This is a genomic window from Streptomyces sp. NPDC091282 (assembly GCF_044757385.1).
In the GTDB taxonomy this organism is placed as follows: domain Bacteria; phylum Actinomycetota; class Actinomycetes; order Streptomycetales; family Streptomycetaceae; genus Streptomyces; species Streptomyces gramineus.
In genome coordinates this window covers 1174722-1231563 of record NZ_JBIVUX010000001.1, presented here as the reverse complement: position 1 = coordinate 1231563, position 56842 = coordinate 1174722, and the positions used below count along the sequence as shown (strand labels likewise).

Annotated in this window: 51 protein-coding genes (1 of these 51 running past the window's edge); 26 read left to right on the top strand and 25 right to left on the bottom strand. The window is 72.5% G+C overall.

Translation table 11 applies throughout. The features are described 5' to 3' along the window. From ACIQOE_RS05575 to ACIQOE_RS05555, 5 genes are all read right to left on the bottom strand, one after another. Positions 1 to 1159, bottom strand: partial view of an ArnT family glycosyltransferase gene (locus ACIQOE_RS05575; RefSeq protein ID WP_401409779.1) — the 5' portion only. It extends 1082 nt beyond the left edge of the window; 1159 of the gene's 2241 nt are visible here — the first part of the coding sequence; the start codon lies at positions 1157 to 1159; the stop codon falls past the left edge of the window. Between the two features lie 123 nt (positions 1160 to 1282). Beyond that, positions 1283 to 2320: an esterase-like activity of phytase family protein gene (locus ACIQOE_RS05570; protein ID WP_401409777.1), complete on the bottom strand. Its 1038-nt coding sequence runs from the start codon at positions 2318 to 2320 to the stop codon at positions 1283 to 1285. Positions 2321 to 2417: 97 nt separating this feature from the next. Beyond that, entirely contained in the window at positions 2418 to 3263 is an 846-nt protein-coding gene (locus ACIQOE_RS05565) for a serine hydrolase (RefSeq protein WP_401409775.1), read from the bottom strand. A gap of 98 nt (positions 3264 to 3361) precedes the next feature. Then, on the bottom strand, positions 3362 to 5080 hold the full coding sequence (locus ACIQOE_RS05560; RefSeq protein WP_401409773.1) for an MOSC domain-containing protein: 1719 nt from the start codon (positions 5078 to 5080) through the stop codon (positions 3362 to 3364). 81 nt (positions 5081 to 5161) lie between these two features. After that, positions 5162 to 5620, bottom strand: coding sequence for a MarR family transcriptional regulator (locus ACIQOE_RS05555; protein WP_401409771.1), 459 nt, complete (start codon positions 5618 to 5620; stop codon positions 5162 to 5164). A 213-nt stretch (positions 5621 to 5833) separates the two neighbouring features. Here ACIQOE_RS05555 and ACIQOE_RS05550 point away from each other — a divergent pair, with 213 nt between their 5' ends. Further along, a complete protein-coding gene (locus ACIQOE_RS05550; protein ID WP_401409769.1) occupies positions 5834 to 9580 on the top strand; it encodes an ABC transporter ATP-binding protein in 3747 nt (1248 codons plus the stop codon). 136 nt (positions 9581 to 9716) lie between these two features. Further along, the gene (locus ACIQOE_RS05545; protein WP_401409767.1) at positions 9717 to 10109 is read left to right on the top strand and encodes a hypothetical protein; all 393 of its coding nucleotides are present in this window, start codon (positions 9717 to 9719) and stop codon (positions 10107 to 10109) included. 16 nt (positions 10110 to 10125) lie between these two features. On the opposite strand, the gene ACIQOE_RS05540 is transcribed toward ACIQOE_RS05545, so the two are convergent. The 4 genes from ACIQOE_RS05540 to ACIQOE_RS05525 all read right to left on the bottom strand — a co-directional run bounded on the left by ACIQOE_RS05540 (position 10126) and on the right by ACIQOE_RS05525 (position 14817). Then, positions 10126 to 10731 carry a hypothetical protein gene (locus ACIQOE_RS05540; protein WP_365563713.1) on the bottom strand — a complete coding sequence of 202 codons (606 nt, stop codon included), beginning with the start codon at positions 10729 to 10731 and terminating at the stop codon, positions 10126 to 10128. Between the two features lie 75 nt (positions 10732 to 10806). Next, entirely contained in the window at positions 10807 to 12654 is a 1848-nt protein-coding gene (locus ACIQOE_RS05535) for a glycoside hydrolase family 3 protein (protein ID WP_365572131.1), read from the bottom strand. A gap of 401 nt (positions 12655 to 13055) precedes the next feature. Continuing rightward, the gene (locus ACIQOE_RS05530) at positions 13056 to 13856 is read right to left on the bottom strand and encodes a sugar phosphate isomerase/epimerase family protein (RefSeq protein ID WP_365563719.1); all 801 of its coding nucleotides are present in this window, start codon (positions 13854 to 13856) and stop codon (positions 13056 to 13058) included. A 16-nt stretch (positions 13857 to 13872) separates the two neighbouring features. Beyond that, positions 13873 to 14817, bottom strand: coding sequence for a bifunctional helix-turn-helix transcriptional regulator/GNAT family N-acetyltransferase (locus ACIQOE_RS05525; RefSeq protein WP_351323111.1), 945 nt, complete (start codon positions 14815 to 14817; stop codon positions 13873 to 13875). Positions 14818 to 15198: 381 nt separating this feature from the next. Here ACIQOE_RS05525 and ACIQOE_RS05520 point away from each other — a divergent pair, with 381 nt between their 5' ends. After that, positions 15199 to 15666 (top strand): hypothetical protein, encoded by a 468-nt coding sequence (locus tag ACIQOE_RS05520; RefSeq protein WP_365572134.1) that lies wholly within the window; start codon positions 15199 to 15201, stop codon positions 15664 to 15666. A gap of 205 nt (positions 15667 to 15871) precedes the next feature. Here ACIQOE_RS05520 and ACIQOE_RS05515 read toward each other — a convergent pair whose 3' ends face one another. After that, on the bottom strand, positions 15872 to 16918 hold the full coding sequence (locus tag ACIQOE_RS05515) for a LacI family DNA-binding transcriptional regulator (RefSeq protein WP_351323113.1): 1047 nt from the start codon (positions 16916 to 16918) through the stop codon (positions 15872 to 15874). Positions 16919 to 17145: 227 nt separating this feature from the next. Here ACIQOE_RS05515 and ACIQOE_RS05510 point away from each other — a divergent pair, with 227 nt between their 5' ends. From ACIQOE_RS05510 to ACIQOE_RS05500, 3 genes are read left to right on the top strand one after another with little or no spacing between them, the layout of a single operon-like run. Beyond that, positions 17146 to 18303, top strand: coding sequence for a Gfo/Idh/MocA family oxidoreductase (locus tag ACIQOE_RS05510; protein ID WP_351323114.1), 1158 nt, complete (start codon positions 17146 to 17148; stop codon positions 18301 to 18303). Further along, the gene (locus ACIQOE_RS05505; protein ID WP_401409763.1) at positions 18300 to 19451 is read left to right on the top strand and encodes a dihydrodipicolinate synthase family protein; all 1152 of its coding nucleotides are present in this window, start codon (positions 18300 to 18302) and stop codon (positions 19449 to 19451) included. Before ACIQOE_RS05510 ends, ACIQOE_RS05505 begins: the two co-directional genes overlap by 4 nt. Positions 19452 to 19483: 32 nt before the next feature. Continuing rightward, on the top strand, positions 19484 to 20284 hold the full coding sequence (locus ACIQOE_RS05500; protein WP_401410117.1) for a sugar phosphate isomerase/epimerase family protein: 801 nt from the start codon (positions 19484 to 19486) through the stop codon (positions 20282 to 20284). Positions 20285 to 20423: 139 nt separating this feature from the next. Here the strand turns inward: ACIQOE_RS05500 and ACIQOE_RS05495 are convergent, their stop codons facing one another. Continuing rightward, positions 20424 to 20651: a DUF397 domain-containing protein gene (locus tag ACIQOE_RS05495; RefSeq protein WP_351937142.1), complete on the bottom strand. Its 228-nt coding sequence runs from the start codon at positions 20649 to 20651 to the stop codon at positions 20424 to 20426. Next, complete coding sequence (locus tag ACIQOE_RS05490; protein ID WP_401409760.1) at positions 20638 to 21462, bottom strand: Scr1 family TA system antitoxin-like transcriptional regulator; 825 nt, start codon at positions 21460 to 21462, stop codon at positions 20638 to 20640. The genes ACIQOE_RS05495 and ACIQOE_RS05490 overlap by 14 nt, the downstream gene beginning before the upstream one ends. A gap of 129 nt (positions 21463 to 21591) precedes the next feature. Between ACIQOE_RS05490 and ACIQOE_RS05485 the strand changes: the two genes are divergently transcribed. The 6 genes from ACIQOE_RS05485 (at position 21592) to ACIQOE_RS05460 (ending at position 25925) form a co-directional block, all read left to right on the top strand. Further along, on the top strand, positions 21592 to 21816 hold the full coding sequence (locus ACIQOE_RS05485; RefSeq protein WP_401409758.1) for a hypothetical protein: 225 nt from the start codon (positions 21592 to 21594) through the stop codon (positions 21814 to 21816). Further along, complete coding sequence (locus ACIQOE_RS05480; RefSeq protein WP_390632651.1) at positions 21813 to 22088, top strand: hypothetical protein; 276 nt, start codon at positions 21813 to 21815, stop codon at positions 22086 to 22088. Before ACIQOE_RS05485 ends, ACIQOE_RS05480 begins: the two co-directional genes overlap by 4 nt. A 60-nt stretch (positions 22089 to 22148) precedes the next feature. Beyond that, the gene (locus ACIQOE_RS05475) at positions 22149 to 23231 is read left to right on the top strand and encodes a MerR family transcriptional regulator (protein ID WP_401409756.1); all 1083 of its coding nucleotides are present in this window, start codon (positions 22149 to 22151) and stop codon (positions 23229 to 23231) included. A gap of 189 nt (positions 23232 to 23420) precedes the next feature. Next, the gene (locus ACIQOE_RS05470; RefSeq protein ID WP_362647240.1) at positions 23421 to 24464 is read left to right on the top strand and encodes a winged helix-turn-helix domain-containing protein; all 1044 of its coding nucleotides are present in this window, start codon (positions 23421 to 23423) and stop codon (positions 24462 to 24464) included. Positions 24465 to 24557: 93 nt separating this feature from the next. After that, the gene (locus ACIQOE_RS05465) at positions 24558 to 24974 is read left to right on the top strand and encodes a hypothetical protein (protein ID WP_351323119.1); all 417 of its coding nucleotides are present in this window, start codon (positions 24558 to 24560) and stop codon (positions 24972 to 24974) included. Positions 24975 to 25052: 78 nt separating this feature from the next. Next, positions 25053 to 25925, top strand: coding sequence for a hypothetical protein (locus tag ACIQOE_RS05460; protein ID WP_401409753.1), 873 nt, complete (start codon positions 25053 to 25055; stop codon positions 25923 to 25925). A gap of 22 nt (positions 25926 to 25947) precedes the next feature. On the opposite strand, the gene rbsD is transcribed toward ACIQOE_RS05460, so the two are convergent. From rbsD to ACIQOE_RS05425, 7 genes are all read right to left on the bottom strand, one after another. After that, on the bottom strand, positions 25948 to 26337 hold the full coding sequence (gene rbsD / locus ACIQOE_RS05455; RefSeq protein ID WP_351942225.1) for a D-ribose pyranase: 390 nt from the start codon (positions 26335 to 26337) through the stop codon (positions 25948 to 25950). Further along, positions 26334 to 27236, bottom strand: coding sequence for a ribokinase (locus tag ACIQOE_RS05450; protein ID WP_365563744.1), 903 nt, complete (start codon positions 27234 to 27236; stop codon positions 26334 to 26336). The genes rbsD and ACIQOE_RS05450 overlap by 4 nt, the downstream gene beginning before the upstream one ends. A gap of 73 nt (positions 27237 to 27309) precedes the next feature. Then, the gene (locus ACIQOE_RS05445; protein WP_365563747.1) at positions 27310 to 29256 is read right to left on the bottom strand and encodes a substrate-binding domain-containing protein; all 1947 of its coding nucleotides are present in this window, start codon (positions 29254 to 29256) and stop codon (positions 27310 to 27312) included. Beyond that, positions 29246 to 30772, bottom strand: coding sequence for a sugar ABC transporter ATP-binding protein (locus ACIQOE_RS05440; RefSeq protein WP_351323124.1), 1527 nt, complete (start codon positions 30770 to 30772; stop codon positions 29246 to 29248). Before ACIQOE_RS05440 ends, ACIQOE_RS05445 begins: the two co-directional genes overlap by 11 nt. After that, the gene (locus ACIQOE_RS05435; protein WP_351323125.1) at positions 30769 to 31800 is read right to left on the bottom strand and encodes a LacI family DNA-binding transcriptional regulator; all 1032 of its coding nucleotides are present in this window, start codon (positions 31798 to 31800) and stop codon (positions 30769 to 30771) included. Before ACIQOE_RS05435 ends, ACIQOE_RS05440 begins: the two co-directional genes overlap by 4 nt. Positions 31801 to 32094: 294 nt before the next feature. Then, positions 32095 to 32952, bottom strand: coding sequence for a PhzF family phenazine biosynthesis isomerase (locus ACIQOE_RS05430; RefSeq protein ID WP_365563751.1), 858 nt, complete (start codon positions 32950 to 32952; stop codon positions 32095 to 32097). A gap of 172 nt (positions 32953 to 33124) precedes the next feature. Then, positions 33125 to 33907, bottom strand: a complete 783-nt coding sequence (locus ACIQOE_RS05425; protein ID WP_365572154.1) for a VOC family protein — start codon at positions 33905 to 33907, stop codon at positions 33125 to 33127. 273 nt (positions 33908 to 34180) lie between these two features. Here ACIQOE_RS05425 and ACIQOE_RS05420 point away from each other — a divergent pair, with 273 nt between their 5' ends. Continuing rightward, on the top strand, positions 34181 to 35545 hold the full coding sequence (locus ACIQOE_RS05420; protein ID WP_401409749.1) for a rhodanese-like domain-containing protein: 1365 nt from the start codon (positions 34181 to 34183) through the stop codon (positions 35543 to 35545). A gap of 80 nt (positions 35546 to 35625) precedes the next feature. Further along, positions 35626 to 36369 (top strand): sulfite exporter TauE/SafE family protein, encoded by a 744-nt coding sequence (locus tag ACIQOE_RS05415; RefSeq protein WP_401409747.1) that lies wholly within the window; start codon positions 35626 to 35628, stop codon positions 36367 to 36369. Between the two features lie 21 nt (positions 36370 to 36390). Here ACIQOE_RS05415 and ACIQOE_RS05410 read toward each other — a convergent pair whose 3' ends face one another. Beyond that, entirely contained in the window at positions 36391 to 36669 is a 279-nt protein-coding gene (locus tag ACIQOE_RS05410; protein ID WP_351328076.1) for a metal-sensitive transcriptional regulator, read from the bottom strand. Positions 36670 to 36753: 84 nt separating this feature from the next. Here ACIQOE_RS05410 and ACIQOE_RS05405 point away from each other — a divergent pair, with 84 nt between their 5' ends. Next, positions 36754 to 37320, top strand: a complete 567-nt coding sequence (locus ACIQOE_RS05405) for a rhodanese-like domain-containing protein (RefSeq protein ID WP_401409745.1) — start codon at positions 36754 to 36756, stop codon at positions 37318 to 37320. Positions 37321 to 37326: 6 nt separating this feature from the next. On the opposite strand, the gene ACIQOE_RS05400 is transcribed toward ACIQOE_RS05405, so the two are convergent. After that, the gene (locus ACIQOE_RS05400; protein ID WP_362647210.1) at positions 37327 to 37731 is read right to left on the bottom strand and encodes an ATP-binding protein; all 405 of its coding nucleotides are present in this window, start codon (positions 37729 to 37731) and stop codon (positions 37327 to 37329) included. Between the two features lie 202 nt (positions 37732 to 37933). Between ACIQOE_RS05400 and ACIQOE_RS05395 the strand changes: the two genes are divergently transcribed. The 4 genes from ACIQOE_RS05395 to ACIQOE_RS05380 all read left to right on the top strand — a co-directional run bounded on the left by ACIQOE_RS05395 (position 37934) and on the right by ACIQOE_RS05380 (position 42794). After that, on the top strand, positions 37934 to 38770 hold the full coding sequence (locus tag ACIQOE_RS05395) for a helix-turn-helix transcriptional regulator (RefSeq protein ID WP_351328081.1): 837 nt from the start codon (positions 37934 to 37936) through the stop codon (positions 38768 to 38770). Between the two features lie 8 nt (positions 38771 to 38778). Next, complete coding sequence (locus ACIQOE_RS05390) at positions 38779 to 38973, top strand: DUF397 domain-containing protein (RefSeq protein ID WP_362647205.1); 195 nt, start codon at positions 38779 to 38781, stop codon at positions 38971 to 38973. A 66-nt stretch (positions 38974 to 39039) separates the two neighbouring features. Then, positions 39040 to 41307 carry an ATP-dependent RecD-like DNA helicase gene (locus tag ACIQOE_RS05385; RefSeq protein ID WP_362647202.1) on the top strand — a complete coding sequence of 756 codons (2268 nt, stop codon included), beginning with the start codon at positions 39040 to 39042 and terminating at the stop codon, positions 41305 to 41307. Between the two features lie 197 nt (positions 41308 to 41504). Further along, a complete protein-coding gene (locus tag ACIQOE_RS05380) occupies positions 41505 to 42794 on the top strand; it encodes a citrate synthase (RefSeq protein ID WP_351328085.1) in 1290 nt (429 codons plus the stop codon). Positions 42795 to 43432: 638 nt separating this feature from the next. Here the strand turns inward: ACIQOE_RS05380 and ACIQOE_RS05375 are convergent. From ACIQOE_RS05375 to ACIQOE_RS05365, 3 genes are all read right to left on the bottom strand, one after another. Beyond that, positions 43433 to 45706, bottom strand: a complete 2274-nt coding sequence (locus tag ACIQOE_RS05375) for a heavy metal translocating P-type ATPase (RefSeq protein ID WP_401409742.1) — start codon at positions 45704 to 45706, stop codon at positions 43433 to 43435. Positions 45707 to 45836: 130 nt separating this feature from the next. Continuing rightward, complete coding sequence (locus ACIQOE_RS05370) at positions 45837 to 46076, bottom strand: heavy-metal-associated domain-containing protein (protein WP_351328089.1); 240 nt, start codon at positions 46074 to 46076, stop codon at positions 45837 to 45839. A gap of 73 nt (positions 46077 to 46149) precedes the next feature. Continuing rightward, the gene (locus tag ACIQOE_RS05365) at positions 46150 to 47100 is read right to left on the bottom strand and encodes a PrsW family intramembrane metalloprotease (RefSeq protein WP_363017230.1); all 951 of its coding nucleotides are present in this window, start codon (positions 47098 to 47100) and stop codon (positions 46150 to 46152) included. 226 nt (positions 47101 to 47326) lie between these two features. Between ACIQOE_RS05365 and ACIQOE_RS05360 the strand changes: the two genes are divergently transcribed. Next, positions 47327 to 48370: a zinc-dependent alcohol dehydrogenase family protein gene (locus ACIQOE_RS05360; RefSeq protein WP_401409739.1), complete on the top strand. Its 1044-nt coding sequence runs from the start codon at positions 47327 to 47329 to the stop codon at positions 48368 to 48370. A 19-nt stretch (positions 48371 to 48389) separates the two neighbouring features. Here ACIQOE_RS05360 and ACIQOE_RS05355 read toward each other — a convergent pair whose 3' ends face one another. Continuing rightward, complete coding sequence (locus ACIQOE_RS05355; RefSeq protein WP_351328093.1) at positions 48390 to 48590, bottom strand: MerR family transcriptional regulator; 201 nt, start codon at positions 48588 to 48590, stop codon at positions 48390 to 48392. A gap of 389 nt (positions 48591 to 48979) precedes the next feature. Here ACIQOE_RS05355 and iolC point away from each other — a divergent pair, with 389 nt between their 5' ends. The 6 genes from iolC (at position 48980) to ACIQOE_RS05325 (ending at position 56811) form a co-directional block, all read left to right on the top strand. After that, positions 48980 to 49930: a 5-dehydro-2-deoxygluconokinase gene (gene iolC, locus ACIQOE_RS05350; RefSeq protein ID WP_351328095.1), complete on the top strand. Its 951-nt coding sequence runs from the start codon at positions 48980 to 48982 to the stop codon at positions 49928 to 49930. Continuing rightward, a complete protein-coding gene (locus ACIQOE_RS05345; RefSeq protein ID WP_399008080.1) occupies positions 49927 to 50865 on the top strand; it encodes a deoxyribose-phosphate aldolase in 939 nt (312 codons plus the stop codon). The genes iolC and ACIQOE_RS05345 overlap by 4 nt, the downstream gene beginning before the upstream one ends. Before the next feature lie 7 nt (positions 50866 to 50872). Then, a complete protein-coding gene (gene iolB, locus ACIQOE_RS05340) occupies positions 50873 to 51688 on the top strand; it encodes a 5-deoxy-glucuronate isomerase (RefSeq protein WP_351328097.1) in 816 nt (271 codons plus the stop codon). Then, complete coding sequence (gene iolD / locus ACIQOE_RS05335) at positions 51685 to 53562, top strand: 3D-(3,5/4)-trihydroxycyclohexane-1,2-dione acylhydrolase (decyclizing) (protein ID WP_401409736.1); 1878 nt, start codon at positions 51685 to 51687, stop codon at positions 53560 to 53562. Before iolB ends, iolD begins: the two co-directional genes overlap by 4 nt. A 14-nt stretch (positions 53563 to 53576) precedes the next feature. Further along, entirely contained in the window at positions 53577 to 55079 is a 1503-nt protein-coding gene (mmsA, locus tag ACIQOE_RS05330; protein ID WP_351328100.1) for a CoA-acylating methylmalonate-semialdehyde dehydrogenase, read from the top strand. Positions 55080 to 55410: 331 nt separating this feature from the next. Then, positions 55411 to 56811, top strand: a complete 1401-nt coding sequence (locus ACIQOE_RS05325) for an APC family permease (RefSeq protein WP_365563797.1) — start codon at positions 55411 to 55413, stop codon at positions 56809 to 56811. Positions 56812 to 56842: the final 31 nt, after the last annotated feature.

The following is a 56842-nucleotide window of genomic DNA, read 5'->3' as shown; positions in this document are numbered from 1 at the left end:
CCGCGACGCCCGGGGCCAGCGCGGTCGTGTAGTACGGGTGCATGGTGCCCTGCGCGGTCGCGAAGATCACGTAGTGCAGGAGCGTCCAGCCGCCCCACAGGACCAGGGCCATCCGCCGCGGGTCGGTGCGCGGGGCGCGGCCGCACAGGACGAGGCCGCCGACGAGGGCGATCGCGGAGAAGGGCAGCAGCCAGGAGATCTGCCCGCCGAGGACGTCGTTGAACATCCTTCCGAGACCGGCGGATCCGGAGAAGCCGCCGCCTCCGCCCCCGCCTCCACCGCCGTTGCCCTCGCCGCCGAAGACGCGGCCGAGTCCGTCGTACCCCATGATCAGGTCCCAGGCGGAGCCGTCCGTGGAGCCGCCGATGTACGGCCGCTCGGAGGCCGGGACCAGGGAGACGGCGATCGCCCACCAGAAGCTGGCGACGGCCAGCACGGCCGCGGCGAGCGCCAGGCCGACGATCCGCTTCACCCAGGGGGACTTCGACGCGTACAGGTACAGGGCGAAGACGGCCGGCAGCGCGATCCAGCCCGCCAGCAGCTTGGTGTTGAAGGCGAGGCCGAAGCAGGCCGCCGAGCCGAGCAGCGGGAGCAGCCGCTCGTCCCGGGTGGCACGGAACGCGAGCGCCGCGCCCGCCACCATCAGCAGGACCAGGATCGTGTCGGGGTTGTTGTCGCGGTTGATCGCGACGGTGATCGGGGTCAGCGCGAGCACCAGCGCGGCGACGGCCGCGGCCCCGTGGCCCCAGACGCGCTTCACGTGCGCGTGCAGGATCCAGATCGTGCCGAGGCCGGCCGCGACCTGGGGCAGCATCATCTGCCAGGTGCCGAAACCGAAGACCCGGCACGACAGGCTCATGACCATGGTGGCGAACGGCGGCTTGTCGACGGTCAGGAAGTTGCCCGGGTCCAGCGAACCGAAGAACCAGGCCTTCCAGCTCTCGGTGCCGGCCCAGACGGCGCCGCTGTAGAAGGTGTTCATGTCGGAACCGGAGAGGTTCCAGGAGTAGAGCACCGCCGCCAGGACCAGGATCGCGAGCAGCGCGGGCAGCGACCAGCGCGGTGCGCTGTCCGGCGGGGGAGCCGCGGAGGCCGCGGTGGGCGGCGCCCAGTCGGGGGACACGGTCGTGGGGGGAATGGGATCGGTGGCAGATGTCACCACTCCACCCTGCGGGCGGCCGATGGGTGAGGGCTGTGGCGGTCCTGGGCGCAGGCTGTGCGTCGGCGGCCCGCGGGTGGGAGGTCGCGGCCGGTGCCGCCCCCTCACCCGCGGGCCGGTGTGTCAGTGCGTGCGGACCGACAGCCGGTAGAACCGCGTCGTCTGCGCCGCGTTCTGGTTGTCGTCGCTGACCAGCAGGACCTGGTACGCACCCTTGGAACGGCCGGTGACCACCATGCCCTCGATGTTGTCGAGGAGCGGGTTGGGCTGCGGCTGCTTCGCCGTGGCGCCCAGGGTCGGGCAGGTCGCGATGTCCGTGAGCAGGGTCTTCCTGATCGGCCGTACGCCGCTCTGGCCGGTGAGGTTCGCGACGCGGCTGGTGTCGGTGGCGTGCCGCGGGTCGGCCAGGAAGAGGCGGACGGTGTTGCCGACGCCCGCGGTGAAGCCGCGCTCCAGGACGAGCAGGCGGCCGTCGGGCAGCGCCTGGACCTCGGGGACGCCGAGGATCGGGTCGTCGGTGCGGTAGGCGTACTGGGCCGCGGGCCGGAAGTGGTTGCCGGCGGTCCGCCGCCAGGTCTGGAAGCGGACCGTCCCGGCCGTGTCGCCGGACAGCGCGTACTCCATGGAGGCCAGCAGGGTGCGGCCGCCGTCCAGGAGGGTCAGGCCCTCGAAGGTCTGGTTGGAGGTGGCCCGGCCGGCCGGGGCGACCTGGAGGGAGGCCGGGACCGGCAGGCGGTCCAGGATCCGGCCGTCCGCCGAGTAGCGGCGGATCGACGGCTCGGTCTCGGAGGTGACCAGCCGGGTGCCGTCGCGGTCCACGACCAGGCCCTCGGAGTCGAGCGCGGCGCCGTTCTCGTCGGCGAGCTGGACGGCCTTCCGCGGCGCGAGGGTCCTGGCGTCGAGGTCGAAGAGCGAGGACCGGTCGGAGAGGGCGGCGAGGGAGCCGTGCCGGTCCAGGGCGAGGGCCGAGAAGTTGCCGACGAAGGTGCCCTGGAAGGTCGTCTTGTCGAGGGCGTCGGAGAAGCCGTCGAGGGAGACCGTCGGCGAACAGGCGTGGACCGGGGCGGGCTCGGCCGACGCGGCGGCGGGCCCGGCGGCGGACAGGCAGGTGGCGGCCGCCAGGCCGGCGGTGACGGTGGCGAGTACGTTTCGCAGGCGCATGGCCGCCACCGTAGGGCCGGTCGGTGACGGGCGGGAGACCCGCCCGTGAAGGGCCGGGTGGTGCCCGGAGCGTGCCCCGGCCGCCACCCGGCAGGGCTCAACTCGCCGCCAGGTCCTTGTGGATGGCCTTCGCGATGCCCTGGATGGTGCTGATCCCGTAGCTCATGGTGCTGTTGTCGTGGGTCAGCACGGTCATCATGTAGTCGTGGCCGCCGCCCTTGAAGGTGCCCAGGCTGTGCACCCGCCAGCCGTGCGTGGACCGCGACAGCCAGCCGTTCTTGACGTGCACGGAGACCCCGGAGGGAACGCCGTACGGGGTGCCCCAGCGCTGCGAGGAGACGACCTGCCCCATCAGCTTCTGGATGTAGGCCCGCGAGTTGTCGCTCAGCACCGTGTTCGCGGCGGTGATCAGGGTGAGCAGCCGCTGCTCGTCGTGGACGTCGATCTGGGTGAGCCCCCAGTAGCCGTCGGCCCCCGGCGTGGTCTGGGTCATCCCGGCGGCCGTCAGGAACCCCTTGATCCTGGTCATGCCGAGCTGCTTCCACAGTTTGGTGGTCGCGTCGTTGTCCGACTTGGTGATCATGGCGGTGGCCAGCGACTGCTCGGTGGTCGTCAGGTAGCGGTTGTGCTTCTTGGCGTCCCACAGCAGCGTGGCCAGCACGGTCACCTTCACGGTGCTCGCCGAGTCGTAGTGCGTGGTGGAACGGAGCGTGCACGTGGTCTTGGTGGAACGGTCGTAGAGGCCGACGGCGATGGTGCCCTTGCGGTTCGCCATCGCCGCGGTGATGTCCTTCTTCAGCTTGGCGGCCAGGCCCGCCTTCGCGGACGTGCAGCTCACGGTGGGAGCGGCTGCCGAGGCGGGTGCGGCCACCCCCGCGGTGAACGCGGCCCCGCCTGCGATCGCCACCAGCACCTTGGCGCGTCTCGATATCCGGTGTGTCATGACCGGATTGACTCGCGGGTTCGCCCGAATGGTTGTACGGAGCCCGAAGGGTTTGACTAGTCGTTATCGGCGCGTTGCGGCACCGGGCGCGGTCCGGGTCAGAGGTCGAGGACGGTCTCGGCGGCCGGTGCGCTGCAACAGACCAGGACGGTGCCCGGTTCCGGAGGTTCGAGCGGCGGGGTGGTGTAGACGACGTCGCCGGTCACCAGCGGGGTCACGCAGGTGTGGCAGACGCCGGTCCGGCACGACCAGCGGGTGGGGACGTCGCAGGCCTCGGCGAGGCCGAGGAGCGAGCCGTGCTCGGGCGACCAAGCGGTGGTGACGCCGCTGCGGGCGAACGTGACGAGCGGGCCGGTGCCCGCGGGCCCCGGCGGCTGGTGCGGGCGGACCGCGGTGGTGGAGGTGACGCCGGGGTTGACGGCCGCGAGCGCGCTGAACCGTTCCGTGTGGATCCGCTCGGGAAGGAGGCCCAGCTCGCGCAGCATCGCGCCGAGGTCGTCCATGAAGGCCGTGGGCCCGCACAGGTAGGCGTCGGTGTCGGCGCCGGCCGGGACGCCCAGGCTCGCGAGCGCGGCGGCGGTCGGGCGGCCCCGGGTGACGTGCTCCTCGCCGGGCAGCGGGCCGTCCGCCGTGTAGAAGACGTGCTCGTGGGCGTCGGGGAGCCGGGCGAGGAGGCCGCGGGCCTCGGCGGCGAAGGCGTGGTGGGCCCGGTCGCGGGCGGTGTGGAGCCACCACAGGGGCCGCGGGTCACCGGTGGCGGCGAGCCGGTGCAGCATGGCGAGCACGGGAGTGACGCCGATGCCCGCGGAGGCGAGGACGACCGCTCCGGTCCCCGCTTCGAGGACGAACGTGCCGCGCGGAGCGGCGACGTCCACGAGGTCGCCGGCGCGCAGCCCGGTGTGGATGTAGCCGCTGACCCGCCCGTGCGGCTCGCGCTTGACGCTGATCCGGTAGCCGCCGTCCGCGGACGCCGAGGACAGGGAGTAGCTGCGCACCTCGTGGGCGGCCGCGCCGGCGGTGGGGCGCAGCGAGAGGTATTGGCCGGGCCGGGCGTCCGGCAGCGGCGTGCCGTCGGCGGTGCCGAGGCTGACGGAGGAGACGTCGGCGCTCTCGCGGACGATCCGGGCGACCCTGAGCGGCCGGAAGCCCGGCCAGCCCGGCTGCTCCGCGGGCTGCGCGGCGCCGGCCAGTTCGCGGAACGACTGCTGCCAGCCGGGGCTGAGGGCGGGGATCTCCAGCGCCCTGCGCAGCGTCGCGGGGTCGCGGCCGGGGAGGTAGAGCAGCGCGTCGGTGTCGGCGACGCTCAGCTCGCCCGGCCCCCTGCGGACCAGGGTGATCTCGTCGCCCGCGCCGACCCTTCCCTCGGTGAGCACCCGCAGGTAGAAGCCCGGACGGTGGTGGGCGACCAGGAGGGCGGCCATGGCGGGCTCGCCCAGGCGCATGCCGACGCGGTAGCAGGTGACGCGCGGCTGGGTGACCTCGAACTCCGCCTCGCCGATCCGGTACCGGTCGCCGATGCACACCTCGTCGTCGGGCAGGCCGTCGACGGTGAAGTTCTCCCCGAAACTCCCGAAGGACAGGTCGTCGCGGCCGAGCTGCTTCTGCCAGTACCGGTAGGAGTCCGCCTGGTAGACGAGCACGGCCCGGATCTCGCCGCCGTGCCCGGCCAGGTCGCCCTGGCCGTCGCCGTCGACGTTCAGCCGCCGCACCATCCGGCGCCCGGACACCGGCGCCTTCCACGCTCCGGTGCGGACGGTCCGCCCCTGCCAGGGCACGTCCCTCGGCAGGCCCACATTGACGGACAGCAACGTCCCCATGGCGACATCCTGGTGCCTCCACCGCGATTCCGCGAACGGAACGGGCGCCGGCACGGAACAGGCCCAGGCACCGAGCAGGCCCTAGTGGTGCCAGGCGCTCCCGCCCGTGTTGTGGATGAAGCGCTGCAGCACCTTGAGGGTGGTCAGGTACTCCTCGTCGGAGATGCCCGCCCGGCGCTCCGCCTCAAGACCGGCCTGGACGGCGGCGGCCTCGTCGTGGCGGGCCCGGCCCTGCTCGGTCAGCTCCAGCCGGCCGTCGGCGTCCTCGGTGAGCCAGCCGAGGGCCAGGGTGCGGTCGATCTCCTCCTCCAGGGCCCGCGGGCCGGTGTCCAGGTAGCCGCGCAGGACGCGGGACACCTCGGCGCGTGCCTTGGCGCCGCCCGCCCCGGCGACCTGGGCCAGGATCCACCACTGCGGCTGCGTGGTGCCCACCTGCGCGAGAGCGGCCCTGGTGCGGGTGACGACGGCCTTGGAGGCGGCCCAGCTCCAGTACCCGATGGGCTGGCGGATCAGTTCGGCGTCACTGTGCGAGTACTCCACGGCCGGTCCCTTCCTCGGTGCGGTGCGGTGCGGTCCGACCGTAGGAACTCGACCTCACTTGAGGTCAAGCCCGGCCCGTCACCGGCGCGGCGGCCCAGGTCCGGAGACCGAGCCGCCCTGCGACCATCGGCCGAGGTTTGTTGCGGAGGGATGAAATCCGGTTCCGTCCGTGTTGTGGCCGAGCGGAAGCAGAGGGCGAACGGGAGGCACCGCGTGGCAGCGCAACAGGGGGAGCGGCAGGGCTGGGCGCGCAGGCTGGCGGGGTATGCCTGGCGGCATCCCAAGGACGTCGTCCTCGCGCTCGGGTCCTCGCTGGCCGGCATGGCCGTCCTGGCCGTCGTACCGCTCATCACCAAGGTGATCATCGACGATGTGGTCGGCGACCACAGCCGGTCCATGGGCCCCTGGGCGGGTGCCCTGATCGGCGCCGCCGTCCTCGTCTACGCGGCCACCTTCGTGCGCCGCTACTACGGCGGCCGGCTCGCCCTCGACGTCCAGCACGACCTGCGGACCGAGATGTACGGCACCATCACCCGGCTCGACGGACGGCGGCAGGACGAGCTGTCCACCGGCCAGGTGGTCGGGCGGGCCACCAGCGACCTGCAGCTGATCCAGGGCCTGCTCTTCATGCTGCCGATGACCATCGGCAACGTCCTGCTCTTCGTGATCTCCCTCGGGATCATGGCCTGGCTGTCGCCGCCGCTCACCCTGGTCGCCCTCGCCGTCGCCCCGGCCCTGTACTGGATCGCCAAGCGCAGCCGCAGCAAGCTCCACCCCGCCACCTGGTACGCCCAGGCGCAGGCCGCCGCGGTGGCCGGCGTGGTCGACGGGGCCGTCAGCGGCGTGCGGGTGGTGAAGGGCTTCGGCCAGGAGGACCAGGAGACCGGCAAGCTCCGCGCGGTCGGACGCAGGCTGTTCGCGGGGCGGCTGCGCACGATCCGCCTGAACAGCAGGTTCACCCCGGCCCTGCAGTCCGTCCCGGCCCTCGGCCAGGTCGCCATGCTGGCGCTCGGCGGCTGGCTGGCCGTCCGCGGACACATCACCCTCGGCACCTTCGTCGCCTTCTCCTCCTACCTGGCCCAGCTGGTCGGCCCGGTCCGGATGCTCGCCGTGGTCCTCACCGTCGGCCAGCAGGCCCGCGCCGGCACCGAACGCGTCCTGGAGCTGATCGACACCGAGCCGACGCTGACGCAGGGCACGAAGGAGCTGCCGGCCGACGCGCCCGCGACCGTCGAGTTCGACGACGTGTCCTTCGGGTACGACCCGGACCGCCCGGTCCTGAAGGGGCTGAGCTTCGAGATCCGGCCGGGCGAGACCGTCGCCGTCGTCGGCTCCTCCGGCTCCGGCAAGTCCACCGTCTCCCTGCTCCTGCCGCGCTTCTACGACGTCACGCACGGCGCCGTCCTCGTCGGCGGCCACGACGTCCGCGAGCTGACCCTCGACTCGCTGCGGGCCGCCATCGGCCTGGTCCCCGAGGACTCCTTCCTCTTCTCCGACACCGTCCGCGGCAACATCGCCTACGGCCGTCCCGGCGCGACCGACGAGGAGATCCTGGCGGCCGCCCGCGCCGCCCAGGCCGACCGCTTCATCTCCGACCTGCCCGAGGGCTACGACACCAAGGTCGGCGAGCAGGGCCTGACCCTCTCCGGCGGCCAGCGCCAGCGCGTCGCCCTGGCCCGCGCCCTGCTCACCGACCCCCGGCTGCTCGTCCTCGACGACGCCACCTCCGCCGTCGACGCCCGCGTGGAGCACGAGATCCACGAGGCGCTCAAAGGGGTGATGCGCGGCCGGACGACCCTCCTCATCGCGCACCGCCGCTCCACCCTCAACCTCGCCGACCGCATCGCCGTCCTGGACGGCGGCCGGCTCGCCGACATCGGCACCCACGAGGAACTCCAGGAGCGGTCCGCGCTCTACCGCAGGCTGCTCACCGACCCCGACGAACTCGGCGGTGTCTCCCCGGGCCACGCGCTGCCCGCCGTCCCGCCCGAGGACACGTCCGTCCGCGACGAACTGGACGCGGAGTTCGACGCCGAGCGGGGCGTGACCCCGCGCCTGTGGACCGGTGACCGCACCCCCCGGGACCTCGCCCTCGCCGGCACCCCGGCCACGCCCGAACTGCTCGCCGAGGTCGACGCGCTGCCGCCGGCCGCCGACGTCCCCGACATCGACGAGGACCGGGCGGTGCGCCCCGAGGACTCCTACGGGCTGCGCCGGCTGCTGCGCGGCTTCGGCCGCCCGCTGCTCGTCAGCCTCGCCCTGGTCGCCGTCGACGCCGGCGTGGGCCTGCTGCTGCCGGTGCTGATCCGGCACGGCATCGACCAGGGCGTCACCAAGATGGCGCTCGGCGCGGTCTGGGCGGCCTCGCTGCTCGGGCTGTTCGCGGTCCTCGCGCAGTGGGCGGCGCAGATCGGCGAGACCCGGATGACGGGCCGGACCGGCGAACGCGTCCTCTACTCGCTCCGCCTGAAGATCTTCGCCCAGCTCCAGCGGCTCGGCCTCGACTACTACGAGCGGGAGCTGACCGGCCGGATCATGACGAGGATGACGACGGACGTCGACGCCCTCTCCACGTTCCTGCAGACCGGCCTGGTCACCGCCTTCGTCTCCGTCGTCACCTTCTTCGGCATCATGGTGGCCCTGCTGGTGATCGACGTACAGCTCGCGCTGGTCGTCTTCACCACCCTGCCGCCGCTGATCGTCGCGACCTTCTTCTTCCGCCGGGCCAGCGTGAAGGCCTACGAACTCGCCCGCGAACGGGTGTCGGTGGTCAACGCCGACCTCCAGGAGTCGGTGGCGGGCCTGCGGATCGTGCAGGCCTTCGGGCGCGAGCGGGACAGCGGCCGCCGGTTCACCGAGCGCAGCGAGAGCTACCGCAAGGCCCGCATCCGGGGCCAGTGGCTGATATCGGTCTACTTCCCGTTCGTGCAGCTGCTGTCGTCGGTGGCCGCGGCGAGCGTGCTGATGGCCGGCGCCCACCGGGTGGAGGCGGCCACGCTCACCACCGGCGCGCTGGTCGCCTACCTGCTCTACATCGACCTGTTCTTCGCGCCCGTCCAGCAGCTCTCCCAGGTCTTCGACGGCTACCAGCAGGCCACCGTCTCCCTCGGCCGCATCCAGGAACTGCTCCGCGAGCAGACCTCGACGCGGGCCGCCGAGCAGCCGCGCGAGGTGGCCCGGCTCCGGGGCGAGATCGCCTTCGAGGACGTGCGCTTCGCGTACGGCGCCGACGACGACGGCGACGCGGCCCTGGACGGCATCGACCTGACCGTCCCCGCCGGGCAGACGGTCGCCTTCGTCGGCGAGACCGGCGCCGGCAAGTCCACCCTGGTCAAGCTGGTCGCGCGGTTCTACGACCCGACGGGCGGCCGGGTGACGGTCGACGGCACGGATCTGCGCGCCCTGGACCTCACCTCCTACCGCCACCGCCTCGGGGTCGTCCCGCAGGAGGCGTACCTCTTCCAGGGGACCGTTCGGGACGCCATCGCCTACGGCCGCCCGGACGCCACCGACGCCGAGGTGGAGGCGGCGGCCCGCGCGGTCGGCGCCCACGAGATGATCGCCACCCTCGAAGGCGGCTACCTGCACGAGGTGGCCGAGCGCGGCCGCAACCTTTCGGCCGGCCAGCGCCAGCTGATCGCGCTGGCCCGCGCGGAACTCGTCGACCCCGACGTGCTGCTCCTCGACGAGGCGACGGCGGCCCTGGACCTGGCGACGGAGGCCCAGGTCAACCTGGCCACGGACCGGCTGGCGGGCCGTCGTACCACCCTCGTGGTGGCGCACCGGCTCACCACGGCCGCCCGCGCCGACCGGGTGGTCGTCATGGACCACGGGCGGGTCGCCGAGGACGGCACCCACGACGAGCTCCTCGCCCTGGACGGCCACTACGCCGAACTCTGGCGCACCTTCATCGGCCGGTCGTCCGAGGAGCCGGAGGAACCCGTCGCCGCGACCCGCTGAACCGACGGCGCCCCGGCCCGGTGCGACCGGGGCGCGTCGTGGGGTTCCTGACGGCCGTGCAACCATCCGACATATGTCGTGCGTCCGTACATCAGTACGGACGCGGTGCGGAGTGGCGGTACGGGAGGGGACGACTGTGAGCAGTGGTGCGATACGGCGGCGGCTGGCGCTCGGCGCGGCCGTGCTGACCGCCGCCGGGACGCTCGCCCTCGTGGCCCCGGCCCAGGCCGGTGCCGTGACGGCCGCCGACTGCGCCGGGCGCCAGGTGCGCACGCTGCCCTTCGCCACCGGCACCGTGCACATCTACCGGCAGGGCGGCTACGTCTGCGCGATCACGCTTCCCAGGGCCTCCGGCGGCACGCGCACCATGTCCGTCAGCGTCCAGGCCCGCGGCAACCGGCCGGTCGTCGACCGGGGCAGGTACCGCTACCACGCGGGCCCGGTGAGCGTGCACGCCGGGCACCGCTGCGTCTGGATCAAGGGCGCGGTGGGCGGGTCCTCGGCCAGCTCGGGCTGGATCCTCTGCTGAGACCGGGCCGGCGCGCTCACACGCGGGTGGCGCAGCCCACCGGCTGCGCGCCGCCGAGATGGACGTACAGGGCCGTCGAGGCCGGGCACCCATCCCGCGCGGTCACCGCCCTGACCACCTTGTACTGCGGCTTGTGCGGCCCGGAGCCGTCGCAGGCGGTCTCCCGGACCCGGCCGTGGCCCGAGCCGTAGACGCAGTCACCGACGATCGTGTGCGGTCCGCCGCCTCTGCCGGGGTCGCCGGGGTGCGGCGGCTCCAGGTCGCGCATGCAGGCGTAGCCCGGCGGGACCGCCCCGGCACCGCCGGTGCGCTGGGCGCCGATGCGCAGCACGAAGTCGGTGGTGGCCGGACAGGGCGGTCCGGCGGCGACCGTGCCGTCGTACCGCGCGGTCACCCGGGCCGCCGCCCGTTCGCTCCCGCACGGCACCTCGGTGAAGCTGACGGTCCCGAACGAGCTGCACTCGCCGACCGCGAGGAACCGCGCGCCGTACCCGGACGCCGTCCGGCTCGCCGACGGCCGCGCGCCGCCCGCCGGCTCCCCGGACGAGGACGGCCGGCATCCGGCCGACAGCAGCACGGCGGCGACCGCCACCGCCACGCCCGCGAAACGCCCGCTCCTCATACCGACCCCCTCGGCCGGTGCGGGCCCTCACGGCCCGCACCGGCCGTACGGGATGCTTTCCGCCCTTTGGGCCTGTTACGCCCGATCCGCTGCGTACCTCTCGTACGTCAGCCCGTGGCCGATCGGGTACAGCACCTGCGCCGGATCGTCCGCCCGCTGCACCGGCACCGGCAGCCTGCCGCGCGGCGCGACCCGGCCGGCGATCACCCGGGCCGCGGCCCGCAGTTCGACGTCCGTCCAGCAGTAGGACGCCAGGCAGGCCCGCACGGTGGGCAGTTGGGCGACGTCGTACGGATTGCGCACGGCCACCGCCACCACCGGGAGGCCGGTGGCGACCAGGCGCTCCACCAGCCGCCGCTGCCCGCTGTCCGCCGTCACGTTGTACGTCCCGACGATCACCGCGTCCGCGTCCGCGGCCGCCGCTACCGCCGCGTCGACGGCCGCCGCCGAGGGATCCGTGCCGGTGGCCGACGTGCGCACGGTGAAGCCGAGTTCGGTGAACGCGGCGGCGAGCACGGCGGTGGGCGGGCCGGTGGTGCCGGACGGGGAGGCCGGGTCGGCGCCCGCCACCAGCAGCCGACCGTGCGTGCGGCGGGACAGCGGGAGCAGCCCGCCCTCGTTGACCAGCAGGGTGGTGGTGCGCTCGGCGATCCGGTCGGCGGTGGCCAGGTGCCGGGCCGCGCCCACCACCCGGCCGACGTCCTTGGCGTTGACGTACGGCCGCTCCAGCAGCCCCAGCCGGGACTTGAGCCGCAGGATCCGCAGGACCGACTCGTCGAGCCGCGCCTCGGTCAGCTCCCCGTCCCGGACCGCCGCCAGGACGGCGTTCCAGGCCACGTCCAGGGCGGGCGGGTTCAGGAGCTGGTCGACACCGGCCTTCAGGGCCAGCACCGGCACCCGGTCGTCGCCGTACTTGGTGCGCACCCCCTCCATGCCCAGCGAGTCGGTCACCACGACCCCGTCGTAGCCGAGTTCGCCGCGCAGGATGCCGGTGAGGACCGGGTGGGAGAGGGTCGCCGGATCGCCGGAGCCGTCCAGCGCGGGGAACTGGATGTGCGCGGTCATGATCGAGTCGATGCCCGCCCGCACCGCGGCCCGGAACGGCACCGCGTCCAGCTTCTCCCACAGGTCCCGGCTGTGCGTGATCACCGGGAAGCCGGTGTGGCTGTCGACGGCGGTGTCGCCGTGGCCCGGGAAGTGCTTGGCGGTGGCCGCGACCCCGGCGTCCCGGTACCCCTGCGCCTCGGCGGCGACCAGCGCGCCGACCGCCTCCGGGTCGGCCCCGAACGACCGCACGCCGATGATGGGGTTGGCCGGGTTCACGTTGACGTCGGCGTCGGGGGAGTAGTCCTGGCGGATGCCCATCGCCCGCAGCTCCGCGCCGGAGACGCGGCCGAGGGTACGGGCGTCGTCGCGCGAGCCGCCCGCCCCCATCGCCATCGCGCCCGGGAAGAGCGCGGCGGGCCTGCCGATCCGGCAGACGGCGCCGTGCTCCTGGTCGGTGGCGATCAGCACCGGCAGGCCCCGCGGCTGCTCCAGCGCGGCGCGCTGGATCCCGTTGGACAGTTCGGCGATCTGCCGCGGGTCCCGGGTGTTGTGCGCCCAGGTGAAGTAGATGATCCCGCCGACGCGGTACCGGGCGATCAGCTCGGCGGCCGTGCGGACGCCGATCTCGGCGAGGTTGGCGTCGACGTCGGCCTGGTCGGGGTCGGTGGCGGAGTGCCCGTAGACCCGCATCACGAACAGCTGGCCGACCTTCTCCTCGAGGCTCATGCGGGAGACGAGGGCGCGGAGCGTCCGGTCGTCGGCGTCGCGGTGGCCGGCGTTCTCGCCGCCCGAGCCGACGGCGTACGCGCCGCTGCCGACGGTCAGACCCGCGGTGACGCCCGCGGTGGCGGCGAGGACGGTGCGTCTGGAGGGCACCTGCGCTCCTTCCGGTGGGGAACCGGCTGAAGGAAACTTCCGTAGGCACACCAATATTCGGGAAGTTTCTTTCCGTCAAGGCCATGCACAGGGCCGGTCCGGCGCGTCCGTCCGCAGGACGGGAACGGCACCCGTTCGGCAGAGGGGCCGCCATCGGCGCAAGGGAGGGGGGCGCGCCGATGGCGGCGGGCCGGCGGGCGCGGTGCGGCGGAGAGGGTGGGTCGGCGACCTCGGCCGGCGCCGAGTGCCGAGACCGCACCACGCGGACTCTTCCGACAGCCTGCGCGTTGGACGGGCGAGGAGGGCGCGCGGTTCCCGGGCGGAGAAGGGCCCGCCGGGGCCGGGGGAGGGGGGACGGGCGGGGCCGCCGGGACGCGCGCGGGCCGGGGCGGGCCGTCGGCTCAGGCCGACTCGTTGAGCAGCCGGGCCAGGTGGTCCCGGCCCGCCGTCAGCAGGCCGGGCAGCGGCGCCGCGGTCTCGTACCAGCGCTTCTCGTACTCCCAGCACAGCCAGCCGTCCCAGCCGTGCCGGGACAGCTCCTCCACGCAGTCGGAGAGCGGCAGCGTCCCGGCCCCGAGCGGCAGCGGGGCGGTGTCCTCGGCCGAGGCGATGTCCTTGACCTGGACGTAGCCGAGGTGCGGGGCGAGGGCCGCGTAGCTCTCGGCGGGCTGCTCGCCGCCGAGCCAGGTGTGCATGACGTCCCACAGCGCCCCGGCCATGCGGTGGCCGACCGGGCCGAGGACGCGGATCGCGGCGGCGCCGGTGCGGTGCGAGTCGTGCGTCTCCAGCAGGACCCGGACACCGAGCGCGGCGGCGTCCTCGGCGACCGTGCCGAGACGCCGGGCGGCGACGGCGTCGGACTCGGCGGCGGGCAGCGCCGGGTCGGCGCCCGGGAAGACCCGGACGAAGGGGGCGCCCACGTCGTGGGCCAGCTGGAGGAGCCCGCGCACCTCGTCGAGGACCGGCCCGTCCTCGCCCGGAGCCGCGACGCGCGCGTAGCCGGCGATGCCCAGGACCTCCAGGTCGGCCGCCTTGAACTCGGCGGCGACGTCGGCCCGCGCGGCCGGGCCGAGGCCGGGGTGCACCGGTTCCTCGGGATGGGCGCGCAGTTCGACGCCGTGGTAGCCGTGGGCGGTGGCGAGCGCCACCACCTCCGGCACCGGCAGGCCGGGGACCCCGAGGGTGGAGAAGGCGAGCCTCATGGCACCAACCTACGTCTCACTCGGCGGCCGTGTGCAGATCCAGTCGCCAGTCCTGTCCGACCAGGTCCCTGCCGAAGGAGCGGTGCGGCTTCTCGGCGCTGAGGACGAACCCGTGCCGCCGGTAGAGGCGGCGGGCGGCGGAGAGGACGTCGTTGGTCCACAGCACCAGGTCGCGGTAGCCGACCCCGCGGGCGAAGTCGATCACGGCGGTGACCAGCCGGTCGCCGATGCCGAGGCCGCGCGCCTCCGGTTCGACCAGCAGCAGCCGCAGCCTCGCGGTGCCCGGGGCGTCGTCCCGGACGCACATCACGCAGCCGAGCGGCCGTCCCGCCCGCTCGGCGATCCAGACCCGTTCCAGGTGCGGGTCGTGGTCCTCGGCGTAGTCGGCGACGATCCGGGCCACCAGGCCCTCGTAGTCGGTGTTCCAGCCGTACTCGGCCGCGTACAGCGCGGCGTTGCGCTGCACGATCCAGCCCAGGTCGCCGGGGTGCGGGTCGCGCAGCACCACCTCGGCCCGGCCGACGCCGTCGCCGCCGGCGCGGGGGTCGCCGAGGATCGTGCGGATGGTGTGCATGGCCTCGGCGAGCCGTGGCCGCGCACCGGGGTCGACGCCGCCCAGCAGCGTGCCGACCGAGTCCCTGGCGCGCTCGTCGAGCAGTTCGGCGGCGGACCGGCCGCGCTCGGTGAGGGAGACCCGGCGCCGCCTCGGGTCCTTCGCGGAGGGTGCGCGCTCGATCAGGCCGGCTTCCTCGAACCTGTTCAGGATCCGGCTCAAGTACCCGGCGTCCAGCGCGAGATCGGCCCGCAGGTCGGCCGCGTCGGTGTCGGCGGAGTGCGCGAGCTCGTACAGCACCCGGGCCTCGGTGAGGGTGTAGGGGGCGTAGAGGTGGCGGCCGTAGTCGAGGGCGCCGATGAGGTTGGTGTAGAAGCGGTTGAAGGCGCGGACGTCCTGGACGGTCATGGCTGGACCCCGATGGTTGACTGAGTCAGAGATACCGTGCCACCGAGGCTATCCCGCGGCCCCGCCGGGCCGGAAGGCATCGGCCCGAACGGCGTTCCCGCTGGCTTCACTTGTTCTCGTTCGGCTGGGTTCCGTCCTGCTTTTGACTTCGTCGCGTCCGCGCCGTAGCTTTATACACGAACGTCACTAATGTCCGTTTCAATCGGATATGACGTGGTCCGCCGAAGGGCCCGTGCGGTGCGGAGAACCGGCATCAAGGGCGGCGGACGCGCTCGGAGCTGCGCGCAGGCTCTGGAGTGCACGCAAGGCGGCACCGAAGCGGCCGTCGTAACACAACCACACCCTCGGAGAGGGGCGATCATGCGCGCGCACACCACACGTATGAAGAGGGTCGCCATCGCTGCGATCTCGGCACCCATCCTGGCGCTCGGCGCCGGAGTCGGTGTCGCCAGCGCGGCAACCCACTCGTCGGCGCCTGACCACGTTGTTACCTTCCAGGACAACGGTGGCGGTGGCGGCGGTCACGGCGGCGGTGGCGGTGGCCACGGCGGCGGTGGCGGCGGCCACGGCGGTGGCGGCGGTCACGGTGGCGGCGGCTACGGCGGCGGTCACGGTGGCGGCGGCTACGGCGGTCGCGGTGGCGGCGGCTACGGCTACGGCGGCTGGGGCGACAACGGCTACGGCCGTGGCGGCTGGGGCGGCTGGGGCGACAACGGCTATGGCGGCTGGGGCGGTGGCGGCTACGGCGGTCACGGTGGCGGCGGCTATGGCGGCGGCGGTCACGGTGGCGGCGGCGGTCACGGCGGTGGCGGCGGTGGCGGCCACGGCGGTGGCGGCGGCGGTCGGTGACTGACGCTCCCTGACAGCAAAGGAATGGGTCCGGGTGCCCGGTGTTTCGGGCGCCCGGACCCATGCGTCTGCCCCGCCGGCCCACGGACGAACGACGTGAGGAACCGTTCCTGCGGGGCGGCTCCCGTGCGGTCCTTCGTAGTCCGACTTGCCTGATGAACCGTTCCTGCGGGGTGGGTTCCAGGCAGTCCGCGGCGCGTCCCGGTCAGCTCCGCGGCACGCCCGACGAGCCCCGTACCATCAGCTCCCCGCGGACCGTGGCGATGCCGCCCGGCGGGGGCTCCTCGCGGCCCATGGCGATGCGGCCGGCCCGCGCGCCGGCCTCCGCCAGCGGCAGCCGCACCGTCGTCAGCGACGGCACCGCGTCGATGCTGAACGGCAGGTCGTCGAACCCGGCCACCGACACGTCCGCCGGGATCCGCAGCCCCGACTCCCGCAGCGCCGCGCACGCGCCGAGCGCCACCGAGTCGTTCGCGGCCACCACCGCCGTCAGCGCCGGGTCGCGGCGCAGCAGTTCGAGCGTCGCCTCGTAGCCGGCCCGCCGGTCGTATCGGCCGTGCACGGTCCAGCGCGGGTCCTCCTCGATCCCGGCCGCCGCCAGTGCCGCCCGGTGGCCCTCCAGGCGGTGCCGGGTGGTGGTCCGCTCCTCGGGGCCCGCGATGTAGCCGAGCCGCCGGTGGCCCAGGCCGATGAGGTGCTCGGTCAGCTGCCGCCCGCCGCCGCGGTTGTCAAAGGTCAGGGCCACCGCGTCGGTCTCCGGCGCGGGCGGCCGTCCGCACAGCACCACGCGGGTCCCGGCCTCCGCCAGCTTGCGCAGCTTCGCCGCCACCGCCGCCGCGTGCGGCGCGTCCTCGACGGCCCCGCCGGTCAGGACCACCGCGGCCGCCCGCTGCCGCTGCAGCAGGGTCAGATACGTCAGCTCCCGCTCCGGCGAGCCCCCGGTGTTGCAGACCACCGCCAGCCGTTCGCCGCCGGCCCGTCCGCCCGGACCGCCGATCTCCGCCTGGATCGCGCTCGCCATGATCCCGAAGAACGGGTCCGCGATGTCGTTGACGAGGATGCCGACCAGGTCGGAGGTGGCCGCCGCGAGCGCGCTGGCCGGGCCGTTGAGGACGTAGTCCAGCTCGTCCACCGCCCGCAGCACCCGTTCCCGCGTGGACGCCGCCACCGGGTAGTTGCCGTTCAGTACGCGCGACACCGTCGCGGGCGAGACCTGGGCGCGGGCCGCCACGTCCGCCAGGGTCACCGTCATCTCGTCGTCCTCCGGTCGCGCGTCTCGTCGTACGCCGTCGTACACAGCCTGATCAAAGGAAGCCCCCTTGCCGTGCAGACCATAAGGCCATTCACTCCCGTTGTTCGCCCCCTCGAACAACTCGACCCCATCACGGTCTTGTACGGACCAGCGGTAAAGGCTAGCTTTCAGACCATGTAGAAAGCGCTTGCTGCGTCGCTGGGGCGCATGCGGACGAAGGGACTCACGTGACACGCAAGACGGTGCGTATCGCCATGAACGGCGTGACCGGGCGCATGGGCTACCGCCAGCACCTCGTCAGGTCGATCCTCGCGCTGCGCGAACAGGGCGGCCTCGACCTCGGCGACGGCACGGTGCTGTGGCCGGAACCGATCCTCGTGGGCCGCCGGGAGCACGCCCTGCGCGCCATCGCCGACCGGCACGGCCTGTCCGGGGAGCACGTCCGCACCGACCTGCGGTCCGTGCTCGCCGACCCGACCGTGGACATCTACTTCGACGCCCAGGTCACCTCCGCCCGCGAGGAGGCGCTCCGGCAGGCCATCGCCGCCGGGAAGCACGTCTACACCGAGAAGCCGACGGCCACCGGCCTGGCGGGCGCCCTGGAGCTGGCCCGGCTGGCGAACGCGAAGGGCATCAGGCACGGGGTCGTCCAGGACAAGATCTTCCTGCCCGGCCTGCTGAAGCTGAAGCGGCTGATCGACGGCGGCTTCTTCGGCCGGATCCTTTCGGTGCGCGGCGAGTTCGGCTACTGGGTCTTCGAGGGTGACTGGCAGCCCGCGCAGCGCCCGTCGTGGAACTACCGCGCGCAGGACGGCGGCGGCATCGTCGTCGACATGTTCCCGCACTGGGAGTACGTGCTGCACGAGCTGTTCGGCCGGGTGACGTCCGTCCAGGCGGTCGCCACCACGCACATCCCGCAGCGCTGGGACGAGAACGGCAAGCCCTACGACGCCACCGCCGACGACGCCGCCTACGGCATCTTCGGACTCGACGGCGGTGCCGTCGCCCAGATCAACTCCTCCTGGGCGGTCCGCGTGCACCGCGACGAACTGGTCGAGTTCCAGGTCGACGGCACCGAGGGCTCGGCCGTCGCGGGCCTGCGCACCTGCCGCGTCCAGCACCGCTCCGCCACCCCCAAGCCGGTGTGGAACCCGGACGTGGCGGCCACCGAGGTCTTCCGCGACCAGTGGCAGGAGGTCCCGGACAACGGCGAGTTCGACAACGGCTTCAAGGCCCAGTGGGAGCTGTTCCTCCGGCACGTGTACGCCGGCACCCCGTACCACTGGGACCTGCTGGCCGGCGCCCGCGGCGTCCAGCTCGCCGAGCTGGGCCTGCGGTCCTCGGCCGAGGGCCGCCGCATCGACGTACCGGAGATCTCCCTGTGACCATCCAGCTCCCGGGCGCCGGCGGGACCCTGCGCGCCTACGAGCCGCGCACCGAGCCGCTCGCCGTCGCCGCAGGCGCCTCCTTCACCTCCCGTACGGTCTTCGCGGCGGCCCATGTCGTCGCCGACCCGTTCGCCGACGTCTCCCCGGACGCGCCCGCCGCCGTCGACTGGGACGCCACCCTCGCCTTCCGCCGCCACCTGTGGGCGCACGGACTGGGCGTCGCCGAGGCGATGGACACCGCCCAGCGCGGCATGGGCCTGGACTGGACGGGCGCGGCCGAGCTGATCCGCCGCAGCGCCGCCGAGGCCGGGGCGGTCGGCGGCCGCATCGCCTGCGGGGTCGGCACCGACCAGATCACCGGCGGCACGCTCGCCGAGATCCGGGCCGCCTACGAGGAGCAGCTCGCGCTCGTCGAGGACTCCGGCGCGCAGGCCGTCCTGATGGCCTCCCGGGCGCTCGCCGCCACCGCCACCGGCCCCGAGGACTACCTGGAGGTCTACGGCCACCTGCTGCGCCAGGCGACCGCGCCGGTGGTCCTGCACTGGCTCGGCCCGATGTTCGACCCGGCGCTCACGGGCTACTGGGGGGCAGACGACCTGGACGCGGCGACGGACGTGTTCCTGGAGATCATCGCCGCCCACCCCGACAAGGTCGACGGCGTCAAGGTGTCGCTCCTGGAGGCGGGACGGGAGGTCGACCTCAGGCGGCGGCTGCCGCGGGGCGTCCGCTGCTACACCGGCGACGACTTCCACTACCCCGAGCTGATCGCCGGCGACGCGCAAGGTTTCAGCCACGCCCTGCTCGGCGTCTTCGACCCGCTGGGACCGCTGGCGGCGCAGGCGGTACGGCTCCTGGACACCGGCGACACGGCGGGCTTCCGCGCGCTGCTCGACCCGACCGTCGCCCTCTCCCGTCACCTCTTCCAGGCTCCCACCCGCTTCTACAAGACGGGCGTGGTGTTCCTGGCCTGGCTCGCCGGCCACCAGGATCACTTCACCATGGTCGGCGGCCTGCAGTCGGCCCGTTCCCTGCCGCACCTCGCCCGCGCCTACGAACTCGCCGACGGCCTGGGCCTGTTCCCCGACCCGAAGCTGGCCGAGGACCGGATGAAGACCCTCCTCGCCCTGTACGGAGTGACCCGGTGACCGGTGACCTGTCCCGCCTGTCGATCAACCAGATGACGGTGCGGCAGCTGTCGCTGCCCGAACTCGCCGCCGCTTGCGTGGAGTTGGGCGTGCCGGGCGTCGGCCTGTGGCGCGAGCCGGTGCGGGCCTACGGCCTGGACGCGACCGCCGAGCTGGTCCGCGACGCGGGCCTGACCGTCACCACCCTGTGCCGGGGCGGCTTCCTCACGGCCGTCGACCCGGGCGAGCGGGCCGCCGCGCTCGCCGACAACCGGCGGGCCGTCGAGGAGGCCGCGACCCTCGGCACCGACACCCTCGTGCTGGTCTCCGGCGGCCTGCCCGCGGGCTCCCGTGACCTGCACGGGGCGCGGGAGCGGATCGCGGACGCGCTCGGGGAGCTGGGGCCGTATGCGGAGCGGTACGGCGTCCGCCTGGCCGTCGAACCCCTGCACCCGATGTACGCAGCCGACCGCTGCGTGGTCTCCACCCTCACCCAGGCCCTGGACCTCGCGGAACGCTTCCCCGCCCACCAGGTCGGCGTCACCGTGGACACGTACCACCTGTGGTGGGACGACCGGGCGCCGGCGCAGATCGCCCGCGCCGGTGCGGGCGGCCGCATCCACACCTTCCAGCTCGCCGACTGGACCACGCCGTTGCCCGCGGGTGTCCTCAACGGCCGCGGCCAGATCGGTGACGGCGTGATCGACATGCGGGAGTGGAGGGGGTACGTGGAGGCGGCCGGTTACACGGGTGCCATCGAGGTCGAGCTGTTCAACGAGGGGCTGTGGGCCAGGGACGGCCGCGAGGTGCTGAAGGAGACGGCGATGCGGTTCGTCGAGCACGTGGCGGACTGACGGGTCGGTGGCCTGCCCACGTCTGGTGAGGACAGGCAGGCCAATCCGGCGGCCGATGCCCTGTTCGCGGGGGAGGAGGAGATCCTTGGCCTCCTCCGCGATGTCGAACGGCTAACCGCGTTCCTGGACCTCCGGAGCATCAGCTACCGATGCGACCGTCCCGCACGGCCCCGACGAACGCGGCCCAGCCGCCGGAGCAGAAGACCAGGACCGGGCCGGTGGTCCCGGCCTTGCTGTCGCGGACGGGCACGGCGGCGTGGCCACGGGCTGCTTCGAGGCAGTCGCCCTGGCTGCCGCCGCTGTAGCTGGACTTGTACCACCCGGTGAGGGTGGACGAGTCGGCGACCGTGTGCTCACTGCTGACCATGTGCATGTTCCTCCGCTGCCGCTCTGACGAGGGCCACCGACTCCTGGTGCGACAACGCGTCGCTCAGAGCTAGAGCGTAGGAGGTCTGGCTGGCCGCCACCATCGCCGGGTCATCCATCAAGTGGCCGGTGAGAAAGCCTTCGACGTACGCCACTGGGGCGGAGTCCTCGAAGCTCATGAGCGTGAGGTAGCTCTCCATGAGCGCGTGCGCTCCGACGCCGTACGGCAGCACATGCAGGCGCAGCCGCCCGACCTCCGCCATTACCGCGATTTTGTGCAGCTGCTCGGCCATGACCTGCGGGCCGCCGACGCGGCGCCGTAGCACGGACTCGTCGAGCAGGGTCCAGACGACCGGCTTCAACGGCCCGTCGAGAATCCGGGCGCGCTTTGTTCGAATGACAACGGCTTCGTCAAGTTCCTCCGCTGTGTGATTCGACCGGTAGGCGCGGAACAGGGCGCGCGCGTAGCCCTCGGTCTGGAAAACACCTGGCACGAGCGAGAGCGCGAACTGCTGAATCAGCGTGGCCTGTTGCTCCAGTTCGGCCACAGCTGCGAAGTAGTCGTTGTACTTCGACCCCAGATCCTCCAGCCACCGCTCGAAGAACCCGTCCGTCTTCAGGGCCCGGTCGATCCGGCGCGCGTCATCCGGCTTCGGCAGCCGCCGCCCCGCCTCGAAGTGGCTGATCAATGTCGGCGAGCATACGACCAGCTCGCCCAGTCCCTCCTGAGTGAGACCGGCGGCAACGCGCCGCAGCCTCAGCTCCTCTCCGTACCTCTCCCGTTGCGTCCGAGGCTTCTGGCGCTCGCTCATGCGGCCAACTCCCGTTCCTGACAAAGGCTCTGTCAAGTCCCCGCCTCTGGAAGCGTAGCCAGTCGCGACCCCACTCTGTGAGGGAATCGCTACACGGCGAAGTCATCGCAGCTGAGAAAGCAGGTCGGCATGATGTATCTCCTGGCCCGGCTGGTCGAGCCGTTGCTCCGGCTCTTCCTGCCCGCTCGTGGGCGGCGGCGCCGCAGGCCGGTCGTGTCGTTCGCGTACACGTATCCGTACTCGTGCCCGTACGTCGGTCGTCCGACGGCGTACCGCAGGGGCGAAGCATCCATGCGCGGTGAGGACAGTCCGCTCGTCCGCCCCTATCTCGACCTCGTGGAGACCTACGCATGAGCGGGCGCCTGCTTCCCTGGACCGGCGCGGACGGCAAGCCCGGTTACCTCGTGGGCGACGGGACGGGATACGTCTCACGGCTCGCTGACCACATCGAGAGCATGCACCTCGGCATGGCGGGCGATCTGCTGGACCACGCGGCCGAACTCCTCGCCGAGCAGCGGCTGAGTCGCGACGAACTCCACTACCTCGCGCGGCGGTTGAGCGAGTCGCTGAAGGACGTCAAGCGGGTCGCCGAGAGCAGGGGCGCACGGTTGCCGCGTGCTGACTGACCTGCCCGGGTTGACCCTCGACCTTGTGCAGGGCCCAGAGTGCCGGATGTGGAGAACGACATGCGCAGCATCGGAGAGCTGGCCCGCGACAGCGGCCTTGGCGTGAGCGCCCTGCGGTTCTACGACCGTGCCGGTGTGCTGGTTCCGGCCTGGGTGGACCCGGTGAGCGGGTACCGCTGGTACGAGCCCGGCCAGCTGGGGGAGGCCCGTCTGCTGGCTTGCCTGCGCCGCGCCGGCATGCCGCTGGCCGACATCCGGCTGGTGCTGGCCAGCTGGTCCGGAGCGGACTCCGATCTGGTCCGGAAACTGCTCGGGGAGCACCTGCGCCGCCTCGAAAAGGGGTTGTCCGACGCCCGCGGTGAGTTCGCCGCCCTCCGTGACCGACTCGATCTCCGGGAGAATGCCATGACCTCGTTCCGCAGGGCCACCTACCGTCTGTCCGTCGCCGCGCCGGAGCTGGCGGCCGCGCTGGACGCGGTCCGCTTCGCGGCCGGCACCGACCCCGAGCTGCCGATGCTCGGCGGGGTCCTGTTCGACGTCGAGGGCGAGAGCCTGCACACGGTGGCCACCGACCGGTACCGGATGGCGGTCGCGCGGACAGGCGTGGCCGGGCACGACGGAAGCCGGGTGCAGGTCATCGTGCCCACGCCGCTCGTCGACGCGATGCGTGCGCTGGCGGACGGCGAGGGATCCGTGCGTCTTTCTCTCGACGGTGACCGTGTCGCACTGGAGGCGGGGAACGGACAGGCGGCCGGACAGTGCCTCGATCACGAGTTCCCCGACTACCGCCGTCTGCTGCCCCGGCCCGGCGGGCGCGGCACCGTCGTCGAGGTGGCGGCCTTCCGGCAGGCTCTGGAGACGGGTCCGGTCCGCTCCGAAGAACCCGGGGGGCACGAGCTCAGCGTGCTCCGGGTGGAAGACGGCGGCGCGGTGACCCTCTGCACCGACGGCGAGGGAGCCGGCGCCGACGAAGACCCGAACCTCGTCGCCGTCAACCGTGAGTTCCTGCTGGCCGCGCTGGCCGCCGGCGCCCGCGACCGGCTGGTTCTGGAGTTCGGTGCGCCCACGGCGCCGATCACGATCCGCCGCCCCGACGACGAGGGTGCCTTCTCGCTCCTGATGCCGGTCAGGCTGGACGACTGACGGCACGTTCGTCCCGCCCGGCCGCCGGTACCCGGAAAAACCTTCCGTCGACCGCGACGGATCGAGCCCCCTCGAAGCACGTCCCGGCGTTCTCGGGGCGTCCGGCCGGTTCCGGTGTTGTTCGTGGGGGCCGGGTGCCGCAGGCTGCTGCCTGAACGAGACGAATGTTCGACTCGGGGGGCGGTTCTCGTGCTGCGGATCCATTTCACGCCTCAGGACCTGGCTCGCGTCCGGGTGGCCAACGCCCCCGACCCGCTCTGGGAGATCACCTGCAGCCTGCACCGGTTGCAGACCTCCCGGGGCCGGTGGGCGTACGCCGACTGGTACCGCGAGACCCGCACCACCCTGTCCGGCACCCAGCTCGGCGCGGCCGTACGGCGGCTCCTGGTCCCGGTGCTGCCCAGGGCCCGCTACCTGCCCGACTTCCTCACCCCGCACGAGTCCGCAGACGGCCTGGACCGCGGCCTCGCGGCGATCGTCGACACCCCGCCCGACCGGGTCGTGCGCGAGATACAGACCCTGGACCGGATCACCGGCGCCCCCGACTGGGCGCCCCGCCTGCTGGAACGCGAGACCCGGGAGGAACTCGCCAAGCTCCTGCGCACCTACCACGAAGCGGTGATCGCCCCGCACGAGAGCCGGGTCGGCGCCGCCCTCGCCGGCGAGCGCGCCCTGCTCGCCCGCCACACCCTCGACGGCGGCCTCGACGGACTGCTCCGGGGCCTGTCACCGGCCGTCCGCTGGCGGCCCCCGGTCCTGCACGTCGACTACGTCGAGGACCGGGACCTGCACCTGGCCGGCCGCGGACTGCACCTGATCCCCTCCTACTTCTGCTGGCAGTCACCGATCTCGATGGCGGATGACACCCTCCGGCCGGTGCTGGTCTATCCCGTGCACGGCGTCCGCGCGCCCGCCCCCGACGTCCCGCCGGACGCCACGCTCGCCGCGCTGCTCGGCCGGACCCGGGCGGCCGCGCTGCGCTGCCTCGCGCTCGGCGCGACCACCTCCGAACTGGCCCGGCTGCTGGGCGTGTCGGTGCCCACGGCCTCCCACCACACCACCGTGCTGCGCGACGCCGGCCTGGTCTTCAGCCACCGCCACCACAACACGGTGCTGCACTCCCTCACCCCGCTCGGCGCCGCCATGCTCAGACCGGCGTCCGCATCGCCGCCCACAGGAGTCACGGAGGCACCGCCGGAGCAGCGGACTCCGCTGCCTGGCGCGGGACTTTAGAACCCCGTCGAAGGGCGTGGTCCACGGGGCGGGTGCTCTGCGAGCGTTTCGACTGCTCGATCCGGCCACAACCGATCTACCCAAGGGGGAACCATGAGGAAGGCCATCGCCGCGGGCGCGCTCGCGCTCGTCTCCGCCGCAGGCTGTCTGGTGCTCGCGCCCGCCGCGTCCGCCGCTCCGGCCGCCTGTGTGACCGTGACGCTGAAGACGGGGGCCTACCAGGGCGTCGGCGGCACCGCGACCAAGTCGTCGTCCAGCAGCTGCGGCGACCTCAACCTGACCTACTCGGACGACTCCACCACCACCTACGGCGACGAGTACGCCGGGCGTCTGTACCACACGTCCAGCAGCTCCTGGGTGACCTGCAGCAAGGGTTACGTCTGGGCGTCCGACGGCAGCCACAGCGTCAACGACTCCACCTACTGGCTGTGCACCGACGTGTCCGGCGGCACGAAGTTCACCGTGGCGAGCTACTACGACGGCGGCGACACCGTCCGCATCACGCACTGACGCGGTGCCGCAGCTCCAGGGGTGCCGCGGGCCGCAGCGGCCCGCGGCACCCGCTCCCACACCCGCAGGCAGGACCCCATGACCCGGATGCTCCGCGCGGCCCGCCCCGCCGCCGCTCTCGCCCTGCTCACCGCCGTCACCGCCACCGCCTGCACCGCCGGCCCGGCTCGGCAGCCCGTCGCCGGTCCCCGCGCGGCCACCGTGACCCCGGCCCGGCTCAGCGACACCCTGCCGGCCGACCCGGTGCGGATGGTGCTGCCCGCGACCGGCGCCGAGTCCCGCTGGACGCAGGGCCTGGACGTGTTCGTACGGCAGGTGCAGCGCGTCGCGGCCACCTCCTGCGCCCGCGACCGCGGCTTCACCCTGCCCGAACAGGTCCCGCTCGCCTTCATCCGCTACTACGAACTCCCCGACCTGGACTTCATCGCCCGGCACGGCACCAGCGAGAGCGCCGCCGTGCCCGCCCCGTCGGCGAGCCCCGCCCCGGCCCGCACCGGATCCGCCGCCGACGTGCGCGCCTGTCTCGGCGAGGGCACGGCCGCCGCCCAGGCCCTGCGCGACCGCTACGCCGCCGTCCAGGGCCAGTGGTTCGGCACGCTCACCACGCTGCGCCGCGATCCGGCCACCCTCGACGCCCTCGGCACGCTGCCGGACTGCCTGGCCCGGTACGGCGTCCGGGCCCGCGACGAGAACGCCTTCTTCGCCCTCGCCGACGCCAGGATGCAGACCTCCGGTCCCAAGGGACCCGACAACGCGCTGGGGCGGGCGTACGCCGCCTGCATGCGCCCGGTGGAAGCGGTGCGCGAGCCCGCCCGCGCCGAGCTGCGCACCCGTTTCCTGGCCGCACCCGGACACGCGGACGCGGTCCGTGCGGTGCGCACCACCCTCGTCCCGGCCCTGCGCGCGGCCCAGCGCCGCTACGGCGTGCCGCTGGTCTTCCCGCAGCCCTGACCCCGCGGCCCGCGGCCCGTCGCTAGAAGAACACCCCGCACCGCAGCAGCACGTTCGCGTACGGCCGGGCCTCGCCGGTGCGGACCACCAGGTGGGCGCCGCCCGACAGCTCCTTCAGCCGCTCGTGCGGGACCAGGGCCAGGCCGGGGAAGTGCCCGTCCAGCAGACCGGCCGCGGCCGGATTGGCCTCGCGTATCTCGGTCGCCGCGGTGGCGCCCTCCACGACCAGCTCGTCCAGCAGGCCCTCCAGGACCTCGGCGAAGGACGGCACCCCGGCCCGGAAGGCCAGGTCCACGACCCGCGGCCCGCGCGGGATCGGCATCCCGGCATCGCAGACCAGCACCCCGTGCCCGTGCCCCAGCTCCGCCAGCGCGCCCGCCAGATGCCGGTTGAGGATTCCCCTCTTCCTCACAGCGCCTCGACCTCCGCGGCCGTCGGGTACGAGTCCTGCGCACCGCGCCTGGTGACCGCGGCCGCACCGACCCGGGCCGCGTACGCTGCCGCGTCCGCGAGGGCGGCGCCCGCTCCCAGCCGTACCGCGAGGGCCGCCGTGAACGCGTCCCCGGCGCCCGTGGTGTCCACCGCGTCCACCGTCACGGACGGCACGGACTCGCTCCCGTGCCCGTCGGCGACCAGCGCGCCCGCCGCGCCCAGCGTCACCACGACCGACTTCGGGCCCCTGGCGAGCAGGAGGCGGGCCCAGTCGGCCGGGTCCTCGCCCGGGTCGGCCCCGTCGAGCAGCACCTTCGCCTCGTGCTCGTTCACGATCAGCGGGTCGCAGGCCGCGAGGACCTCGTCCGGAAGGGGCCGCGGCGGCGAAGGGTTGAGCACGAACCGGCTGCCGGGGGCCAGGTTCCGCACCACTTCCACGACCGTCTCCAGCGGGATCTCCAGCTGCGCGGAGACCACCCGGGCGGCCCGCAGCAGACCGGCCGCGGCCCGCACGTCCGCCGGGGCGAGCCGCCCGTTGGCGCCCGGCGAGACCACGATGCTGTTGTCCCCGGAGGGGTCCACGGTGATCAGCGCGACGCCCGTCGGCGCCCCGCCCACCAGCACACCCGCCGTGTCCACGCCCGCGGCCCGCTGCGAGTCGAGCAGCAGGGTGCCGTGCGCGTCGTCGCCGACCCGGGCCAGCAGGGCGGTGCGGGCACCGAGGCGGGCGGCGGCGACCGCCTGGTTGGCGCCCTTGCCGCCGGGGTGCGTGGCGAGGTCGCCGCCGAGCACCGTCTCACCGGCGGCCGGCCGCCGGTCGACCCCGATCACCAGGTCGGCGTTGGCCGATCCCACGACCAGGAGGTCGTAGTCGTACATGAAGTGACTCCCTAAGAGAACGAATTGAGGCGGCCGGGCCCGGCAGATGCCGCCCGGCCGCCTCCTTGGTACCTCAGCCCGTGAACCCGGCCACGTTCTCCTTCGTGACCACCTTCACCGGCACCTTGATCGTCGAGTCGACCTTCTTGTCCTGGATCGCCTTCAGGGCGTTGTCCACGGCGATCCTGCCGAGCTGCGAGGGCTGCTGGGCGACCGAGGCGTACAGCGTGCCGTTCTTGACCGCGGTCAGGCCGTCCGGGGTGCCGTCGAAGCCGACCACCGACACCGACTTGCCGGCCTTGGAGCCGAGCGCCTTGATCGCGCCGAGCGCCATCTCGTCGTTGGCGGCGATGACGCCCTGTACGTCCGGGTGGGACTGGAGCAGGTTCGACATGACGTCCAGGCCCTTGGTGCGGTCGAAGTCGGCCGGCTGCTGGGCCACCACCTGGATGCCGGGGAAGGCCTTGAGGCCGCTGGCGAAGCCCTGTGCGCGTTCGCGGGCGGCCGAGGTGCCGGCCTGGCCCTGCAGGATCACGATCTTGCCGTGGCCGCCGAGCCTGTCGCCGATCGTCTTGGCGGCCAGCTCACCGCCGGCCACGTTGTCGGAGGCGACCAGCGCGTCGGTCTTGGCGTTGTTGACGCCCCGGTCGACGGCGATGACGGGGATGTCCGCCTTGTTGGCGGCCTTCACGGAGTTGCTCGCCGCGTCCGAGTCCACCGGGTTGACGATGACCGCGCCCAGGCCCGAACTGGTGAAGTTCTGCAGCTGGTTGGCCTGCTGGGAGGCGTCGTTCTGGGCGTCCGTGACGGTCAGGTCCACGCCCAGCTTCTTCGCCTCGGCCTGCGCGCCGGACCGGATCTGCACGAAGAACGGGTTGTTCAGGGTGGACAGGGACAGCCCCACCTTCGGGTTGTTCCCGCCGGAGCCCGTGTGCAGCAGGGAGGTCGCGGCCACCAGCGCCACGGTGACGACCGCCGCCAGCGCGTACGTCCCGGCCTGCTTGCCCTTGCTCCCGCCGGTACCGGCGGCCACGGGCGTGGCACCGGCCTTGCGGCGCACGGTGTCCAGCAGCACGGCCAGCGCGATGACGACACCGATGACGACCTGCTGCCAGAACGCCGAGACGTTCAGCAGGTTGAGGCCGTTGCGCAGCACCGCGAGGATCAGCGCGCCGATCAGCGTGCCGGAGGCCTTGCCGGTACCGCCGGCCAGCGACGCGCCGCCGATCACGACCGCCGCGATGGCGTCCAGTTCGTAGCCGTTGGCGGCCTGCGGCTGCGCCGAGGAGAGCCGGGAGGCCAGCACGATGCCGGCGACGGCCGCGAACAGGCCGGACAGCGCATAGATGGCCAGCTTCTGCTTGGACACCCGCAGCCCGGAGAGGCGCGCGGCCTCCTCGTTGCCGCCGATCGCGTACATCGAGCGCCCGATGTAGGTCCGGCCGAGCACGAAGGCCGCGATCAGACCCATGACGACCATCACGAGGACCGGCACCGGCAGCCAGCCGCCGAGCGTGTCACCGAGGTGCGAGACCGAGTCGGGGAAGGCGATCGGGGAGCCCTCGGAGATCACCAGCGACAGACCGCGGGCCACCGACAGCATGGCCAGGGTGGCGATGAACGGCGGCAGCTTGCCGTACGCGATGAGGAAGCCGTTGACGAGACCGGCCGCTATGCCGGTGGCCACCGCCAGGACCACGGCCAGGAAGACCGGTACCCCGTGCGAGGTGGCGCTCCAGGCCAGCACGGTCGCCGACAGGGCCGCGACCGAGCCGACCGACAGGTCGATGCCCGCCGCGACGATCACGAAGGTGACACCGAAGGCGAGGATGGCGGTCACGGCCGCCTGCACGCCGACGTTCAGCAGGTTGTCGGTGGTCAGGAAGTCGCCCGACAGCGCCGACATGGCGATGACGAGGACGATCAGCGCGGTGAGCGCGCCGTTGTCGAGGAGCAGCCGGCGCACACCGGAGACGCCACCGGCGCCCGTGTTCCTGCTCTTGAGCGTGTCAGCGGCCACGTCCGGCCTCCTTGTCGGTTGTGGTGGTGGGGGTGGAGACGGCGAGCGCCATCACGGAGTCCTGGGTGGCCTGGTCGGCGGAGAGTTCGCCCGCGATCCGGCCCTGGGCCATCACCAGCACCCGGTCGCTCATGCCGAGCACCTCGGGCAGGTCGCTGGAGATCATCAGGACCGCGGCTCCGGCGGCCGTCAGCTCGTTGATCAGCTGGTAGATCTCGACCTTGGCGCCGACGTCGATACCGCGGGTCGGCTCGTCGAGGATCAGCACCTTGGTGTCGGCCAGCAGCCACTTGCCGATGACGACCTTCTGCTGGTTGCCGCCGGAGAGCGTGCGCACGTGCTGGCCGAGCCCGGCCATCCGCACGCCCAGCTGCCCGGCGATCCGCTCGGCGGCGGTGTGCTGCGCCCTGAGGTCGACGATCCCGGCCCGGGTCGCCCGGCGCAGGGTCACCAGGCCCAGGTTCTCCTCCACGGAGGCGTCCAGGACCAGCCCCTGCCCCTTGCGGTCCTCGGGGACGAGCCCGATCCCGGCGGCCATGGCCGCGTTGACGTCGTGGCGCCTGAGCGCCGTCCCGGAGACCCGTACGGCCCCCTCGTCGTAGGGATCGGCGCCGAACACGGCCCGCACCACCTCGGTGCGGCCGGCACCGACCAGGCCCGCGATGCCGACGACCTCGCCGGCGTGCACCTGGAAGCTGATGTCGTGGAAGACACCGTCCCGGGTCAGCCCGTCCACGGACAGCAGCGCGGCGCCGGTCTCGGCCCGCTCCCGCGGGTACTGCTGCTCGATGGACCGTCCGACCATGAGCCGGACCAGTTCGTCCTCGCCCGTGGTGGCGGGCACCTGGCCCACGCTCTTGCCGTCCCGGATGACCGTCACCCGGTCACCGATCGCGGCGATCTCCTCCAGGTGGTGGGTGATGAAGACGATCCCCACGCCGTCCTCGCGCAGCTGCCGCACGATGGCGAAGAGCTTCTCCACCTCCTCCGAGGTGAGCACGGCGGTCGGCTCGTCCATGATGAGCACGCGCGCGTCCAGGCTGAGCGCCTTGGCGATCTCGACCATCTGGAGCCGGGCGATGCCCAGTTCCCGCACCCGGGCCCGCGGCGAGACGTGCACGCCGACCCGCTTCAGCAGCGCCTCGGCGTCGGCCTCCATCCGCTTCCGGTCGATCATCCCGAGGCGGCGCGGCTGCCGGCCCAGGAAGATGTTCTCGGCGACGGTGAGATCGGGTACGAGGTTGAACTCCTGGTAGATGGTGGCGATCCCGAGGCGCTCGGAGTCCTGCGCACCGTGGATGCGCACCTCCTCGCCCGCGGCCAGGATGCGCCCCTCGTCGGGGGTGTAGGCGCCGGAGAGCATCTTGATGAGGGTGCTCTTGCCCGCGCCGTTCTCACCGAGGAGTACGTGCACCTCGCCCCGGCGGAGGTCGAAGTCGACGCCGTCGAGCGCGACCACTCCGGGGAAGGACTTCCGTATGCCCTCGATGCGCAGCAACTCGTCCGGGTTGCTCACGACGTGCTCCTTTGCACAGGGGTCTGGTTCATTGCGGGGCGCGCGCCGCACGAGCGGCGGACGACGAGCCGGGCGGGGAGGGTGACGGACTGCGGAGGCCGTCCCTCGATGCGGTCGATCAGTGCGCGGACGGCGGCCCGTCCCAGCTCGCCGGTCGGCTGGGCTATCGCCGTGACCGGCGGGTCGGTGTGCACGAACCACCGGATGTCGTCGAACGCGGCGAGCGCGATGTCGTCCGGCACCCGCAGGCCGCGGGCGCGGACGGCGTCCAGCGCGCCGAGCGCCATCAGGTTGTCGGCGGCGAAGACCACCTCGGGCGGCTCGGGCAGGTCGAGGAATCCCTCGGTGACCCGCCGGCCGCTCTCGGCCTGGAAGTCGCCCTGGCCGATGTAGGCGTCGGGAAGGGGCACGCCGTACTCGCCGAGCGCCTCCCGGAAGGCCCGCACCCGCTCACTGCCGGTGGTGGTGGCCGCGGGGCCCGCGATGATCGCGAGCCGCCGGTGGCCCAGCCCGTACAGGTGCGCCACGAGGTCCCGTACGGCCCGCTGCCCGTCCGCCCGGACCACGGGCACGTCGACGCCCGGGATCCACCGGTCGACGAACACCATCGGTGTCCCGCCGCGCGCCGCCTCCAGCATCAGCGGGGAACCGCCGTCGGTGGGGGAGACGAGCAGGCCGTCGATACGGCGGTCCAGCAGCGTCCGTACGTGGTGGTCCTGCAGTTCGGGCCGCTCGTCGGCGTTGCCGATGATCACGCTGTAGCCGAGCGCGCGGGCCTCTTCCTCGACCGAGCGGGCCAGCTCGGTGAAGTACGGGTTGAGCACGTCGCTGATGACCAGGCCGAGGGTGCGGGTCTGGTCGGTGCGCAGGGAGCGGGCGACGGCGTTCGGGCGGTAGCCCAGCGTCTCGACGGCGGCCAGCACACGGGTACGGGCGTCGGCGCTGACCGACGGGTGGTCGTTCAGGACACGGGACACCGTGGCGACGGAAACGCCCGCCGCGGCGGCCACGTCCTTGATGCTCGCCATCGCCGCTCCACCTCCTCGTGGAACTCGTGGAATCGATTACACGCACTGCGTACCGAGGATTGGAAACGATTACACGAGGGCTCTGCAAGAGGTGCGAGGCGGCCGAAACCGAATCGTGACCGTGGGGTGGGCGGTGCGTCGTCGGCCGCGGGCCGGTGGGGGCTGATCGCGCAGTTCCCCGCGCCCCTTGGGGACGCTGCGGTGAAGCGCCCTGCAAGGGGCGCGGGGAACTGCGCGACCGGCCCCGACGCACCCGCGGCCGACCACGGTGGCCCGGCGGCCCGATCGTGTCCGTCAGTCGATGCGGGTGCCCGTGCCGCTGACCCGGACTCGCGGGTCGCCCGCGCGCAGGGTGACCGTGAGTTCGCCGGGACGGCCCAGGTCCTCGCCCTGGTGCAGGGTGAGGACGGCGTCCTCGGGGACGAGGCCCAGCTCACGGGCGTACGCCCCGAACGCCGCCGCCGCGGCACCGGTCGCCGGGTCCTCGACGACGCCTCCCACCGGGAACGGGTCGCGGACGTGGAAGACGGTGGCGGACTCCCGCCACACCAGCTGCACGGTGGTCAGGTCCAGGCGGTGCATCAGCGCTTCGAGGCGCGCGAAGTCGTACGAGAGGTCCGCGAGGCGCGCCCGGCTCGCGGCCGCCAGCACGAGGTGGCGGGCACCGGCGAAGGCGATCCGGGGCGGGAACGCCGGGTCCAGGTCGGCGCCCGGCCAGCCGAGCGCGGCGAGCGCCTCCGCCAGGTCGCCGCCCGAGACCTCCTCGACGTGCGGCTCGACGCTGGTGAGGGTCGCCGTGACCGTCCCGTCCCGCTCGGCCACCGTCACCGGCACGGTGCCGGCGCGGGTCGCGAACACCAGCTCGCCGGGCCCGATCCGCTCGGCGAGCGCGATCGCCGTCGCGATGGTGGCGTGCCCGCAGAACGGCACCTCCGCCTTCGGGCTGAAATAGCGGATGCCGTACGACCGTTGCGCCGCGCCGGGGGTCAGGAACGCGGACTCCGAGTACCCGAGGTCCGCGGCGATCGCCAGCATGGCGGCGTCGTCCAGGCCGTCGGCGTCCAGGACGACACCGGCGGGGTTGCCGCCCTCGGGGCGTGCGGAGAAGGCGGTGTATCGCAGGACCTCGGGGTGCGGCGCGTTCGTCGTCATGACCGCGCAACGCGGCACGGCGGCGGGGCTATTCCTGCCGCTCCCGCCGCTCCTGCCGGTCCCGGAGATCCTGTCGCCGGTGCGCGCCGGGCGGGGACTTCGCCGCCGCGGCCGGCGCGCACCATGGGCGAACGGGGTCGCGCCGACGGCCTGTTGGGCCGCCGACGGTCCCTCACATCGGCTTCGGCTTGAAGACCGCGAAGGTCGCGCCCTGCGGATCGGCGACCACCGACATCCGGCCCGCCATCATCTCGAAAGGCGGTGCCAGCACCGTTCCGTTCCGCTTGACCAGCGCGTCCACGGTCGAGTCGACGTCGTCCACCGCGAAGTAGGTCAGCCAGTGCGGCGGCACGCCCGGCCGGTCGTCGCCGAGTTCGGTGGCCCCGCCGACGCCCTTGCCGCCGATGTTCAGCGACCAGTAGGTCCCGTCGGCGCCCTCCATCGGCTGGATCTCGATGCCGAAGGACTCGCCGTAGAAGCCGGTGGCGGCCGGTACGTCGTTCGTGTTCAGCTCGTTCCAGATCAGTGCGCCCGGCTCGTTGACCAGTCCGGCGCCGTGGAACGCGCCCGGCTGCCACACCCCGAACACCGCGCCCTGCGGGTCGGCCGCGATCAGCATCCGGCCGAGGTCGCCGACGTCCATCACCGGGGCCAGCAGGGTGCCGCCGGCCGACACGATGGCGTCCTGGGTGGCCGGTGCGTCCGTGCTGGCCAGATAGGTCGTCCACACGGTCGGCGGCTCCGGCTGCCCCTCGGGTGCCATGGCAGGACCGATGCCCGCCACCGGCTTGCCGTGCAGCGTGCAGACCGCGTACCCGCCGAAGTCGCCCGGGCCGATCTCGCCCTGCCAGCCGAACAGGTCACGGTAGAAGTCCAGCGCGGCCTGCTGGTCCTGCGCCATCAAGTCGACCCAGCACGGGGTGCCGGTCGCGTACGGAGTGGTGATCTCGGGCATCTCAGGCTCTCCCTGCGCACGGAAAGTTTCCCCGCCGCCCACCTTCACCGCCCGCGGCGCTTCCCGCCACCCGGGCCGGGACAGAAGGTACTTTCGGACGGCCTTCCCCACCGGCACCGGGCGTAGCGGACTTCCCCACCCGCACCCGTGAAGGCCCGGTGCCCGGCATCCGACCTGGGCGGCCCCTGACCCGAAATATACCCCCGGGGGTACCGGTGTTACGGTGGGAACAGATACCCCCCGGGGTAATTTTCCTTCGTAAGGAGTACCGACGTGTTCTTCGTCGACACCATCGAGCTGGAAGGGCTCGGCAACCGCGGCTATGTGGCCGGCGGTGAGAGCGCCGCGGTGGCGGTGGACCCGCCGCGCGACATCGACCAGGTCCTGGCGGCCGCCGCCCGGCGCGGTGTGCGGATCTCCCACGTCGTGGAGACCCACGTCCACAACGACTACGTCACCGGCGGCCTCGAACTCGCCCGGATCACCGGAGCCCGCTACCTCGTACCGGCCGGTGCGGACGTCGCCTTCGACCGCGTGCCCGTGGCGGACGGCGACACCGCGGACGTCGACCCCGGCAGCGGGGTGACGCTGAAGGCGATCGCGACCCCGGGACACACCCCGCACCACACCTCCTACGCGCTGTACGAGGCGGGGCGCGCGGTGGTCGTCTTCACCGGCGGGTCGTTGCTGAACGGCACGGTGGGACGGCCGGACCTGGTCGAGCCTCGGCTGACCGAACAGCTGGCCCGCGCCCAGCACGCCTCCGCCCACCGCCTCGTCTCCGACCTTCCCGACGCGACGGCGGTGCTGCCCACCCACGGCTTCGGCAGCTTCTGCTCCGCGGCCCGGACGGAGGGGGAGCAGACCACGATCGGCAAGGAGAAGAGCACGAACACCGCGCTGACCGTCGACGTGGACACCTTCGTCGCGGACCTGCTGGCCGGTCTGGAGGTCGTGCCCGCCTACTACGCGCACATGGGCCCGGCCAACGCCGCGGGCCCCGCGCCGCTCGACCTGACCCCGCCCCGCCTCGCGGACGCCGACGAGATCGCCGCCCGCCTCGCGGCCGGTGAATGGGTCGTCGACCTGCGCAACCGCGTCGCGTTCGCGGAAGGGCACGTGGCCGGGTCGTTCAACTTCGAGGCCGACGGCAAGCTCGCCACCCATCTCGCCTGGATGATCCCCTGGGGCAGGCCGGTCACCCTGCTCGCCGAGTCCGCCGAGCAGCTCGCCGACGCCCAGCGCGAGCTGGTGCGGGTGGGCATCGACCGCCCGGCGGCCGCCGCCACCGGCACCCCCGCCGCCTGGCTGCCCGCCGGACAGGCCCCGGCCTCCTTTCCCCGTTCGACCTTCGCCGGGCTCGCCGCACACGGCGGCGAGGGGGTGGTGGTCCTGGACGTGCGCCGTGACTCCGAGCGGGCGAACGGCTGGATCGAAGGGGCGGTGCACATCCCCGTCCATGAGCTCCACGGCCGCCTCGCGGAGATTCCGCCCGGGACGGTGTGGGTGCACTGCGCCGGCGGTATGCGGGCCGCGATCGCCGCGTCCCTGCTGGACGCCGCCGGGCGGGACGTCGTCGCCGTCGACGACGGCTTCGACGCCGCCACCGACGCCGGCCTGCCCCTGACCGCCGGCTGACACCCGCCCACCGCACGAGAAGGAAAGGGGGAGAACCCGATGGTCCTCTTCCACCGCGGCCGGCAGCACGGCCGGACAGCGTGACCGCCATAGTTCTCGCCGTAGTCGCCGGAGCCGTCGTCGGCCTCGCCCTCGGGGCCCTGGGCGGCGGCGGCAGCGTCCTGGCCGTACCCGCCCTGATCTACCTGCTCGGCTTCACCCCGTCGGCGGCCACCACCGCCAGCCTGGTCATCGTGGCCGCCACCTCCGCCACCGCCCTGTGCGCCCATGCCCGCGACGGGCATGTCGCCTGGAGCGTCGGATCGCTCTTCGCCGCCGCCGGCATCCTCCCCGCCTACCTCGCGGGAGCCGCCGCCGGACGGGTGCCGGAAGCCGTGCTGACCGCCGCCTTCGCGGTGATCGCGACACTGGCGGCCCTGCGGATGTTCCGCCCGTCCGCGTCGAGGCCGCCGCGGCGGACACGTCCCACCGAAGCGGCCGGGGCGGGCGCCGGACTCGGCGCGGTGACCGGCTTCCTCGGCGTCGGCGGCGGGTTCCTCGCCGTCCCGGCCCTGGTGAGCGTGCTCGGCCTGACCATGCGGCGGGCGGTGGGCACCAGCCTGCTCGTCATCACCGTCAACTCGCTTGCCGCCCTGGTCGCCCGTACCGGGACAGGTGCCGGTCTCGACTGGGCGATGATCGGGCCGTTCGGCGGAGCGGCGGTCCTCGGCGCCTGGGACGGCAGACGCCTCGGCGCCAGGGTCTCCGGCGACGGCCTGCAGAAGGTCTTCGCCGGGGTGCTCCTGGCGGTGGCCGTGTTCATGCTGATCGACGTGATCGCATGAGGACCCCGGCCACCGCGTCCGTCAGGCCAGGGAGAGGAACAGCTTCTCCAGCCGTGCCCGCATCGCGTCGCGGTCACCGGCCGTCTGGGCGCCCTCGGCCATGCAGTGCTGAAGCCCGGTCGCGATGATCGCGAACCCGGCCCGGTCCAGCGCCCGGGAGACCGCCGCGAGCTGAGTGATCACGTCCTCGCAGTCCCGGCCCTCCTCGATCATCTTGATGATCCCCGCGATCTGGCCCTGGGCCCGCCGCAGCCGGTTGAGGACCGACTTCAGCTCGTCGGCCGCCATCTCAAGCTCCACCGTCCACCTCCATAAATACCCCGAGGGGTATGATACCGGGTTCGGTATCCGCTCCCGGGACGCCAGCGGAAGGATCACCCCCGCATGACCGCCACCGACGCCCTCGTCCCCGCCCAGGCCGCCGCCCGCCTCGACGACTGCACCGTCATCGACGTGCGCACCCCAGGCGAGTACGCCTCCGGCCACCTCCCCGGCGCCCACAACATCCCCCTCGACCACCTCCGCACCGCGTTGCCCGCGCTCAAGGCGGCGGCCGCCCGCGGCACCCTCCTCCTGGTGTGCGCCTCCGGCAACCGCTCCGCCACCGCCCGCACCGAACTCGCCGCGGCCGGTGTCCCCGCCGCCACCCTCGTCGGCGGCACCACCGCCTGGGCCGGCGAAGGCCGCACCCTCCACCGCCCCGACGGGGCCACGCGCGTCTGGCCCATGGAACGCCAGGTCCGCCTCGCCGCCGGCGCCCTCGTCGTCCTCGGCCTCGCCGTCGGCACTCGCCGGCGTCCTGCCCGCCTGCTCTCCGCGGCCGTCGGCGGCGGCCTGGTCCTCTCGGCCGTCACCGACACCTGCGGCATGGCCGCCGTCCTCGCCAGACTGCCCTACAACCAGCCCCGCACCGCCGATCTCCACGCGACCCTGCGAGCGCTGCGGGACTGACAGCGACTACGCGGCGGCCAGCTCGCACCACACGTACTTCCCGCGGTTGCCGAACCTCGACAGCGGCTGCCAGCCCCACAGGTCCGAACAGGCCCGCACCAGCGCCAGGCCCCGCCCGTCCTCCACCTCCCCGAGCCGTTCCAGCGGGACCGGCGGCTCGGGCGGTCCGGGATCCGCGTCCCACGCGCCGATCCGCAGCGTGCCGGGCGGCGACCAGCGCACCCTGAGCGCCGCGGGCCCCTTCGTGTGCCGTACGGCGTTGGAGACCAGTTCGGTGGCGAGGAGTTCGGCGACGTCCAGAAGACGGGTCAGCCCGTGCGCGGTGAGGATCAGTCTCAGCGCGTGCCGGCTGACGGTGACGGCACGGAGGTCGTTGGGGATGCTGAGCGTGTACTCCCAGGATTCGGACATGCGTCATCACTCCGTTGGGGTTGGGGGTATTCGCGCACGGTGGCATTGCCGCAGCCGTCCGGGCAGGACGAGGCGGTGCACTTCCGCGCTGCGTGAGATGTGCGTCACCGACAGTAGACCTAGCTTTTTAGGTCAAGCAAGCCGGTCGCGTAATCTGACACCGAACGAGTTTTGTGCACAGGGGTGTTGGGAGGGGTGCCCGATGGCGCTGAGGCAGGAGTCAACGGCACGTCAGATGCGGTTGGCGGTCGAACTGCGGCGGCTTCGCGAGGCCGCAGGGCTGACGGCACGTGAGGCGGCGGCGCTGCTCGGCGTAGGTGCCGCGCAGATCAGTCAGATCGAATCGGGCCTCACCGGCGTGAGTGAGAAGCGACTCCGACGCCTTGCCGCGCACTACATGTGCACGGATGCGGAGTTCATCGACGCCCTGGTCGCGATGGCGGTCGACCGCACCAGGGGCTGGTGGGAGGAGTTTCGCGGGCACTTGCCCACGTCGTTCCTGGACCTTTCCGAGCTGGATCATCACAGCTCGTTCCGGCACGAGGTCGCCATCCTCTATGTGCCGGGTCTGCTTCAGACCGAGGACTACGCGCGTGCCGTCTTTGCCGCCAGGCTCCCCGAACTCACCTCTGACGAGTTGGAACTGCGTGTCCAGCATCGTCTTCGGCGCCAGCGGATCGCCGTCCCTTACGACTTGGTGATCCACGAGTCGGCCCTGCGCATCAGGGTCGGTGACCGATCTTCTTGTCGAGCCCAACTTGCACAACTCGTTGAAGTCTCGGAGGCGGACCACATCACCTTGCGTGTCATTCCCTTCGACCTGGACGGGTTCGCCGCGGCGTCGAGCAGCATGACTTACGTAGGCGGCTCCGTGCGCAAACTGGACACGGTTGTGCGCGACGCGCCGCATGGCTCACTCTTCATCAACTCCGAGGCTCAGCTGGATGTCTATCGAACGCGTTTCCGTAGGCTTGAGGCGGTGTCACTAGAGCCCGGACGCTCGCGTGACTTCATCCACAACCTGGCGAAGGAACTGTGAGGCATCCCATGGACACCTGGCGGAAGTCGTCGTACTCGGGCGAAGGCGATGGCAACGACTGCGTGGAGATCGCGGCCACCGCCACCCGCACAGCCGTCCGCGACTCCAAGGCCCCCGCACGGGCCACCCTGACCTTCCCGGTCGAGGCCTTCGTCGCGTTCGTCGAAGCGGTGAAGGAGCGGTCCGCGCGGCCCGGTCGGTGAACTGCCCGTTCACGCGGGCCGCCGGACGGCCGCGGCCCTGTCGGTGGTCACCGGTACCGTCGGGACATGGCTCAGCACACGGGGACCCCCGACGGTGAACGGCGGTTCGCCACCGTCGAAGGCGTGCTCGAACGGATCACGTACGCCAACGAGGAGAACGGCTACACGGTCGCCCGTGTCGACACCGGCCGGGGCGCCGGCGACCTCCTCACCGTCGTCGGCGCGCTGCTCGGCGCGCAGGTGGGGGAGTCGCTGCGGATGGAGGGCCGCTGGGGGTCGCATCCCCAGTACGGCAAGCAGTTCACCGTCGAGAACTACACGACCGTGCTGCCCGCCACCGTGCAGGGGATCCGGCGCTACCTGGGATCGGGGCTGGTCAAGGGGATCGGGCCGGTGTTCGCCGACCGGATCACCCAGCACTTCGGCACGGACACCCTCCGGATCATCGAGGAGGAGCCGAAGCGGCTGATCGAGGTGCCGGGGCTCGGGCCGAAGCGGACCGGGAAGATCGCCGACGCCTGGGAGGAGCAGAAGGCGATCAAGGAGGTCATGCTCTTCCTCCAGACCGTCGAGGTGTCCACGTCCATCGCGGTGCGCATCTACAAGAAGTACGGCGACGCGTCGATCTCCGTCGTGCGGAACCAGCCCTACCGGCTCGCCGCCGACGTGTGGGGCATCGGGTTCCTCACCGCGGACAAGATCGCCCAGTCGGTGGGCATCCCGCACGACAGCCCGGAGCGGGTCAAGGCCGGGCTCCAGTACGCGCTGTCGCAGTCCGCCGACCAGGGGCACTGCTACCTCCCCGAGGAGCGGCTGATCGCGGACGCGGTGAAGCTCCTCCAGGTCGACACCGGCCTCGTCATCGACTGCCTCGCCGAGCTGGCCGCGCCGCCCGCGGACGGCGAGGACCCGGGTGTCGTACGCGAGCGGCTGCCGGGACCGGAACCGGACGCCGAACCCGTCACCGCCGTCTACCTCGTCCCCTTCCACCGCGCCGAAGTGGCGCTGGCCTCCCAGCTCTTGCGGCTGCTGCGCACCGGCGATGACCGGATGCCGTCGTTCCGGGACGTGGCCTGGGACAAGGCGCTCGGCTGGCTGAAGGACCGCACCGGCGTCGACCTCGCCCCCGAGCAGGAGGCCGCCGTCAGACTGGCGCTGACCGAGAAGGTCGCGGTGCTGACCGGCGGGCCCGGCTGCGGCAAGTCGTTCACCGTCCGGTCGATCGTGGAGCTGGCGCGGGCCAGGCGGGCCAAGGTGGTCCTCGCGGCGCCCACCGGCCGGGCCGCCAAACGGCTCGCCGAGCTGACCGGTGCCGAGGCCTCCACCGTGCACCGCCTGCTGGAGCTGAAGCCCGGCGGCGACGCGGCCTACGACCGGGACCGGCCGCTGGACGCCGACCTGGTGGTGGTGGACGAGGCGTCGATGCTGGACCTGCTCCTCGCCAACAAGCTGGTGAAGGCCGTACCGCCCGGCGCGCACCTGCTGTTCGTCGGGGACGTCGACCAGCTGCCCAGCGTGGGCGCGGGCGAGGTGCTGCGCGATCTGCTCGCCGAGGGCGGCCCGCTCCCGGCGGTCCGGCTCACCCGCGTCTTCCGGCAGGCGCAGCAGTCGGGGGTGGTGACCAACGCGCACCGGATCAACGCGGGACAGCATCCGGTGACCGACGGCATGAAGGACTTCTTCCTCTTCGTCGAGGACGAGACGGAGGAGGCCGGGCGGCTCACCGTCGACGTGGCCGCCCGCCGCATCCCGGCGAAGTTCGGCCTCGACCCGCGGCGGGACGTGCAGGTGCTCGCGCCCATGCACCGCGGTCCCGCGGGCGCGGGCGTGCTCAACGGGCTGCTCCAGCAGGCCGTCACGCCCGGACGGCCCGACCTCGCCGAGAAGCGGTTCGGCGGCCGGGTCTTCCGGGTCGGCGACAAGGTCACCCAGGTCCGCAACAACTACGACAAGGGCGAGAACGGCGTCTTCAACGGCACCGTCGGCGTCGTCACCTCGCTCGACCCGGTCGACCAGCGCCTGACGGTGCTGACCGACGAGGACGAGGAGATCCCGTACGACTTCGACGAACTGGACGAACTCGCCCACGCGTACGCGGTGACCATCCACCGTTCACAGGGGAGTGAATATCCCGCGGTGGTGATCCCGGTCACCACCGGCGCGTGGATGATGCTCCAGCGGAACCTGCTCTACACGGCGGTCACCCGCGCGAGGCAACTGGTCGTGCTCGTCGGTTCGCGCAAGGCGATCGGCCAGGCGGTGCGCACGGTGTCGGCAGGCCGGCGCTGTACGGCGCTGGATTTCCGGCTCCGCGGGGGCCATCACGAAAAATGATCGATCAAATGAGTCGTGAAGGTCACAGACCACTTCCAGATAGCGAGACGAGGGGGCAGGATGAGCAGGTTGGCGGCACTGAGTGCCGCCGATGGGCCTAATGGTCGACCCCGAGTGCACTCTCCTGAGCCAAATGGGGGATGGTAGAGACAGTCAGGGCACCTCGAAGATGAGGCACTACGTCGGTGAGGGAAGACGTGAGCGACAACTCTGTAGTACTGCGGTACGGCGACGGCGAGTACACCTACCCGGTGGTCGACAGCACCGTCGGCGACAAGGGCTTCGACATCGGGAAGCTCCGCGCCCAGACCGGTCTGGTGACCCTGGACAGCGGATACGGCAACACCGCCGCGTACAAATCCGCCGTCACCTACCTCGACGGCGAGGCGGGCATCCTCCGGTACCGCGGCTACCCCATCGAGCAGCTGGCCGAGCGCTCCACCTTCCTGGAGGTGGCCTACCTGCTGATCAACGGTGAGCTGCCGACGGTGGACGAGCTCACCACGTTCAAGAACGAGATCACGCGGCACACCCTGCTGCACGAGGACGTCAAGAACTTCTACCGGGGCTTCCCCCGCGACGCCCACCCGATGGCCATGCTGTCGTCGGTCGTGTCGGCGCTGTCCACCTTCTACCAGGACAGTCACAACCCGTTCGACGCGAAGCAGCGCGACCTCTCCACCATCCGGCTGCTCGCCAAGCTTCCGACGATCGCCGCGTACGCGTACAAGAAGTCGGTCGGCCACCCGTTCGTCTACCCGCGCAACGACCTCTCCTACGTGGAGAACTTCCTGCGCATGACGTTCTCGGTGCCCGCGCAGGACTACGAGCTGGACCCGGTCGTCGTCTCGGCGCTGGACAAGCTGCTCATCCTGCACGCCGACCACGAGCAGAACTGTTCGACCTCGACGGTCCGTCTGGTCGGCTCCTCGCAGGCGAACATGTTCGCGTCGATCTCGGCCGGCATCTCCGCGCTGTGGGGCCCGCTGCACGGCGGCGCCAACCAGTCCGTGCTGGAGATGCTGGAGGGCATCCAGACCTCCGGCGGCGACGTCGACTCCTTCATCCGCAAGGTGAAGAACAAGGAGGACGGCGTCCGCCTGATGGGCTTCGGCCACCGGGTCTACAAGAACTTCGACCCGCGCGCCAAGATCATCAAGGCCGCCGCGCACGACGTCCTCTCCGCGCTGGGCAAGTCCGACGAACTGCTGGACATCGCCCTCAAGCTGGAGGAGCACGCGCTCTCCGACGACTACTTCGTCTCGCGCAGCCTCTACCCGAACGTCGACTTCTACACCGGCCTGATCTACCGGGCCATGGGCTTCCCGACCGAGATGTTCACGGTCCTGTTCGCCCTCGGCCGGCTGCCGGGCTGGATCGCCCAGTGGCAGGAAATGATCAAGGAGCCGGGTTCCCGCATCGGCCGTCCGCGCCAGATCTACACGGGCGTCGTCGAGCGCGACTTCGTGCCGGTCGAGGAGCGCTGACACCAGCCGCTCAGCGGTCAGGGGGCGCCGAGAGTCATCGGTGCCCCCGTCTTGGCCCCGCGCTCGCGCGGCCTCGGAGCACAGCAGAAGGCGCCCTGGAGCGCCGGTCCCCCCACGGGCCGGCGACCAGGGCGCCTTCCCGTGTCCCGGTGCGGATTCCCCCCACGGGATCCGGCCGGGCGCTCGGTGCGGCAGCGCCTGAATTCGCTGCTTCGATCGAGCACAACGAGCAGAACTCGCCGTACTACGTGCCGAACTGCTGTTGTGCTCCAGTGGTGCGGTGCGGTCTGCCGGGACGCGTACCGCACGGGAGGGCCGCTCAAAGCTTCCCGTCGTACGTGTCCCGGCAACGCATCTCTGAGGAAGTCCCCCAAGACATCCCCAGATGCCAGGTCAGCGCCCCCCAAGACGCTGGTCTGACATCGCCAACTTAGACCCTCGAACCCCTTCGATGGTTACGTTCACACCACTGTGATCTGCGTCTCTTGCATATGTCCGTTAGATGCGCAAGAGCCCCGATACGGCGATCGGAGCTCAAGCGTAAGGATGATGCGCGAGCCTTGTGAAGAGCTTATGTGAGGTGCGCGTTGGACTCCAGGGGGACTTCCGCATCCGCTGCCACGAACCGGCGGTAACTTTCAGCGGAAGGTGCGCAGCCGCAGACTGTTGGTCACCACGAACACCGACGAGAACGCCATCGCGGCCCCGGCGATCATCGGGTTCAGCAGCCCGGCGGCGGCCAGCGGGAGCGCGGCCACGTTGTAGCCGAAGGCCCACACGAGGTTGCCCTTGATGGTGGCCAGCGTCCGCCGGGAGAGCCGGATCGCGTCCGCCGCCACCCGCAGGTCGCCGCGGACCAGCGTCAGGTCGCCCGCCTCGATCGCCGCGTCGCTCCCGGTGCCCATCGCGAGCCCCAGGTCGGCGGCGGCCAGGGCGGCCGCGTCGTTGACGCCGTCGCCGACCATGGCGACCGTGCCTCCCTCGCGCTGCAATCGCCGTACGACGTCGACCTTGTCCTCGGGCAGCACCTCGGCGATGACCTCGTCGATCCCGGTGGCGCGCGCGACCGCGTCGGCCACCGCGCGGTTGTCGCCGGTCAGCAGCACCGGCCTCAGGCCGAGGGCACGCAGCGCGCGCACCGCCTCGGGACTGGACTCCTTGACCGTGTCCGCGACGGCGAGGACACCGCGTGCCACGCCGTCCCAGCCGGCCAGCACGGCCGTACGGCCCTCCTGCTCGGCCCGGGAGCGGGCCGCGGCCAACTCCTCGGGGACGACGTCGAAGAGCCGCCCCACGGCCACCTCACGCCCCTCCACCCGCCCGCGCACGCCCCGGCCGGGAACGTTCTCGAAGTGTTCGGCCGCCGGCAGCGCCCCGACCCGCTCCTCGGCCCCGGCGGCGATCGCCCGCGCGACCGGATGCTCCGAGGCGTGTTCGAGGGCGCCCGCCAGCCGCAGCACCTCGTCCCGGTCGGTGCCGTCGGCTGCGTACACCTCCTGGAGGCTCATCCGCCCGGTGGTCACCGTGCCGGTCTTGTCGAGGACGACGGTGTCGACCCGGCGCGTGGACTCCAGCACCTCCGGGCCCTTGATGAGGATGCCGAGCTGGGCGCCGCGCCCGGTACCGACCATGAGGGCGGTCGGCGTGGCCAGGCCCAGCGCGCACGGGCAGGCGATGATCAGCACGGCGACCGCGGCCGTGAACGCGGCGGCCGTGTCACCGGTGACGCCGAGCCAGACCCCGAAGGTGCCGAGCGCGATCAGGATGACGACGGGGACGAAGACGGCGGAGATCCGGTCGGCGAGCCGCTGCACCTCGGCCTTGCCGTTCTGCGCGTCCTCCACCAGCCGGGCCATCCGCGCGAGCTGGGTGTCGGCCCCGACCCGGCCGGCCTCCACGACCAGCCGCCCGCCCGCGTTGACGGTCGCGCCCGTGACGGCGTCGCCCACGCCCACGTCCACCGGCACCGACTCGCCGGTCAGCATCGACGCGTCCACCGCCGAGGCGCCCTCGACCACGGTCCCGTCGGTCGCGATCTTCTCGCCGGGCCGTACGACGAACCGGTCGCCGACCGCCAGCGACGCCACCGGGACCCGCACCTCGCGCCCGGCCCGCAGCACCGCCACGTCCTTGGCGCCCAGCTCCAGCAGCGCCCGCAGGGCCGCGCCCGCGCGCCGCTTGGAACGGGCCTCCAGATAGCGGCCGAGCAGGATCAGCGCGACGACCCCGGAGGCGACCTCCAGATAGACCGAGGACGCGCCGCCCATGCCGCCGTCCGCCCGGGAGACCGTGAACCGGAACGTCTCGTGCATGCCGGCCATGCCCGCGTGCCCGAAGAACAGCGCCCACAGCGACCAGCCGAACGCGGCCAGCGTGCCGACCGAGACCAGCGTGTCCATGGTGGCCGCGCCGTGCCGCGCGTTGGTCCAGGCGGCCCGGTGGAACGGCAGGCCGCCCCAGACGACGACCGGAGCGGCGAGCGTCAGGGACAGCCACTGCCAGTTGTCGAACTGCAGGGCCGGGACCATGGCGAGCAGCACCACGGGAGCCGCCAGCAGGACGGAGACCAGCAGGCGTTCGCGGAGCGCGGCGAGTTCGGGATCCCGCCCGGCCGGTGGCCGCGGCTCCCGGTCCGGCTCCGGCTCGGGCGGCGCGGGTTCGGCCGCGGTGTAGCCGGTCTTCTCGACCACGGCGATCAGGTCGGCGACCCTGACCCCCTCGGGGTAGGTGACCTTCGCCTTCTCGGTCGCGTAGTTCACGGCGGCGGTGACGCCGTCCATCCGGTTGAGCTTCCTCTCGACGCGGGCCGCGCAGGAGGCGCAGGTCATCCCGCCGATGAGAAGCTCGACCTCGGCGGTCGGGCCGGTGGCCGGCTCGGCTATCCGGGTCTGTGCGGTGGTGGTGCTGGTCATGTCCGGACTCCAGACAACGGACCGGACCGTACGGATCCAGTATCAGCTGGTCGGCACGGCCCGGCGGAGAGATACGTTTCCGTCGTACGTCCTGCTCGTGGTGCGGGTACCGCCTGCCGGGGCCTCGATGTCAGGCGCGGCCGACGAGTTCGAAGCCCGCCTCGTCGACGGCGGCGCGGACCGCCTCGTCGTCGAGCGGGGCCGCGGAGACGACCGTGACCTCGCCGCTGGACGCGACGGCCTTCACCGAGCTGACGCCGGGCAGCCCGGAGATCTCGGCGGAGACGGAACCCTCGCAGTGTCCGCAGCTCATGCCGGTCACCTGGTAGACGGCGGTCACGGAACCCGGGGTGTCGGTCTGAGCGGTCATGTCGTTCTCCTCGTCGAGGCGTGTGGGGCCGGTGGGGCCCGCGAGGGAACCCCACTGTCGCCACACTATACCCCTAGGGGGTATTTCTCCAAGAGGTGTCGCGGCGCGCCAGCGAGTTGGCCCAGGCGATGCCGAGCAGCGACACGAGCACCAGCAGCCCCACCGAGAACAGCGTGAAGAGGTGCTCCTGCGCCGCGGTGGGACGCGGGATGTAGCCCTCCGCGAACAACCGCCGGTCCAGCGCGGTGCCCGCGAGCCGTTCCGCCAGCCAGATCGCGATGCCGTGCGTGGAGTCCCACAGGGCGTGCAGCAGGGCGACGCCGAGGCAGGTGGACACGACCGGGGCGGTGACCCGGAAGCGGCCGTTCGGGCGGCGGCAGGAGAGCAGGACCCCGCCGGCGATCGCCGTCCACAGGCCGTGTCCGAAGGGGGCCAGTACTCCGCGCAGGATCTCCGTCTCGATCAGCGCCCGCAGGTCGACGCCCTCGGTGGAGACCGCCGCGTCGAAGGCGTAGCCGGCGCTCTCCAGGGCCGCGAAGCCGAAGCCGACGGCCGCGCCGAGCACCAGCCCGGCCCGCATGCCCCGGATGCCCGGCAGCCGGCGCAGCACGAACACCAGCGCGCCGAGCTTCACGGCCTCCTCGATCAGCCCGACGCCCACGAACATCCCCCAGGAGGGCCGGACCAGGTAGGACTCCATGAGGGAGGCGCCCAGCACCCCGAGCGTGCCGCCGGTCAGGAAGCAGCCGAGGATCGCGCTGACGCCGAGGTCGCGGCCGTGCCGCTCGTACGCCCACAGCACGAAGACGACCGGGACGAGGAAGCTGCCGAGCAGGATGAGCGTCGGCAGCAGCGTGGTGTTCCCCGTCGCGTACGTCACGACCGCGGTCAGGGCCCACAGGGCCAGCCCGCCGCCGAGGCCGCGCCGCCACAGACCGGCGCGGATGCGGGGGTACGGCGGTGGCGGCTGCTGCGGACCGGGGATGCGGGCCTGCGGCCGGCGGGGCGACGGAGAGTGGGTCACGGGCGGGCTCCCCCTGGGTGCTCCTGCGGGCGCGGCGCGGCGCCGGACGGATCGGGGCTGACGAACAGTGATGAGGCGATTACCCGCACTCTAGGCATATGCGCGAAATGTCGCAGTCCGGAACCGGCGCGGGTGCCGCGGCGGCCGCGGCGGGCCGGAACCGGTGCTGTGCCGCGGTCCGCGCGCCGCTTAGCCTTCGCGCAGTCGTCGAGAGGAGCAGCCGCTCATGCGCGCAGTCGTCTTCGACCGCTACGGCGGTCCGGCCGAGGTACGGGAGGTGCCGGACCCGCGCCCGGCCCCGCACGGCGTGGTGGTCCGGGTCGAGGCCACCGGCCTGTGCCGGAGCGACTGGCACGGCTGGATGGGCCACGACCCGGACATCGCGCTGCCGCACGTGCCCGGCCACGAACTCGCCGGCGTGGTCGAGGAGGCGGGCGCCGCGGTGACCGGCGCGCGCCCCGGCGACCGGGTCACCGTCCCGTTCGTGTGCGCCTGCGGCCGCTGCCCGTCCTGCGCCGCCGGCGACCAGCAGGTCTGCGAACGCCAGACCCAGCCCGGCTTCACGCACTGGGGCTCCTTCGCCCACTACGTGGCCCTCGACCACGCCGACGTGAACCTGGTGACCCTCCCGGACGACATGGCGTACACCACCGCCGCCGCCCTCGGCTGCCGCTTCGCGACGGCGTTCCGCGCGGTCGTGCAGCGCGGCCGGGTCGCGGCGGGCGAGTGGGTGTCGGTGTACGGCTGCGGCGGCGTCGGCCTGTCCGCGGTGATGATCGCGGCGGCGGCCGGAGCCCGGGTGGTGGCGGTCGACGTCTCGCCCCGGGCCCTGGACCTGGCACGGAGGTTCGGCGCCGCGCACTGCGTGGACGCGGCGGCCGGCGACGACCCCGCGGCGGCGGTCCGCGAACTGACCGGCGGCGGCAGCCACCTCTCCCTGGACGCCCTCGGCTCGCCCGGCACCGCCGCCGCCTCGGTCGGCTCCCTGCGCCGCCGCGGCCGCCACGTCCAGGTGGGCCTGCTGCCGTCCCCGGACGGCAGCACCCCCGTACCCCTGGCCCGCGCGCTCGCCCTGGAGCTGGAACTCCTCGGCAGCCACGGCATGGCGGCGCACGCCTACCCCGGCATGCTCGAACTCGTCCGCGCGGGCACCCTGCGCCCCGACCTCCTGGTGACCTCGACGATCACCCTGGACACGGCCCCGCGGGCCCTGGCGGCGATGGACGGGGCGCCGGGGGCGGGGGTGACGGTCATCGAGCCGTGGGCCTGAGCGCCCCGCCGGGCGCGGTTCAGTCCTCTCTGCGGTTTCTGTTGCCCGGCCGGGAGGCGACCCAGGCACGGACCGTGTCGGCGTACCAGTAGGGCTTGCCGCCCTCCACGTGGTCGGGCGGCGGGAGCAGTCCGTGCTTGCGATAGGAGCGGACCGTGTCGGGCTGCACCCGGATGTGTGCCGCGATCTCCTTGTAGGACCAGAGCCGTCGGTCGGTCATGAGATGCACCTCCCTGCGCGCGCCGCGGGGGCGACCGGAGGCGGTCGTCGGGGGAGCCGGGCGCTGCGCTTGGCGATCACCAAGCCTGTGCCCGGTGAACGACGGAGCGTGACGGTGGGCAAGCGGCTGTCGACCTGGTGTGACCGAGAGCCCGCGTAGGCGCGACATGTGTGACACAACGAGGGTGTTTGTGACACAGCTGAAGCACAGCCGCGGGCCGGGTGACGGGCGGGGCGCGTTGACACGGGCGGGGGCGGTGTGACGCGGCCGGAGCGTGCGCCGCGGATCCGGCCCGCGACAGTGTCTGGTCCGAATGTCCGGACAAACCATTGACACGACCTCCTGTCCAGGACTACAAACCGGGGGAGAGCCGTGACGAAGGGAAGCCGATGGCGTACGACCTGATCACCATGGGGCGGATCGGGGTGGATCTGTATCCGCTCCAGACCGGTGTCCCGCTCGCCCAGGTGTCGTCCTTCGGCAAGTTCCTCGGCGGGTCCGCGACCAACGTCGCCGTGGCCGCCGCCCGCCTGGGCCGGCGCACCGCCGTCATCAGCCGCACCGGCCAGGACGCCTTCGGCGCCTACCTGCACGAGGCGCTGCGCGGCTTCGGCGTCGACGACCGCTGGGTCACCGCGGTCCCCGGACTCAACACCCCGGTGACCTTCTGCGAGGTCTTCCCGCCGGACGACTTCCCGCTGTACTTCTACCGGCAGCCCAAGGCCCCGGACCTGGAGATCGACGCCCACGACCTGGACCTCGACGCCGTCCGCGAGGCCCGCATCTTCTGGGTCACCGGCACCGGCCTGAGCGAGGAGCCCAGCCGCACCGCGACCCTCGCGGCCCTCGCCCACCGCGCCAAGGCCGGCACCACCGTCTTCGACCTCGACTGGCGGCCGATGTTCTGGAGCGACCCGGAGTCGGCCCGCCCCTTCTACGCCGAGGCCCTCAAGCACACCACCGTCGCCGTCGGAAACCTCGACGAGGTCGAGGTGGCGACCGGCGTGCGCGAGCCGCGCGCCGCGGCCCAGGCACTGCTGGACGCCGGGGTCGAGATCGCCGTCGTCAAGCAGGGACCCAAGGGCGTCCTCGCCGTCGGCCGCGACGGCGAGACGGCCGAGGTGCCGCCGCTGCCGGTGACCGTCCTCAACGGGCTCGGCGCCGGTGACGCCTTCGGCGGCTCCCTCTGCCACGGCCTCCTCGAAGGCTGGGACCTGGAGAAGACCATGCGGCACGCCAACGCGGCCGGCGCCATCGTGGCCTCCCGCCTGGAGTGCTCCTCCGCCATGCCGACCGGCGACGAGATCACGGCCGCGCTCGCCGCCGGAGCGGTGCTGTGAGGGGCGGCCGGGTCGCGGGCGCGCACCACGACGGCACCGCTCCCGCCGAGCGGCCGGGCGTGGACATCGCCGCCCTCGTCCACACCCGCACCCACCACCCCGAGGCCATCGCCGAGGCCGCCGCGCGCCGGACCCGCCGGCCGCTCGTCGAGGCGGACGGCAGGCTGATGATCGTCGCCGCCGACCACCCGGCCCGCGGCGCCCTCGGCGTGGGCGGCGACAAGCTCGCCATGGCCAACCGCGCCGAACTGCTGGAACGGCTCTGCCTGGCGCTGTCCCGGCCCGGCGTCGACGGCGTCCTCGCCACCGCCGACATCCTCGACGACCTGCTGCTGCTCGGCGTCCTCGACGGCAAGATCGTCATGGGGTCGATGAACCGCGGCGGACTCCAGGGCGCCCGCTTCGAACTCGACGACCGCTTCACCGGCCACCGCGCCGAGGACATACAGCGCCTCGGGTTCGACGCCGGCAAGCTGCTGCTGCGGATCGACTACGACGACCCGGGCTCGCTGACCACGCTGGAGTCCACCGCGCGCGCCATCGACGACATGGCCGCGCGCCGGCTGCCGGTCTTCGTCGAGCCCTTCATCAGCGGCCGCACCCCCGAGGGCAAGGTCAGGAACGACCTGTCCGCGGAAGCGGTCACCCGCTCCATCGCCATCGCCTCGGGCCTCGGCGGGAGTTCTGCCTACACCTGGCTGAAGCTCCCGGTCACCGAGAACCCCGACGACATGGCGCAGGTCATGGAGACGTCCACGCTGCCCGCGGTCCTGCTGGGCGGCGAGGTCGGCGAGGACCAGGACGGCGCCTACGAGAAGTGGCGCAGCGCCCTCAGACTCCCCACCGTGCGCGGCCTGGTGGTCGGCCGCTCGCTGCTGTACCCGGCGGACGGCGACGTGGCCGCCGCCGTGGACACCGCCGTAGGACTGCTGTGAGGCCCTGATGACGACGAGCGAACTGCACCTGAGCAACGGTTCGACCGCGAACGCGCAGTACGTCCTCGACATCGACCCGAAGCGGGCCGGGTGGACGCACAGCAGCCTGCGGATCGTCGAACTGCCGCCTGGTGGAAGCCACTTGTTCACCACCGGGGACAGCGAGTGGATCGTGCTCCCGCTGCACGGCGGTTGTACGGTGCGAACAGAGGGAACAGAGTTCCAGATCCTGGGCCGGGAGAGCGTGTTCGCCGGAGTCTCCGACTTCGTCTACGTGCCCCGGGACGCCCAGGTCCAGATCGCCTCCGGCGCGGGAGGCCGCTTCGCCCTGGCAGGAGCGAAGTGCGAGCGACGACTCCCCGCCCGCTACGGCCCCGCGCCGGAGGTCCCCGTCGAAGACCGCGGCAGCGGCACCGCCGCCCGGCAGGTGCGCAACTTCGCCTCCGCGGACGCGTTCGACTGCGACAAGCTCATCGCCGTGGAGGTCGTCACCCCGGGCGGCAACTGGTCCTCCTATCCGTCGCACAAGCACGACGAGTACCGGCCCGGCGAGGAGTCGGAGCTGGAGGAGATCTACTACTTCGAGATCGACGGCCCGAACGGTTTCGGCTATCAGCGCGTATTCCCCTCCCGTGAGGGCGGCACCGACGTCCTCGCCGAGGTCCGCTCCGGCGACGCCGTGCTCGTCCCCGACGGATGGCACGGCCCGTCGATCGCGCAGCCCGGGCACGACATGTACTACCTGAACGTCATGGCGGGGCCGGGTGAGACGCGGGAGTGGCGGATCTGCTTCCACCCGGACCATACCGAGGGGTATCGATGACGATACGGCTCACCGTCGCGCAGGCGCTCGTCCGCTTCCTGGCCGCCCAGTACACCGAACGGGACGGCGAGCGCCGCCGCCTGATCGGCGCCACCTGGGGCATCTTCGGCCACGGGAACGTGGCCGGACTCGGCCAGGCGCTGGTCGAGCACGCGGATGCGATGCCGTTCCACCAGGGCCGCAACGAACAGGCCATGGTGCACGCGGCCGTCGGCTACGCGCGTCAGTCGAACCGTCTCGCCACCCACGCCGTCACCACCTCCGTCGGCCCCGGCGCCACCAACCTGGTCACCGGCGCCGCCCTCGCCACCGTCAACCACCTCCCGGTCCTGCTGCTGCCCGGCGACGTCTTCGCCGCCCGCCCCGCCGACCCGGTCCTCCAGCAGCTCGAAGTCCCGCACGCCGCCGACGTGTCGGTCAACGACACGCTGCGCCCGGTGTCCAGGTTCTTCGACCGGATCACCCGCCCCGAACAGCTGATCCCCTCCGCCCTCGCCGCCGTCCGGGTGCTCACCGACCCCGTCGAGACCGGCGCCGTGACGCTCGCGCTCCCGCAGGACGTCCAGGCCGAGGCCCACGACTGGCCCGAGGAGTTCTTCGCCCCGCGGGTGTGGACGGTACGGCGGCCCGCCGCCGACCCGGCCGAACTCGCCGCCGCCGTACGGGCGGTCAGGCAGGCGCGGCGCCCCCTGGTCGTCGCGGGCGGCGGGGTCCACCACAGCCGCGCCGAGGCCGTCCTCGCCGAGTTCGCCGAGACCACCCGCATACCGGTCGCCTCCACCCAGGCCGGAAAGGGCTCGCTGCGCTGGGACCACCCGCAGGACGTCGGCGGCATCGGCCACACCGGCACCGCCACCGCCGACGAACTCGCCCGCACCGCCGACCTGGTGATCGGCGTCGGCACCCGGTACACCGACTTCACCACGGCCTCCGGGACCCTCTTCGAGAACCCGGACGTCCGCTTCCTCAACCTCAACATCGCCCCCTACGACGGCCACAAGCTGGCCGGCCTGCCGCTGATCGCCGACGCCCGCGGCGGCCTGGCCGGGCTGACCGAGGCGCTGGCCCGGCACGGCCACCGCGTCGCCGACGCGTACGTCACCGAGTACACCGAGGACAAGGAGCGCTGGGAACAGCGCGTCGACGCCTGCTACGAGGCCGACGAGCCGGACGTCCGGCCGACCCAGCCGCAGGTGCTCGGCGCCCTGGACGCGCTCGTCGACGAGAGCGACATCCTCGTCAACGCGGCCGGCTCGCTCCCCGGCGACCTGCACCGCATGTGGCGGACCCGGTCACGGGACCAGTACCACCTGGAGTACGGCTACTCCTGCATGGGCTACGAGATCCCGGCCGCCATCGGGGTGAAACTCGCCGCGCCCGAGCGCAACGTCTGGGCGCTGGTCGGCGACGGCACGTATCTGATGATGCCGACGGAGATCGTGACCGCCGTACAGGAGGGGATCGCCATCAAGGTGCTGCTGGTGCAGAACCACGGCTACGCCTCCATCGGCGGTCTCTCCGAGTCCGTGGGCGCCGAGCGGTTCGGCACCGCCTACCGCCTCCCCGCCGCCGACGGCACCCTGACCGGCGCCCCGCTCCCCGTCGATCTGGCCGCCAACGCGGCCAGTCTCGGCATGCGCGTCCTGCGTGCCAGGACCGTCGACGACCTGCGCTCGGCGCTCGCGAAGGCGCGGGCCGCCGACACTCCCACATGTGTCTACGTGGAGACCGAAACGGCCGACACTGTGTCGGGCCCGCCTCCCGCGCAGGCCTGGTGGGATGTACCTGTGGCCGCGACCGCGACCCGATCGTCCGCGGTCAAGGCACGTGAGCTGTACGAACGGCACGTCTCGACCCGACGCCGCCATCTGTGAAGGAGTAACCGGTCATGACGAAGATCGTCAACCACTGGATCGGCGGCAAGACCGTCGAAGGCGCGTCGGGCACGTACGGGCCGGTCACCGACCCGGCGACCGGCGCCGTCACCACCAAGGTCGCGTTCGCCTCGGTCGACGAGGTCGACGCGGCGGTTCAGGCCGCCCAGGAGGCCTACGCGACCTGGGGCCAGTCCTCGCTGGCCAAGCGCACGGAGATCCTGTTCCGCTTCCGCGCCCTGCTGGACGCCAACCGGGACGCGATCGCCGAGCTGATCACCGCCGAGCACGGCAAGGTGCACTCGGACGCGCTCGGCGAGGTCGCCCGCGGCCTGGAGATCGTCGACCTGGCCTGCGGCATCAACGTCCAGCTGAAGGGCGAGCTGTCGACCCAGGTCGCCAGCCGCGTGGACGTCTCCTCGATCCGCCAGCCGCTCGGCGTGGTCGCGGGCATCACGCCGTTCAACTTCCCGGCGATGGTCCCGATGTGGATGTTCCCGATCGCCATCGCGACCGGCAACACCTTCGTCCTCAAGCCGTCCGAGAAGGACCCGTCCGCCTCGATCAAGATCGCCGAGCTGCTGGCCGAGGCCGGCCTGCCCGACGGCGTCTTCAACGTCGTGCACGGTGACAAGGTGGCCGTGGACCGGCTCCTTGAGCACCCGGACGTCAAGGCAGTCTCCTTCGTCGGCTCGACCCCGATCGCCCGCTACATCCACACCACCGCCTCGGCCAACCACAAGCGCGTGCAGGCCCTCGGCGGCGCCAAGAACCACATGCTGGTGCTGCCCGACGCCGACCTGGACGCGGCCGCCGACGCGGCCGTCTCCGCCGCGTACGGCTCGGCGGGCGAGCGCTGCATGGCGATCTCGGCCGTGGTCGCGGTCGGCTCCGTCGGCGACGAACTGGTGGCGAAGATCCGCGAGCGCGCCGAGAAGATCAAGATCGGTCCCGGCAACGACCCGGCCTCCGAGATGGGCCCGCTGATCACGGCCGTCCACCGCGACAAGGTGGCGTCCTACGTCTCCGGCGCCGCCGCCGAGGGCTGCGAGGTGGTCCTGGACGGCACCGGCTACACCGTGGACGGCTTCGAGGACGGCCACTGGATCGGCATCTCGCTCCTCGACAAGGTGCCCACGTCCGCGAAGGCCTACCAGGACGAGATCTTCGGCCCGGTGCTGTGCGTGCTGCGCGTGGACACCTACGAGGAGGGCGTGGCCCTCATCAACGCCTCGCCGTTCGGCAACGGCACCGCGATCTTCACCCGGGACGGCGGCGCCGCCCGCCGCTTCCAGCTGGAGATCGAGGCCGGCATGGTCGGCGTGAACGTCCCGATCCCGGTCCCCGTGGGCTACCACAGCTTCGGCGGCTGGAAGGACTCGCTCTTCGGCGACCACCACATCTACGGCAACGACGGCACGCACTTCTACACCCGCGGCAAGGTCGTCACGACCCGCTGGCCCGACCCGTCCGAGGCTCCGGCCGGTGTCGACCTGGGCTTCCCGCGCAACCACTGAGTGTGATCGACCGACCTCGTCGGGGCCGTCCGGATACCGGACGGCCCCGACTTTTTTTGGCGGCGGTGCTGCGGTTCCCGTGTGGACGGGATGAAACGGATGACTTAAGTCCCGTTGATATCTCACCTTGGAAAGCAAGGTCATGCGATCGGCAGGCTTGGTGATTGGCCGATTCGCGAGTTCGGCCCTGCGAAAGCGATGTGACGCCGGTCGCTTTACAAGTACGGAATCCGAAGGTGAACGGCCATTGACGCAGCGGTTTTCGTCGGGGTTCCATGCAGCACAGCCCAACCGCCGGAGGCATCCGCAACGACGCGATCGGAACCGCCGCATGACCGACACGCTCCGCCCCGTCGAGACCGCCCTCCCCGAGGTGTCCGACGGCCCCAAGACGCTCAAGCGCTCCATCGGCGTGGTCGGCGGCACCCTCCTGACCCTCTCCTGCGTCACTCCGGCCTCCACGCTCTTCGTGGTCGTGCCCGACCTCTTCGGCTCCCTCGGCACCGCCACCGCCCTGACGATCGCCATCGGCTCCCTCCTCTGTATCGCCGTGGCGTTCTGCTACTCCGAACTGGGCACCCTCATCCCGAGCGCGGGCGGCGAGTACGCGATGGTCTCCACCATGGCGGGCCGCCTGGCGGGCTGGCTGGTCTTCGTCCTCTCCCTGCTCGTCGTGATGATCGTGCCTCCGGTGATCGCCATGGGCACGGCCGACTACCTGGCCCCGATCGTCCACCTGGACCCGGCCATGACCGGCGCGGGCGTGATGCTCCTCGCCACCCTCGCGGGCCTGCTGGACCTGCGCGCGAACGCCTGGATCACCGGCATCTTCCTGGTCCTGGAGGTCATCGCCGCGGGCGTGGTGGCCGTGCTCGGCTTCTCCCACAGCCACCGCGGCGCCGGCAGCCTCACCTCCCTGCAGGTCGCGGACTCCGGCGGCCACACCACCACCGTCACCGCGATGCTGGTCGTCTCCGGCCTCGCCATCGCCCTCTTCGTCACCCAGGGCTTCTCCACGGCGGTCTACCTCTCCGAGGAACTGGAGAACCCGCGCCGCAACGTCGCCCGGACGGTCCTGGCCACCCTCGCGATCTCCACGGTGATCATCCTGGTGCCGGTGGTGGCCATCACCATGGGCGCCTCCGACCTCAAGGAACTGACCGGCGGCGACATCAGCTCCATGGTCACCGCCTGGTCCAACTCCGCGGTCGGCACCTTCGTCAGCCTCTGCGTGGCCCTCGCGATCATCAACGCGGGCATCGTCATGGTCATCCAGAACTCCCGCGTCCTGTTCGCCTCGGCCCGCGACAAGGCCTGGCCGAGCCCGGTCAACACGGCCCTGTCCAGGCTCGGCCGCTTCGGCTCCCCCTGGGTCGCCACCCTCGCCGTCGGCGTCCCCGGCGCCCTGCTCTGCTTCGTCAACCTGGACACCCTGTACGGCGTGACGGGCGTGTCGGTGACCGGCATGTACCTCCTGGTCGCCGTCGCCGCCCTGCTGGCCCGCCGCGGCGCCCACCGGCACACCCCGGCCTGGCGGATGCCCCTGTGGCCGGCGATGCCGGTCCTGCTGATCGCCGTCCTCGCCTACATCCTCACCCAGCAGGAGACCGCCTACCTCCTGTGGACCGGCGGCATCACCGCGGCGGCCACCCTCTACTGGGCCCTCTACCTCCGCCCCCGCAAGGCCACCCACTGGGTGGTGTCGATCCCGGACGACGTCCGCCCGACCTAGGGGCGCGGGGAACTGCGCGACCGCCCGTACG

Coding starts and splice junctions, on each gene's coding strand:
- ACIQOE_RS05480 (WP_390632651.1), top strand. CDS start 21,813: ATGAGCGGGCGCCTGCTTCCCTGGACCGGCGCGGACGGCAAGCCCGGT.
- ACIQOE_RS05500 (WP_401410117.1), top strand. CDS start 19,484: ATGACGGTGCGGCAGCTGTCGCTGCCCGAACTCGCCGCCGCTTGCGTG.
- ACIQOE_RS05385 (WP_362647202.1), top strand. CDS start 39,040: ATGGCTCAGCACACGGGGACCCCCGACGGTGAACGGCGGTTCGCCACC.
- ACIQOE_RS05450 (WP_365563744.1), bottom strand. CDS start 27,236: ATGTACGACTACGACCTCCTGGTCGTGGGATCGGCCAACGCCGACCTG.
- mmsA (WP_351328100.1), top strand. CDS start 53,577: ATGACGAAGATCGTCAACCACTGGATCGGCGGCAAGACCGTCGAAGGC.
- ACIQOE_RS05565 (WP_401409775.1), bottom strand. CDS start 3,263: ATGACACACCGGATATCGAGACGCGCCAAGGTGCTGGTGGCGATCGCA.
- ACIQOE_RS05525 (WP_351323111.1), bottom strand. CDS start 14,817: ATGACCGTCCAGGACGTCCGCGCCTTCAACCGCTTCTACACCAACCTC.
- ACIQOE_RS05560 (WP_401409773.1), bottom strand. CDS start 5,080: ATGGGGACGTTGCTGTCCGTCAATGTGGGCCTGCCGAGGGACGTGCCC.
- ACIQOE_RS05325 (WP_365563797.1), top strand. CDS start 55,411: ATGACCGACACGCTCCGCCCCGTCGAGACCGCCCTCCCCGAGGTGTCC.
- ACIQOE_RS05395 (WP_351328081.1), top strand. CDS start 37,934: ATGGCGCTGAGGCAGGAGTCAACGGCACGTCAGATGCGGTTGGCGGTC.
- ACIQOE_RS05370 (WP_351328089.1), bottom strand. CDS start 46,076: ATGACCGCTCAGACCGACACCCCGGGTTCCGTGACCGCCGTCTACCAG.
- ACIQOE_RS05435 (WP_351323125.1), bottom strand. CDS start 31,800: ATGGCGAGCATCAAGGACGTGGCCGCCGCGGCGGGCGTTTCCGTCGCC.
- ACIQOE_RS05400 (WP_362647210.1), bottom strand. CDS start 37,731: ATGTCCGAATCCTGGGAGTACACGCTCAGCATCCCCAACGACCTCCGT.
- ACIQOE_RS05390 (WP_362647205.1), top strand. CDS start 38,779: ATGGACACCTGGCGGAAGTCGTCGTACTCGGGCGAAGGCGATGGCAAC.
- ACIQOE_RS05405 (WP_401409745.1), top strand. CDS start 36,754: ATGACCGCCACCGACGCCCTCGTCCCCGCCCAGGCCGCCGCCCGCCTC.
- ACIQOE_RS05520 (WP_365572134.1), top strand. CDS start 15,199: ATGAAGAGGGTCGCCATCGCTGCGATCTCGGCACCCATCCTGGCGCTC.
- ACIQOE_RS05475 (WP_401409756.1), top strand. CDS start 22,149: ATGCGCAGCATCGGAGAGCTGGCCCGCGACAGCGGCCTTGGCGTGAGC.
- ACIQOE_RS05485 (WP_401409758.1), top strand. CDS start 21,592: ATGATGTATCTCCTGGCCCGGCTGGTCGAGCCGTTGCTCCGGCTCTTC.
- ACIQOE_RS05425 (WP_365572154.1), bottom strand. CDS start 33,907: ATGCCCGAGATCACCACTCCGTACGCGACCGGCACCCCGTGCTGGGTC.
- ACIQOE_RS05465 (WP_351323119.1), top strand. CDS start 24,558: ATGAGGAAGGCCATCGCCGCGGGCGCGCTCGCGCTCGTCTCCGCCGCA.
- ACIQOE_RS05490 (WP_401409760.1), bottom strand. CDS start 21,462: ATGAGCGAGCGCCAGAAGCCTCGGACGCAACGGGAGAGGTACGGAGAG.
- ACIQOE_RS05460 (WP_401409753.1), top strand. CDS start 25,053: ATGACCCGGATGCTCCGCGCGGCCCGCCCCGCCGCCGCTCTCGCCCTG.
- ACIQOE_RS05375 (WP_401409742.1), bottom strand. CDS start 45,706: ATGACCAGCACCACCACCGCACAGACCCGGATAGCCGAGCCGGCCACC.
- iolC (WP_351328095.1), top strand. CDS start 48,980: ATGGCGTACGACCTGATCACCATGGGGCGGATCGGGGTGGATCTGTAT.
- ACIQOE_RS05570 (WP_401409777.1), bottom strand. CDS start 2,320: ATGCGCCTGCGAAACGTACTCGCCACCGTCACCGCCGGCCTGGCGGCC.
- ACIQOE_RS05360 (WP_401409739.1), top strand. CDS start 47,327: ATGCGCGCAGTCGTCTTCGACCGCTACGGCGGTCCGGCCGAGGTACGG.
- ACIQOE_RS05515 (WP_351323113.1), bottom strand. CDS start 16,918: ATGACGGTGACCCTGGCGGACGTGGCGGCCCGCGCCCAGGTCTCGCCC.
- ACIQOE_RS05430 (WP_365563751.1), bottom strand. CDS start 32,952: ATGACGACGAACGCGCCGCACCCCGAGGTCCTGCGATACACCGCCTTC.
- iolB (WP_351328097.1), top strand. CDS start 50,873: ATGACGACGAGCGAACTGCACCTGAGCAACGGTTCGACCGCGAACGCG.
- ACIQOE_RS05355 (WP_351328093.1), bottom strand. CDS start 48,590: ATGACCGACCGACGGCTCTGGTCCTACAAGGAGATCGCGGCACACATC.
- iolD (WP_401409736.1), top strand. CDS start 51,685: ATGACGATACGGCTCACCGTCGCGCAGGCGCTCGTCCGCTTCCTGGCC.
- ACIQOE_RS05495 (WP_351937142.1), bottom strand. CDS start 20,651: ATGGTCAGCAGTGAGCACACGGTCGCCGACTCGTCCACCCTCACCGGG.
- ACIQOE_RS05530 (WP_365563719.1), bottom strand. CDS start 13,856: ATGAGGCTCGCCTTCTCCACCCTCGGGGTCCCCGGCCTGCCGGTGCCG.
- ACIQOE_RS05540 (WP_365563713.1), bottom strand. CDS start 10,731: ATGAGGAGCGGGCGTTTCGCGGGCGTGGCGGTGGCGGTCGCCGCCGTG.